The sequence below is a fragment of the Psychrobacillus faecigallinarum genome, from assembly GCF_014836595.1.
Classification (GTDB): domain Bacteria; phylum Bacillota; class Bacilli; order Bacillales_A; family Planococcaceae; genus Psychrobacillus; species Psychrobacillus faecigallinarum.
Window position 1 is genome coordinate 1 of record NZ_JACSQO010000003.1, and the last position, 57,671, is coordinate 57,671.

65 protein-coding genes and 2 pseudogenes (1 of these 67 running past the window's edge) are annotated in these 57,671 nt (G+C 36.9%); 18 read left to right on the plus strand and 49 right to left on the minus strand.

What is annotated here, in order from left to right; genetic code table 11:
- Positions 1-627: 627 nt before the first annotated feature.
- Positions 628-1,143, minus strand: coding sequence for a YwhD family protein (locus tag H9650_RS07600; protein WP_144539781.1), 516 nt, complete (start codon positions 1,141-1,143; stop codon positions 628-630).
- Between the two features lie 67 nt (positions 1,144-1,210).
- Between H9650_RS07600 and H9650_RS07605 the strand changes: the two genes are divergently transcribed.
- On the plus strand, positions 1,211-1,396 hold the full coding sequence (locus tag H9650_RS07605; RefSeq protein ID WP_144539783.1) for a 2-hydroxymuconate tautomerase: 186 nt from the start codon (positions 1,211-1,213) through the stop codon (positions 1,394-1,396).
- Positions 1,397-1,415: 19 nt separating this feature from the next.
- On the opposite strand, the gene H9650_RS07610 is transcribed toward H9650_RS07605, so the two are convergent.
- The 3 genes from H9650_RS07610 to H9650_RS07620 all read right to left on the minus strand — a co-directional run bounded on the left by H9650_RS07610 (position 1,416) and on the right by H9650_RS07620 (position 3,602).
- Complete coding sequence (locus tag H9650_RS07610) at positions 1,416-1,931, minus strand: YwgA family protein (RefSeq protein ID WP_144539785.1); 516 nt, start codon at positions 1,929-1,931, stop codon at positions 1,416-1,418.
- A 13-nt stretch (positions 1,932-1,944) separates the two neighbouring features.
- The gene (locus tag H9650_RS07615) at positions 1,945-3,240 is read right to left on the minus strand and encodes an HD domain-containing protein (protein ID WP_144539787.1); all 1,296 of its coding nucleotides are present in this window, start codon (positions 3,238-3,240) and stop codon (positions 1,945-1,947) included.
- Between the two features lie 134 nt (positions 3,241-3,374).
- Positions 3,375-3,602, minus strand: coding sequence for a DUF1450 domain-containing protein (locus tag H9650_RS07620; protein WP_144539789.1), 228 nt, complete (start codon positions 3,600-3,602; stop codon positions 3,375-3,377).
- Between the two features lie 156 nt (positions 3,603-3,758).
- Here H9650_RS07620 and H9650_RS07625 point away from each other — a divergent pair, with 156 nt between their 5' ends.
- Positions 3,759-4,382 (plus strand): RsfA family transcriptional regulator, encoded by a 624-nt coding sequence (locus H9650_RS07625; protein WP_144539791.1) that lies wholly within the window; start codon positions 3,759-3,761, stop codon positions 4,380-4,382.
- 139 nt (positions 4,383-4,521) lie between these two features.
- On the opposite strand, the gene H9650_RS07630 is transcribed toward H9650_RS07625, so the two are convergent.
- Both H9650_RS07630 and pta read right to left on the minus strand, forming a co-directional pair.
- Positions 4,522-5,352 (minus strand): lipoate--protein ligase family protein, encoded by an 831-nt coding sequence (locus H9650_RS07630; protein ID WP_144540042.1) that lies wholly within the window; start codon positions 5,350-5,352, stop codon positions 4,522-4,524.
- Positions 5,353-5,372: 20 nt separating this feature from the next.
- Positions 5,373-6,317: a phosphate acetyltransferase gene (gene pta, locus H9650_RS07635; protein ID WP_144539793.1), complete on the minus strand. Its 945-nt coding sequence runs from the start codon at positions 6,315-6,317 to the stop codon at positions 5,373-5,375.
- 150 nt (positions 6,318-6,467) lie between these two features.
- Here pta and hemQ point away from each other — a divergent pair, with 150 nt between their 5' ends.
- The 3 genes from hemQ (at position 6,468) to gerQ (ending at position 8,125) form a co-directional block, all read left to right on the plus strand.
- On the plus strand, positions 6,468-7,217 hold the full coding sequence (gene hemQ / locus H9650_RS07640; protein WP_144539795.1) for a hydrogen peroxide-dependent heme synthase: 750 nt from the start codon (positions 6,468-6,470) through the stop codon (positions 7,215-7,217).
- Between the two features lie 103 nt (positions 7,218-7,320).
- Positions 7,321-7,746, plus strand: coding sequence for a cell wall hydrolase (locus H9650_RS07645; protein WP_222123076.1), 426 nt, complete (start codon positions 7,321-7,323; stop codon positions 7,744-7,746).
- A 19-nt stretch (positions 7,747-7,765) separates the two neighbouring features.
- Positions 7,766-8,125 (plus strand): spore coat protein GerQ, encoded by a 360-nt coding sequence (gene gerQ / locus H9650_RS07650; protein ID WP_144539797.1) that lies wholly within the window; start codon positions 7,766-7,768, stop codon positions 8,123-8,125.
- 183 nt (positions 8,126-8,308) lie between these two features.
- Here the strand turns inward: gerQ and H9650_RS07655 are convergent, their stop codons facing one another.
- The 5 genes from H9650_RS07655 to H9650_RS07675 are packed head-to-tail and all read right to left on the minus strand — an operon-like array spanning position 8,309 to position 10,601.
- Positions 8,309-8,689, minus strand: coding sequence for a DUF423 domain-containing protein (locus tag H9650_RS07655; protein ID WP_144539799.1), 381 nt, complete (start codon positions 8,687-8,689; stop codon positions 8,309-8,311).
- Positions 8,690-8,711: 22 nt separating this feature from the next.
- On the minus strand, positions 8,712-8,972 hold the full coding sequence (locus H9650_RS07660) for a YwdI family protein (protein ID WP_144539801.1): 261 nt from the start codon (positions 8,970-8,972) through the stop codon (positions 8,712-8,714).
- Positions 8,973-9,149: a uracil-DNA glycosylase gene (locus H9650_RS07665; RefSeq protein WP_151111417.1), complete on the minus strand. Its 177-nt coding sequence runs from the start codon at positions 9,147-9,149 to the stop codon at positions 8,973-8,975.
- 35 nt (positions 9,150-9,184) lie between these two features.
- A complete protein-coding gene (locus H9650_RS07670; RefSeq protein ID WP_144539804.1) occupies positions 9,185-9,838 on the minus strand; it encodes a uracil-DNA glycosylase in 654 nt (217 codons plus the stop codon).
- Between the two features lie 4 nt (positions 9,839-9,842).
- Entirely contained in the window at positions 9,843-10,601 is a 759-nt protein-coding gene (locus H9650_RS07675) for a DUF4230 domain-containing protein (RefSeq protein ID WP_313955906.1), read from the minus strand.
- A gap of 100 nt (positions 10,602-10,701) precedes the next feature.
- Between H9650_RS07675 and H9650_RS07680 the strand changes: the two genes are divergently transcribed.
- From H9650_RS07680 to H9650_RS07700, 5 genes are all read left to right on the plus strand, one after another.
- Complete coding sequence (locus tag H9650_RS07680) at positions 10,702-10,959, plus strand: DUF2207 domain-containing protein (protein WP_144539807.1); 258 nt, start codon at positions 10,702-10,704, stop codon at positions 10,957-10,959.
- A 188-nt stretch (positions 10,960-11,147) separates the two neighbouring features.
- Positions 11,148-11,981 (plus strand): bifunctional hydroxymethylpyrimidine kinase/phosphomethylpyrimidine kinase, encoded by an 834-nt coding sequence (thiD, locus tag H9650_RS07685; protein ID WP_144539809.1) that lies wholly within the window; start codon positions 11,148-11,150, stop codon positions 11,979-11,981.
- A 148-nt stretch (positions 11,982-12,129) separates the two neighbouring features.
- The gene (locus H9650_RS07690) at positions 12,130-12,480 is read left to right on the plus strand and encodes a YojF family protein (RefSeq protein ID WP_144539811.1); all 351 of its coding nucleotides are present in this window, start codon (positions 12,130-12,132) and stop codon (positions 12,478-12,480) included.
- A 12-nt stretch (positions 12,481-12,492) separates the two neighbouring features.
- Complete coding sequence (gene bshB2, locus H9650_RS07695; protein WP_144539813.1) at positions 12,493-13,179, plus strand: bacillithiol biosynthesis deacetylase BshB2; 687 nt, start codon at positions 12,493-12,495, stop codon at positions 13,177-13,179.
- Between the two features lie 102 nt (positions 13,180-13,281).
- Positions 13,282-14,622 (plus strand): YjiH family protein, encoded by a 1,341-nt coding sequence (locus H9650_RS07700; RefSeq protein ID WP_144539815.1) that lies wholly within the window; start codon positions 13,282-13,284, stop codon positions 14,620-14,622.
- Positions 14,623-14,693: 71 nt separating this feature from the next.
- Here H9650_RS07700 and H9650_RS07705 read toward each other — a convergent pair whose 3' ends face one another.
- On the minus strand, positions 14,694-15,137 hold the full coding sequence (locus H9650_RS07705; RefSeq protein ID WP_144539817.1) for a GNAT family N-acetyltransferase: 444 nt from the start codon (positions 15,135-15,137) through the stop codon (positions 14,694-14,696).
- Positions 15,138-15,182: 45 nt separating this feature from the next.
- Positions 15,183-15,710, minus strand: coding sequence for an AAA family ATPase (locus H9650_RS07710; RefSeq protein WP_144539819.1), 528 nt, complete (start codon positions 15,708-15,710; stop codon positions 15,183-15,185).
- Between the two features lie 199 nt (positions 15,711-15,909).
- Between H9650_RS07710 and H9650_RS07715 the strand changes: the two genes are divergently transcribed.
- Positions 15,910-16,158, plus strand: coding sequence for a YesK family protein (locus H9650_RS07715; RefSeq protein WP_144539820.1), 249 nt, complete (start codon positions 15,910-15,912; stop codon positions 16,156-16,158).
- Positions 16,159-16,247: 89 nt separating this feature from the next.
- Positions 16,248-16,718, plus strand: coding sequence for a DinB family protein (locus H9650_RS07720; protein ID WP_144539822.1), 471 nt, complete (start codon positions 16,248-16,250; stop codon positions 16,716-16,718).
- Positions 16,719-16,950: 232 nt separating this feature from the next.
- On the opposite strand, the pseudogene H9650_RS07725 reads toward H9650_RS07720, so the two are convergent.
- The 6 genes and pseudogenes from H9650_RS07725 to H9650_RS07750 all read right to left on the minus strand — a co-directional run bounded on the left by H9650_RS07725 (position 16,951) and on the right by H9650_RS07750 (position 23,893).
- A pseudogene (locus H9650_RS07725) lies at positions 16,951-18,207 on the minus strand (neutral/alkaline non-lysosomal ceramidase N-terminal domain-containing protein).
- A gap of 58 nt (positions 18,208-18,265) precedes the next feature.
- The gene (locus H9650_RS07730; RefSeq protein ID WP_144539824.1) at positions 18,266-18,568 is read right to left on the minus strand and encodes a hypothetical protein; all 303 of its coding nucleotides are present in this window, start codon (positions 18,566-18,568) and stop codon (positions 18,266-18,268) included.
- 890 nt (positions 18,569-19,458) lie between these two features.
- Entirely contained in the window at positions 19,459-20,466 is a 1,008-nt protein-coding gene (locus H9650_RS07735) for an alpha/beta hydrolase fold domain-containing protein (protein ID WP_225215977.1), read from the minus strand.
- Between the two features lie 117 nt (positions 20,467-20,583).
- The gene (locus H9650_RS07740) at positions 20,584-21,822 is read right to left on the minus strand and encodes a sensor histidine kinase (protein ID WP_144539826.1); all 1,239 of its coding nucleotides are present in this window, start codon (positions 21,820-21,822) and stop codon (positions 20,584-20,586) included.
- A complete protein-coding gene (locus H9650_RS07745) occupies positions 21,819-22,508 on the minus strand; it encodes a response regulator transcription factor (protein ID WP_144539828.1) in 690 nt (229 codons plus the stop codon). Before H9650_RS07745 ends, H9650_RS07740 begins: the two co-directional genes overlap by 4 nt.
- A gap of 404 nt (positions 22,509-22,912) precedes the next feature.
- Positions 22,913-23,893: an NADPH:quinone reductase gene (locus H9650_RS07750; RefSeq protein WP_144539830.1), complete on the minus strand. Its 981-nt coding sequence runs from the start codon at positions 23,891-23,893 to the stop codon at positions 22,913-22,915.
- Positions 23,894-24,431: 538 nt separating this feature from the next.
- Between H9650_RS07750 and H9650_RS07755 the strand changes: the two genes are divergently transcribed.
- Positions 24,432-24,773 carry a hypothetical protein gene (locus tag H9650_RS07755; protein WP_144539832.1) on the plus strand — a complete coding sequence of 114 codons (342 nt, stop codon included), beginning with the start codon at positions 24,432-24,434 and terminating at the stop codon, positions 24,771-24,773.
- Positions 24,774-25,032: 259 nt separating this feature from the next.
- On the opposite strand, the gene H9650_RS07760 is transcribed toward H9650_RS07755, so the two are convergent.
- Both H9650_RS07760 and H9650_RS07765 read right to left on the minus strand, forming a co-directional pair.
- On the minus strand, positions 25,033-26,334 hold the full coding sequence (locus tag H9650_RS07760) for an NCS2 family permease (protein ID WP_191696935.1): 1,302 nt from the start codon (positions 26,332-26,334) through the stop codon (positions 25,033-25,035).
- A gap of 182 nt (positions 26,335-26,516) precedes the next feature.
- Positions 26,517-27,476 (minus strand): L-threonine 3-dehydrogenase, encoded by a 960-nt coding sequence (locus H9650_RS07765; RefSeq protein WP_154311553.1) that lies wholly within the window; start codon positions 27,474-27,476, stop codon positions 26,517-26,519.
- 169 nt (positions 27,477-27,645) lie between these two features.
- Between H9650_RS07765 and H9650_RS07770 the strand changes: the two genes are divergently transcribed.
- Complete coding sequence (locus H9650_RS07770) at positions 27,646-28,281, plus strand: YrzE family protein (protein ID WP_144539838.1); 636 nt, start codon at positions 27,646-27,648, stop codon at positions 28,279-28,281.
- 860 nt (positions 28,282-29,141) lie between these two features.
- Here H9650_RS07770 and H9650_RS07775 read toward each other — a convergent pair.
- The 16 genes from H9650_RS07775 to H9650_RS07850 all read right to left on the minus strand — a co-directional run bounded on the left by H9650_RS07775 (position 29,142) and on the right by H9650_RS07850 (position 41,602).
- Positions 29,142-30,338 carry a glycine C-acetyltransferase gene (locus H9650_RS07775; protein ID WP_404814875.1) on the minus strand — a complete coding sequence of 399 codons (1,197 nt, stop codon included), beginning with the start codon at positions 30,336-30,338 and terminating at the stop codon, positions 29,142-29,144.
- Positions 30,339-30,486: 148 nt separating this feature from the next.
- Positions 30,487-31,548: a hypothetical protein gene (locus tag H9650_RS07780; RefSeq protein WP_154311554.1), complete on the minus strand. Its 1,062-nt coding sequence runs from the start codon at positions 31,546-31,548 to the stop codon at positions 30,487-30,489.
- A 75-nt stretch (positions 31,549-31,623) separates the two neighbouring features.
- The gene (locus tag H9650_RS07785) at positions 31,624-32,271 is read right to left on the minus strand and encodes a YczE/YyaS/YitT family protein (protein WP_151111423.1); all 648 of its coding nucleotides are present in this window, start codon (positions 32,269-32,271) and stop codon (positions 31,624-31,626) included.
- Between the two features lie 103 nt (positions 32,272-32,374).
- Entirely contained in the window at positions 32,375-32,866 is a 492-nt protein-coding gene (ybaK, locus tag H9650_RS07790) for a Cys-tRNA(Pro) deacylase (RefSeq protein WP_144539846.1), read from the minus strand.
- 11 nt (positions 32,867-32,877) lie between these two features.
- Positions 32,878-33,561 carry a hypothetical protein gene (locus H9650_RS07795; protein WP_191696936.1) on the minus strand — a complete coding sequence of 228 codons (684 nt, stop codon included), beginning with the start codon at positions 33,559-33,561 and terminating at the stop codon, positions 32,878-32,880.
- Between the two features lie 193 nt (positions 33,562-33,754).
- On the minus strand, positions 33,755-34,081 hold the full coding sequence (locus H9650_RS07800; protein WP_154311556.1) for a four-helix bundle copper-binding protein: 327 nt from the start codon (positions 34,079-34,081) through the stop codon (positions 33,755-33,757).
- Positions 34,082-34,180: 99 nt separating this feature from the next.
- A complete protein-coding gene (locus H9650_RS07805) occupies positions 34,181-34,729 on the minus strand; it encodes a DUF1541 domain-containing protein (RefSeq protein ID WP_154311557.1) in 549 nt (182 codons plus the stop codon).
- Between the two features lie 112 nt (positions 34,730-34,841).
- A complete protein-coding gene (locus tag H9650_RS07810; RefSeq protein ID WP_191696937.1) occupies positions 34,842-37,259 on the minus strand; it encodes a heavy metal translocating P-type ATPase in 2,418 nt (805 codons plus the stop codon).
- 79 nt (positions 37,260-37,338) lie between these two features.
- Positions 37,339-37,548: a copper chaperone CopZ gene (gene copZ, locus H9650_RS07815; RefSeq protein WP_144539856.1), complete on the minus strand. Its 210-nt coding sequence runs from the start codon at positions 37,546-37,548 to the stop codon at positions 37,339-37,341.
- Positions 37,549-37,559: 11 nt separating this feature from the next.
- Positions 37,560-37,889, minus strand: coding sequence for a metal-sensitive transcriptional regulator (locus H9650_RS07820; protein WP_186318219.1), 330 nt, complete (start codon positions 37,887-37,889; stop codon positions 37,560-37,562).
- Between the two features lie 215 nt (positions 37,890-38,104).
- Positions 38,105-38,635: a thiol-disulfide oxidoreductase ResA gene (resA, locus tag H9650_RS07825; protein ID WP_144539858.1), complete on the minus strand. Its 531-nt coding sequence runs from the start codon at positions 38,633-38,635 to the stop codon at positions 38,105-38,107.
- A gap of 33 nt (positions 38,636-38,668) precedes the next feature.
- A complete protein-coding gene (locus H9650_RS07830) occupies positions 38,669-39,073 on the minus strand; it encodes a disulfide oxidoreductase (RefSeq protein ID WP_144539860.1) in 405 nt (134 codons plus the stop codon).
- A complete protein-coding gene (locus H9650_RS07835) occupies positions 39,063-39,713 on the minus strand; it encodes a DsbA family protein (protein ID WP_340862579.1) in 651 nt (216 codons plus the stop codon). The genes H9650_RS07830 and H9650_RS07835 overlap by 11 nt, the downstream gene beginning before the upstream one ends.
- Before the next feature lie 40 nt (positions 39,714-39,753).
- On the minus strand, positions 39,754-40,602 hold the full coding sequence (locus tag H9650_RS07840; RefSeq protein ID WP_144539864.1) for a M56 family metallopeptidase: 849 nt from the start codon (positions 40,600-40,602) through the stop codon (positions 39,754-39,756).
- 3 nt (positions 40,603-40,605) lie between these two features.
- Complete coding sequence (locus H9650_RS07845) at positions 40,606-41,019, minus strand: BlaI/MecI/CopY family transcriptional regulator (protein ID WP_151111429.1); 414 nt, start codon at positions 41,017-41,019, stop codon at positions 40,606-40,608.
- Between the two features lie 340 nt (positions 41,020-41,359).
- Positions 41,360-41,602, minus strand: coding sequence for a hypothetical protein (locus tag H9650_RS07850; protein WP_144539868.1), 243 nt, complete (start codon positions 41,600-41,602; stop codon positions 41,360-41,362).
- Between the two features lie 296 nt (positions 41,603-41,898).
- On the opposite strand from H9650_RS07850, the gene H9650_RS07855 reads away from it, so the two are divergent.
- A complete protein-coding gene (locus H9650_RS07855) occupies positions 41,899-42,168 on the plus strand; it encodes a translation initiation factor 2 (RefSeq protein ID WP_144539870.1) in 270 nt (89 codons plus the stop codon).
- 164 nt (positions 42,169-42,332) lie between these two features.
- A pseudogene (locus H9650_RS20425) lies at positions 42,333-42,605 on the plus strand (hypothetical protein).
- A gap of 362 nt (positions 42,606-42,967) precedes the next feature.
- Here H9650_RS20425 and H9650_RS07860 read toward each other — a convergent pair.
- Positions 42,968-43,798 (minus strand): STAS domain-containing protein, encoded by an 831-nt coding sequence (locus H9650_RS07860; RefSeq protein ID WP_191696939.1) that lies wholly within the window; start codon positions 43,796-43,798, stop codon positions 42,968-42,970.
- Between the two features lie 351 nt (positions 43,799-44,149).
- Between H9650_RS07860 and H9650_RS07865 the strand changes: the two genes are divergently transcribed.
- On the plus strand, positions 44,150-44,854 hold the full coding sequence (locus tag H9650_RS07865) for a DUF421 domain-containing protein (protein ID WP_154311563.1): 705 nt from the start codon (positions 44,150-44,152) through the stop codon (positions 44,852-44,854).
- A 140-nt stretch (positions 44,855-44,994) separates the two neighbouring features.
- On the opposite strand, the gene H9650_RS07870 is transcribed toward H9650_RS07865, so the two are convergent.
- From H9650_RS07870 to H9650_RS07910, 9 genes are all read right to left on the minus strand, one after another.
- Positions 44,995-45,972 carry a peptide ABC transporter permease gene (locus H9650_RS07870; RefSeq protein WP_191696940.1) on the minus strand — a complete coding sequence of 326 codons (978 nt, stop codon included), beginning with the start codon at positions 45,970-45,972 and terminating at the stop codon, positions 44,995-44,997.
- A gap of 47 nt (positions 45,973-46,019) precedes the next feature.
- Positions 46,020-46,835, minus strand: coding sequence for an ABC transporter permease subunit (locus tag H9650_RS07875; protein ID WP_191696941.1), 816 nt, complete (start codon positions 46,833-46,835; stop codon positions 46,020-46,022).
- Positions 46,836-47,062: 227 nt separating this feature from the next.
- Entirely contained in the window at positions 47,063-49,252 is a 2,190-nt protein-coding gene (locus H9650_RS07880; RefSeq protein WP_154311566.1) for a DNA topoisomerase III, read from the minus strand.
- A 375-nt stretch (positions 49,253-49,627) separates the two neighbouring features.
- Positions 49,628-50,068, minus strand: coding sequence for an NUDIX hydrolase (locus H9650_RS07885; RefSeq protein WP_154311568.1), 441 nt, complete (start codon positions 50,066-50,068; stop codon positions 49,628-49,630).
- A gap of 83 nt (positions 50,069-50,151) precedes the next feature.
- Positions 50,152-51,153, minus strand: coding sequence for an SPFH domain-containing protein (locus H9650_RS07890; protein WP_154311570.1), 1,002 nt, complete (start codon positions 51,151-51,153; stop codon positions 50,152-50,154).
- Positions 51,154-51,190: 37 nt separating this feature from the next.
- Entirely contained in the window at positions 51,191-51,967 is a 777-nt protein-coding gene (locus H9650_RS07895) for a TPM domain-containing protein (protein WP_154311572.1), read from the minus strand.
- On the minus strand, positions 51,961-52,989 hold the full coding sequence (locus H9650_RS07900) for a TFIIB-type zinc ribbon-containing protein (protein ID WP_151111435.1): 1,029 nt from the start codon (positions 52,987-52,989) through the stop codon (positions 51,961-51,963). Before H9650_RS07900 ends, H9650_RS07895 begins: the two co-directional genes overlap by 7 nt.
- 71 nt (positions 52,990-53,060) lie before the next feature.
- Positions 53,061-53,780, minus strand: coding sequence for a PspA/IM30 family protein (locus H9650_RS07905; protein WP_191696942.1), 720 nt, complete (start codon positions 53,778-53,780; stop codon positions 53,061-53,063).
- Between the two features lie 296 nt (positions 53,781-54,076).
- Entirely contained in the window at positions 54,077-54,835 is a 759-nt protein-coding gene (locus H9650_RS07910) for an SDR family oxidoreductase (RefSeq protein WP_191696943.1), read from the minus strand.
- Positions 54,836-54,988: 153 nt separating this feature from the next.
- On the opposite strand from H9650_RS07910, the gene H9650_RS07915 reads away from it, so the two are divergent.
- Positions 54,989-55,579, plus strand: a complete 591-nt coding sequence (locus tag H9650_RS07915) for a TetR/AcrR family transcriptional regulator (protein ID WP_144539890.1) — start codon at positions 54,989-54,991, stop codon at positions 55,577-55,579.
- A 387-nt stretch (positions 55,580-55,966) separates the two neighbouring features.
- Here the strand turns inward: H9650_RS07915 and H9650_RS07920 are convergent, their stop codons facing one another.
- Complete coding sequence (locus H9650_RS07920) at positions 55,967-57,265, minus strand: arsenic transporter (protein WP_191696944.1); 1,299 nt, start codon at positions 57,263-57,265, stop codon at positions 55,967-55,969.
- 147 nt (positions 57,266-57,412) lie between these two features.
- On the minus strand, positions 57,413-57,671 hold the final stretch of the coding sequence (locus H9650_RS07925; RefSeq protein ID WP_191696945.1) for a DUF4179 domain-containing protein. The gene runs 1,052 nt beyond the window's last position; the window shows 259 of its 1,311 coding nt (coding positions 1,053-1,311); the start codon falls outside the window, past its right edge; the stop codon is at positions 57,413-57,415.

Sequence of the window (57,671 nt, forward strand, 5' to 3'; positions counted from 1 at the left end):
CAACATTTCTAGCTTTATCTCTTAAAAGAAAAAAGATTGTAGGCAAAACACCAAAATTCATGGTGTTTGTCTACAGTATGAGAGCTGCAAGCGTTTTGCAGCTCTTTTACATTTGTAAGATTACTCATAATCGAAAGTTCAGTTTTAATAAGTACAATAAATGAAATTGTAACTACTCCATAAAAGATTACTTAGTCCCTTCTTTAGATGAAGTGACTAACTTCTACTCATTGTAATAACATGCAGCAAGCACTTTCCCCCGCCGAACGGGTTCGCAAAGAGCGAAAATCAAACAAATGTATTCTTTATTTTTCAAGCAATCAGCATATACACTAAGGCTAGATAAGCACCTTTGAAGAAGCATATGCTAATTTAGCACAAAATAAAAAGCCTTCCACCCTCCTAAGAGAGTGAAAAGCTTTTTCTTAGTATAACTTTCTGCTTAAGGTAGGAATGTTTTGGATTGGGTTTCACAATGCTTCCCAGCCCGCTACTTACTCATATTACTAAGTGTCCTAGCATTACTGTGAAGTAAGCTTTAAGTAAATTGTACTTTCTTTTTTCGATTTATTCAACCACCTAAACGGACTAAATTATAATCGAATTGAACTATAAATTATTTTAATATCATATCTCAAGGTCTTGGTGAAGCTTGATATCGCTTCTTTCCCAGATTTCTAGGTTATGGGATTGTAGGAAACTCTTTAAGATTTCTTTTGAGCGATTGTCCATAAAATCGACTAAAATTTGTCGTTTCATCGATTTATCCATTCGATTTACATGGTCTGCTAAAATCTTATAGCCACGTCGCTTCTCCCGATTAACCACCATCTCACATGCTGCTACTCCCGCGTAATATGGTCCGTCCGCTTTATGGTCAATTGTTACCCAGACTAGCCAATAGGGCTTACCGCCTTCGGAATCCTCACGATTTGTAGTAAACTTGATACCTCTTTCTGTATCGCTTCTAGCATGCATGGCACCTATTTCTACTTTTGCTGTGCCTTCTTCTATATCTATAATGACTGGAGATACGTTCTCTAGAGATAGAGAGCCAATTCCAAATCCCTTATGCCCGTCTGTTGGGTCATTTTTTATAATTGTAAATCCTACTTTTTGTTTTGGTTTTTCTTCATTAGTCATGCGTAAACTCCTTTCACTCTGTTATGATGTTAAGTATACTGATAATTTCTACAAAGGAGGTAACGAAATGCCATATGTAACTGTAAAAATGTTAGAAGGTCGTTCCGATGACCAAAAACGCGCATTAGTAGAAAAAGTGACTGAGGTAGTTGCAGAAACAACTAATGCACCCGTTGAGAATGTAGTTGTGTTCATCGAAGAGATGCCTAAAAACCATTACGCTGTAGCTGGTACTCTTTTAAGCGATAAATAATTACCTTAGAAAGCTATCCCTAGTGGATAGCTTTTTCATTCATCAAATTCATCACAAAAGAGAAAGCCTCTTCAATTTCTTCCTCTGTGTAATTCAATTTCCCTTTTACAACGTGAACTTTTTCTATTTGTTCTTCCTTTGGAAAGTTCTCAAAGTATAATAGCGTAGAAACTAGCTCTAGAAAACGGGAGCTTTTTTCTTTCATTTGCTCAATGCATATCTTCAATGCTGGACTTGCCTCAGGTACCTGAGCCATTTCCATAAAATGTTCCCCTGCATCCGTCATTTGATATTTGTATTGGACATACGAGCCTTTGTCTTGTCGTTCCTCCTGCAAGAAGCCCATATTACAAAGCTCCTCTACACGTAATGTTAACTCTTCTGAGTATGGCCCATAAATATGAAAATCATATTTCTCTTTATATGGAAACTGCAACTTCTTAGCAATATAGACCATTTTCTGTAGTTTCTTTCTTCCCGTGATCCCGTCTGCTGCTCCGATAAATTGTACAATTTTTGCATGTTCCTCTAACAATACAAACCCACCTCTATTTTAGTAAATCGAGTATCTGTTTCTTTAATGCCTTCTTCTTGCCATCTGCTGTTAAGAAGTCCTCGGGAAAATATAATTTATGGTCTGTGCGTCTTTTCCCTGAAATAGCCTCTACTACCTCTGACTGGCGAGAGAGCTCTCTAATTTCTCCATTTGGCATTTGAAGGTGAATAGGAATACGTTCTCCCTCTTCCCCTGGACGATAAAAATCGTAAGGTAAATCGGAGGACGAATCAAATACTAAGTAATACTCTGGATCGATTCCAGCCCGTTTAAATAGCTGCTCTAACTCCTTCATTTTTACGTAATCCTTTGCCAAATCAAACTCTATATATTGGAACAGCTTACGATTCACAAAGCGATTACACAAATCAGATAGGATAGAATCCTTCTCGTTCATCCATAGTTGGAAATAAGTCAATAAAACTCCCTCATCTAGCGCAAGGTAATCCTGTAGGGTAAAGCTATTATCAAAAAAACGCAAAAAGTGAGTAGGCTGCTGTTCAAAGGCATAACCAGTTTCACTTAACGCTTTCGCACGATGTAAAATTTTCGTTAAAATAACTTCTGCACTTCTGGAAACTGGATGAAAATATACTTGCCAATACATTTGATAACGACTCATAATATAATCTTCCACTGCGTGCATCCCAGTAGATTTGATAACCACTTGATCATCTAACGGACGCATAACTCGTAAAATCCGCTCCATATCGAAATGCCCATAGCTTACCCCGGTAAAATAAGCATCTCTTTGCAAGTAATCCATACGATCTGCATCTATTTGACTGGAGATTAAGCTTACAACTTGTTTATTCGGATACGTTTTACCAATGACATCCGCCACTTTTTGTGGAAAGTCATCGCTCACCCTTGAAAGAATTTCATTTACCTCTGTATCTCCAAGTAAGATTTGTTTCGTAAATTCCTCATGGTCCAAGCCAAAAACATTTTCAAATGCATGAGAAAATGGTCCATGACCTAAATCATGTAGAAGTGCTGCACACAAAACTACCAGTCTTTCAGAGGGGTCCCACGCAGGTCTTCCTTCAAAACTATCGTCCACGATTCGTCGTACAATTTCATATACACCTAGTGAATGATTAAATCTGCTATGCTCTGCACCATGGAATACTAGATAGGTAGTGCCCAGCTGTTTAATACGTCGAAGCCTTTGGAACTCCTTAGCGCCGATTACATCCCAAATCACTTGGTCGCGTACATGAATATAACGATGGACTGGATCTTTAAATACTTTTTCTTCTGCTAGCTTTTGTGTAGCATAGCTCATTTGTCACCCTCCAGTCTCTATATAAAAAAAGCTAATTACTATTAACTATTAAGTATAAAGAAAAAAGCCGCTTATGAAAAGGCGGCAATAGTTCAATACATATAGGATAACCTTCTTGCAAAGAATGTCTATTATTATGACTCCAGCTTGGCGCGTACTTTCTCCATTAATTCGTCTTCGGTTAAAGCTGCTACTGGACGATTATTAATAAAAGCAAATGTCTTCTTGCGGCCAGGGCCACAGTATGACTGACATTCTTTTATTTCAACCTCTGCCTCTGGATCGATTGCTTTTAGTTTTGGAATTAATGTTTTTAGGTTAACGGCCTGACACTCATCGCAAACTCGAAAATGGTTTGCCATAGTACACAACCCTTTCTATAAATAGATATTGTCTACACGTCATTGTATCTTAAAGTTTATATTGCTATCAAGTGTAAATTACGTGAATAAAAGAGCGATATGTTGTCCATGATGTTAATAGAACAACGAAACTATGAACATGGTAGGAGGACAAACATGGTAAAGATAAGACAAGACGCATGGATGAGAGAAAACGATGAATTGTTAGCAGAATTAGTGTTACGACACGTTCGAGAAGGTAGTACACAGCTAAACGCATTTGAAGAAGCAGGTGACGAGTTAAATCGTACTGCCGCAGCCTGTGGATTTAGATGGAATGCAGTAGTTCGCCATCAATATGAAACAGAGCTAAAGGATGCGAAGAAAGAACGAAAAGAAAAGCTACGTATTTTAGGTAAGGATTATCGTCGTAGAGGAAATGGAATCTACTTAGCTAAGCCTCAGGAAGAAGGAGAACGCACTCAATCTATTCCTGTATCAGCATTATCCATAGATATAATTATTGCTTATCTAGTACGTTTACAGCACAGTGATTCAGATATTTCTAGATACCGCCATATGGCAACTATTTCGAACGAAAAGATTCGTAAGTTAGAAAGCGAGCTTGCAAAACTTGAAAAAGAAAACGCAGCGATTAAACAAGATTACGAGCAATTTGTTCAGATTATGAACCGCGCTCGACGTCTAGTAACTTTAAATGATGAAGAGATGCCAGCTGTTCCAGTATTTCAAATGGAGAAAAACGGCAATCTAGTAACAAAAGAACCACCAACCGTTTAATCGATTGGTGGTTTTTTCTATGTCTATTATAAATCTTGCAGTGGTCTATACAAGTATAACAAGCAATTAGCCGATCATAGAGACCCTAACAGTAACACTTTGTGGACGCTAGCCAAAAACTAAGATACTATGCCGTCTCTCATCCTTCTAGCATTTTTTGGTTTCGCTTTAGCACTCTTTCTAAATAGAATTGATATAATTCCGCTTCCTCTTGAGTAAGTGATTGCGAGATTACTTGTTTGGACAGATGCTGTAGTAACCTCTGTATGCGTATTACAATATCTTGCACGCTAAAGTTTGTTTCCAACAACTCATTGAGAGAGGCCATTACATCTGGTTTAATCTGTGGGTAAGTAAACTTAGTTTCCTCTCCCTGGATGCCAATACTGTAAAACTCCTGGATTAGGCGGGCTCGTTCGCTTCCGCTTCCTTCCACACAAAGATATACTTGAACGGCAATTCCCTGTCTTAGCCTTCGTTGTGAAATTCCTGCAAATTTCTTGCCCTCGATACTTAAATCATAGGAACCTGGACAATAGGACCCAACAATTTCATAAGCTTCTATTTTACCTTCTCCCTCTGGAAAAAGTAGCTGGACAAACGCCAACATAACTTCGTATCCGGTCGATATATCTATGGAATGATTTTTTTCGGATAGCACGATTGATATATTTAAAACACCTTCATCCAACACAACCGCCAGTCCTCCTGAATTTCGAACGATCGGATTGTAGCCACGTGTACGCAAGAAATCTTGGGCGTCTTCCACAAACGGTAGCCGATGATCCTGGATTCCCATCACAACTGTTTGATCATGTATCCATGTGCGAACAGTTGCCGGTGATTGTCCTTGTCCCACCACATGACAAAGTAAATCGTCCGCTGCAAAGGATTCTAACGCTGAACGGCTTTTCCCACTCAGTGATTGGTCCCAAAAGCGCCATGCATTTTGCTCCAATAAAACATCTATTTCTGACATTCCTATTCTCCTTAATCTAGTGCTTGAGCTGCCGTAATATAAGCAAGCTTGTATACATCTTCTGCATTACAGCCTCGAGATAAATCATTAACAGGGGCATTTAATCCTTGTAGAATCGGCCCTATTGCTTCAAATTCTCCAAGACGTTCTGCGATTTTATAACCTATATTTCCTGCTTCCAGAGATGGGAAAACAAAGACACTCGCATCTCCTCTAACCTCAGCACCTGGTGCCTTCTTATCTGCAATAGAAGGAACAACGCTTGCATCGAATTGCAGCTCTCCTTCTATCGACAAATGAGGAGCTCTTTCTTTAGCCAGAATAGTCGCTTGAACGACCTTTTCCGTTTCCTCTGATTTCGCAGAACCTTTTGTTGAAAAGGATAGCATAGCTACTTTCGGCTTTATACCAAAGGCAGCAGCTGTTTTTGCTCCCTCTATCGCTATTTCTGCTAAATCCTCACTTGTAGGAGCAATAGTGATTGCGCAGTCTGCAAAAATATAACGAGTGTCATTCTTTACCATTAAAAATGCTCCACTCGTCTTAGATACACCAGGCTTTGTCTTGATAATTTGCAATGCAGGCCGAACAGTTTCAGCTGTTGTGTGGGCAGCTCCACTAACTAAGCCATGAGCTTTTTTTGTGTACACAAGCATCGTACCGAAATAATTGACATCCATTAATATCTCTTGTGCTTGCTCAGGTGTCGCTTTACCTTTTCTTCTTTCGACAAATGCATTCACGAGCTCGTCCATATATTCATAAGTTTTAGGATTTAATACTTCTAGTTCAGGTGTAATTTCTGCACCACTGCCTATTACGATTGGGTGAATTACTCCCTCTTTCTGTAACTTCAACGCTGCCTCGATGATTCTCTCATCATTTCCCTCAGGTAAAATTATAGATATGTTTTTGCCTCTTAGCCTATCTTTTATTTCTTCAAATAAATCTGCCATAACTACGCCTCCTTTAAGGATTATTTATAGAATAAGCATACACGAGTTTGTCACATTATGTCATTCTAAAATGGGGCAAATAAGGGAATTCTAAATTCGGGTGTGGTAAACTAAATATGCGAAATATTTATTAAAGGGAGTGTCATAATAATGAATGAAGCAGCTATTACATTAGATGGTTGGTACGTTTTACATGATTTCCGACAAATGGATTGGGCATCATGGAAACAAGTAGATCCTGAACTTCGTAAACAAGCAACAGATGAATTTGTTGCATTTTTAGATGAATTACAACAAGCAGATGATGCAAAAACCGGAGCGCATGCTTTCTATACTATTGTGGGCCAAAAAGCAGACTTTATGTTAATGACGTTACGTCCAACTATGGATGAATTACAAGAGCTAGAGGCACGATTCAACAAACTTACAATCGCGGACTTCACGCTTCCTGCATATTCTTACGTATCAGTAGTAGAATTATCTAACTACCTGTCTGGTGAATCAAATGAAGATCCTTATCAAAATCCACATGTGCGATCACGACTATATCCACAACTTCAGCGTTCTCAATACGTTTGCTTTTACCCAATGGACAAACGCCGTGAAGGTAATGACAACTGGTATATGCTTCCAATGGAACAACGCAAAGAATTAATGCGCAGCCACGGAATGATCGGTCGAAGCTATGCTGGAAAAGTAAAACAAATTATCTCTGGTTCTGTTGGCTTTGACGATTTCGAATGGGGAGTAACATTATTCTCAGATGATGTACTTCAATTTAAAAAATTAGTTTATGAAATGCGCTTTGATGAAGTAAGTGCTCGATATGGAGAATTCGGTTCATTCTTCGTTGGTACTATTTTAGAAGGGGAAAAACGTTCTACTTTCTTCAATCTATAATTGGAATATATGGAAAAGGCCGCCGTTTGGTGGTCTTTTTTTATCTGCAAAATTTGTCATGTTAGGTCATGCATTTACATAGTTTAATGTAGGAGGTGATGCATTGGCAGTAGTTAAGGCTACATCCAAACAAATCGACCTACTAGCAAGGCTAATGCGGGCAGAAGCGGAGGGGGAAGGCGAGCTAGGAATGTTGATGGTCGGTAATGTTGGCGTTAATCGAGTTCGTACTGCTTGTTTAGATTTTGAGAATATACGAAACCTCGAAGAAATGGTTTTTCAACGCCCGGGTGGTTTTGAAGCTACTACTAAGCCATATTTTTACCAGCGTGCAAGAGATGCCGACATAAGATTAGCACAGCGAGTGGTCAACGGTGAGCGTTTTCATCCAGCTACTAGATCACTCTGGTTTTTTGATCCAGGTGAGAATACGCCATGTCCTGCTCAATGGTATGGTCAATGGAATACTGGGCGTTTCAAAGCACATTGCTTCTTTTCACCTACTGCAGAGGAATGTCCAGAGATTTAAAAACAGAGAGGATGTATAAATGGTTCAGTATTATTGGTACCCTGGTAGCTATCCAAATCAGCAATATCAACAAGGACAACAAGCACAGCAAATTCCTGGTCAACAACAGCAGTATACTCCAGGTGTGCAAATACCCGCTGGCGGACGCCAAGAAGAATCCTATGTTGAAAACATCTTAAGAGCAAACAGAGGAAAATTAGGCACGTTCTATTTTACTTTTGAAAACAATGCAACAAGAAACAATGTAATAGTGACTGGGTATGTAGAGGCTGCTGGACGCGACCACGTTATTCTCAGCGATCAAAATGGCAAACGTTACTTAATGTTAATGATTTACTTTGATTATGCGACATTTGATGAAGAAATAAATTACTACTAAAAATGTATGGCTTATTCTTTCTTAGAGTAAGCCTTTTCTCATGAGCAAAATATATATCTAATGCAAGCATCCCCCACGGTAACATTTGCTTTTACACTGTCTGTTCACCTATTCCCCTTCTTAAGCACGTGCATATAAAAAAGGCAGACTCTTCTTTCTCCAGAGCCTGCCTTAATTTATTTATTAATTTGCGTATTTTGCCGCTGCAACTATTAGCATTATCCAACCTGCTAGGAATGCTACGCCACCAATTGGTGTGATTGCGCCTAGGACACTAATGCCCGTTAAGCTAAGGATATAAAGACTTCCCGAGAAAATAATAATTCCTGCAAGTATAAGATAACCCGCCGTGTTTAGCTGCGACACAGACCCCCATACTTTACTGCTCATCAAGATACCAATGGCTACTAGCGCTAGAGCATGAAACATTTGATATTGAACGGCAGTTTCCCATGTTGCTAAATACTTGTCTGCGACTCTACCTTCTAATAAATGGGCGCCAAAGGCACCTAAGGCTACCGATAGGAATCCATTGATAGCACCTGCGATGATGAAAAATTTCAAGGTCTTTCCCTACTTTCTATTGTTAAAAGTCAAATAGTGATTCTCCGTTTGCATCCTCTTCCTTTAGAGTGGTGGAAGGTGCAGTTAACACATTGCTTTTGGTAACCATCATAGTAGAAGGCACATGCACATTTGGGCTCTCTGAGAGTGGCACAGTAAGTGCTACGTCACATAAAGCTTTGATAGCAGCAAGACTTTCTCGGATTGATTGGTCTCCTGAGACTGCCTTTGCCTCCTGAAGCTGTTTTTCTATTTGCAGCAAAATCTGTCTATTGGAAATCATTTATTTACGCCCCTCCACTTGCTTTAGTTCAAATTTTAAGCATTCCACACCTGAAGATTTTTTTACTAATGCAGATGGGAGCTCCTGTGTTTTAAACTGGTACGCCTTACAGCCACGTGGATGGTTTGCATCCCAGGTTGTAAAAAAATGACGACATCTAAAGCAATTTACAGCCAATTTACTCCCTACTTTCTTAAGTTATATTAGCATAGTCAGAGGCAAAAATCGATTGGCTTGTCATTCCACTCTTGTAGCTTCGCATTAATTTGTGAGTAGGGTCTGCTCCCTAAAAAGCCTCTGTGAGCACTCAAAGGACTAGGGTGAGTCGATTGAATGATATGGTGCCTCGGTGTGTCTATCATTTTCATCTTAGCTTGAGCAGGCTTTCCCCATAGTACAAAAATGATAGGCTTTTCACGATCGGAAAGTTTCTGAATGACTGTATCTGTGAAACGTTCCCAGCCCATTCCTTTGTGAGAATTTGCAACTCCCGCTCTTACTGTCAAAACTGTGTTTAATAATAAAACACCTTGCTTTGCCCATTTTTCCAGATGTCCATTCGATGGAATAGGACAACCTAAATCCTCTTCTAGCTCCTTTAACATATTTCGCAAGCTTGGTGGAACTTTAACTCCCGGCTTCACAGAAAAGCTTAAACCGTGAGCCTGTCCAGGACCGTGGTATGGGTCTTGCCCTAAAATGACCACCTTTACTTCTTCATATGGAGTTAAAAGGAAAGCGCTCCCTATTTCTTCTCTGGGAGGAAAAATCGTATGTTCGGCATATTCCTTATCCAGAAAGGATTGTAGCTCTTGGAAGTAAGACTTTTCCCATTCTTCTCCTAAAACCTCTTTCCAGCTAGTCATAGCATCACTCCTCAAATTGTACTTGTACATCATATTCGATGAGCTGGAACATTTCCTGTACAGCTTTTATAGCATTTTCTTCTGCTAGCTCGAGAATTCCTTGTCCAGTAGATTCTTCAATCATCATTTCCTTGGCAGTCGAGGCTAGTTCATACGCCTCTTCAATATCGGCCTTTTCTCGAAATAATCCCTCGTAGGAAAACACCTCTACTTGATCGAAGAGTATTTCTGGACCTCCTAAAAATTCCGGCTTAGGCAATGTTAAAACAGCAGTCTTGTTTTCTTCATCTACCTTAATATCTGATTCGGTCACCTCCGAAAAATCAACACCAGCTTTAACTGACCCTGGAACTACAACTAAAAGCTGTCTCTTTGTCCCTGGTAAATCTAGTCCAATTTCTTTTCCAAAAACCGCATTATCTTGTCGTTCAATTATTACCTTTGTATATGCCTGTGCAGTGGATAATTCATTTAGCCCCTGCACCCTTTCTACAAATGACCCCTTTGTTTCTGTAAAGGTGCTCCCTTGAATTGCCCAAAATGCTGCGAATGGTAAAGCAGCAATTAGTAAGAAAGCAATAACAGAGAGGAATAGAACAGTTTTAAATTTAAATCTAGAGAAAAATAGAGGAATACTCCAAAGCTTAAAACTTCTTTTCGGTCTCTCTTCTACAATTGTAGCTGCACTTTCCTCATTTTGGGCCTTCAATTCCTTAAGAAGCTTTTCCATTTCTCGAATCTTATCATCTTTGTGCAAGTCCATCCCTCTCTTCCTATTAATCTAATACGTTTACAGTAAAGAAAAGTTTCTCTATTAACAACTAATCCGCCCAATGATACGATGGTAAAAAGGGGAAATGCATATGGCAGATTTTCAACATCGAGAAAAATTGAAAAAACTTGAAGAAGCTGCAGTAAACAATAACGTTCCTGCCAAGGCAAATAATATTGGGATAGGTTGTTTTTTAATGGGTACAATAATTTTTATATGTTTCTTATTATTTTTGTCTATCTCTCTATATTATAACGAAATTTTCATAGGTTCGATTATCACTTTTATGGTCGCTCTGGTATTTGCTTTCATATTGTTTAAACTATGGACAGCCCCAAAGCTACCTTAATTGAATTTTCATACCTATCTGATACAATGAAGAAAAGCGCAAGCGCCTATTTCTGCCCCGACAAGCAAATGGGGAAAAGTGAGGAGGCATTTCCTCTTTCCACTAGGGACTAAGCGCTCAGAGCTAGATCAACTTTGATTTTCTTATCTAAAAAACAATCAACTTTTAAGTAAAAAGGAGAACTTCACATGACAATAAAAAAAACATTAACAATTGCAGGTTCTGATACTTCAGGTGGTGCTGGGATACAAGCTGACTTAAAAACATTCCAGGAACACGGAACCTACGGGATAAATGTTCTTACAGTGATAGCTACAATGGATCCAGATAATAATTGGAGTCATGGAGTATTTTCCCTTCCAGTAGATGAGATTAAACGTCAAGCTAAAACAGCGTTATCTACAAACGTCGATGCCATTAAAACTGGGATGCTAAGTACGGAAGAAATTATCGAAGAAACCGGCAATATTATCGAGAAATCTGGAGTTACTAGTATCGTTATAGATCCTGTTATGGTTTGTAAGGGAGAAGACGAGGTTTTGAATCCTGGGACAGTAGACGCAATGATTACTCATTTGTTACCTCGTGCACTTGTAGTAACCCCTAATTTATTTGAAGCTGGTCAGCTGTCAGGATTAGGAACACTTAAATCTATTGAAGATATGAAGGCAGCCGCTGAGAAAATTCATTCACTTGGGGCTAAAAATGTAGTCATCAAGGGTGGAAAACAACTGGCTCACGATAAAGCGGTTGATCTTTTCTATGACGGACAAACTCACACACTGTTAGAAACAGAGAAAACAGAAACTACTTATAATCATGGTGCTGGTTGTACATTTGCAGCTGCTATTACAGCAAACTTAGCAAATGGCCTTTCTGTAGCAGATGCGGTGTTGAAAGCTAAAGAATTTGTGGCTGCCGCAATTGCACATGGATGGAAGCTGAACCAATACGTGGGACCAGTTCTTCATGGTGCCAAAGGAAAATTCGGTGCCCCAGAAGTAACAACTACTACAGTTTGATACTCCTCCACTCGCAAAGTCTAACGAGGCTTTGCGAGTTTTTACATCATATAAGATTACGTAATATAAACAACGGTTCAATCATTCGCTTGATGAACTGTTTTTCATTATACTATTAAAAGACAGTATGCTAGGAGGCAATGAAATTATGGAACTAGTGAATATGGAACGACTACAAGAATTATTAAATAGCTTTGCAAATGAGGATGTGTATATACATTTGGAAACGACAAATGGTGCATATGCTACTCATTTCAACGAAAATGTGTTTAATGCAGGTGCATTTATTCGGAATGTAATGATTCGCTATGAGCTTGGAAAAGTAGCTGGAGAGGCTCCTCATCGTGTTGGACTAAAGCTTCCTCACGGATGGGTCTATGCACAAGGGATCACTCATTATGAATTAGATGAGCACGGTAGACTGCTAATGGCTGGACACGACCAAAGTGGAAAGCTTGCTGTAGCTCTTGAAATAAGCAAAACACCATTTACATATTAAGGAGGAATAAAAATGAATTTACCAATGGAACGATCTGTCTTGGTCGTATTCCCTCACCCAGATGACGAGGCTTTCGGAGTTTCTGGAACAATAGCTACTTATGTGAAACAAGGAATCCCTGTGACTTACGCTTGCCTAACTTTAGGGGAAATGGGTCGAAACCTTGGGAACCCTCCTTTTGCAACTCGCGAGACATTGCCACAAATTCGTAAGCAGGAGTTGCTTGCCTCAGCAAAGTCTATGGGAGTTACAGACCTACGAATGATGGGTCTTAGAGACAAGACAGTAGAATTCGAAGATGATGAAAAGATGGTCAAAATGATGGAGGATTTAATCGCTGATACGAATCCTTCTTTGGTCATTACATTCTATCCTAACTATGCCGTGCATCCAGATCACGATGCAACCGGAAGAGCAATGATTCGCGCAGTCCGTAGAATGCCAGAAGAACAACGTCCAAAGGTATACGCACTAGCATTTTCAAACGATTCAAAAGAAGTGTTAGGCGAGCCAGATATAATCCATGATATTTCTGGATCAAGTGAGGAAAAAATGGGCTCTATGCGAGCACACATTTCCCAAACAGCTTGGATGCTAGAGGAAATGGAAAAACGTTTAGCTGATGGAGAGCCAGAAGCTGAAAATTGGCTACACTTTGAGCGGTTCTACACATACGATTTCAATAAAGATTTCGAATAATGGAACATTTTTACCAGCTATAGACTTACCTTCTGGAATGAATTATCATGTGTAAAACACCTATTTCTTGCATAATTATTCAAAAAGAAAGTTGGCCTTCACTTGAAAAAATTTAGCTTATTTACTTGGCTTTTATTTCTTCTCCCTTCTATAGCTGGTGTCATCCTTTTCATGATCCCGCTACCAATTGGTGGAGAAGTTAAAATTCCTATCGCATGGTTTGCGAGCCTATTATCAGGAGTACTTGAACCGATCGTGCATTGGGTCGCCCTTATCACTTTGTTCATTGCGGCTATTGGTTCTCTAGTTTTTTTGTTTATTCCAAAGAACAATTCGTTTATTAATAACCTATTTAAGGTTTCTATATTTTGGACAATCACCCGAGTAGTCGGTGCAGTTTTTTCTGTATTAATCATTTTCCAAATTGGCCCCGAGGTTATTTGGAGCGAAAATACGGGAGGACTTTTACTAGCACCTGATGGGCTGGTTTCCTTCCTGTTTACAATTTTCCTATTTGCAGGCCTATTACTGCCTCTTCTATTGAATTTTGGTTTATTAGAGTTTTTTGGGACGATGATGGTTAAAATTATGCGTCCATTATTTAAGCTTCCAGGACGCTCCGCTGTAGATGCACTTACTTCTTGGGTTGGAGATGGAACCATTGGTGTCTTGTTAACAAGCAGACAATATGAGGAAGGCTATTACACAAAAAAAGAAGCGGCTATTATTGGCTCCACTTTTTCAGTTGTTTCCATCACCTTCTGTATTGTCGTACTTGAACAAGTCGGGTTAGAAAAGTATTTCGCACCCTATTACTTAACTGTCCTGCTTTGTGGTGTGGTACTTGCATTTATAATGCCACGAATTTATCCATTAGCAGGCAAAGAAGAAGTTCATATAGACGGTCGCCCATTAGACCTAGAAGCAGAGAAATATCCAGAAAATTATAATGCTCTAACACATGGTTTAGAAAATGCGTTAAATACAGCTAATAAAAACCGTTCTGTTAAAAGATTTTTTTCAGATGGTATAAAGAATGTCATTGATATGTATATAGGTGTTGCTCCAGTCGTACTAGCATTTGGAACAATTGCATTGATGCTAGCTGAGTACACACCATTCTTTACGATATTAGGTAAACCATTTGAGCCACTGCTCCTGTTATTTGGAATACCAGAGGCTGCAGCAGCTGCACAAACAATGGTAGTTGGCTTTGCGGATATGTTCCTTCCTACTATTCTAGGTGCTTCAATTGAATCTGAGCTAACGAGATTCTTTATAGCAACTATGTCAGTTACTCAGTTGATTTACATGTCCGAAGTTGGTGGATTATTACTTGGCTCTAAAATTCCGGTTAACTTTAAAGACTTAATTGTAATTTTCTTATTGCGTACACTGATTTCATTCCCTATCATTGCGGTAGTCGCACATCTATTGTTTTAAAAGGAAAACGCTTGGAAAACTCCAAGCGTTTTTTTATTATCTGCTGGACACTTTAAGCGGCATTTCCTATGTTATATCAGATTTAACTCATACTGATAAAATTGAGAATCCTTAGTGTATCCACTTTTTTCATATAGTCTCTGTGCAGCATAATTGTCTATTGCTGTAGATAGACTAATGCTTTTTGCTCCTGTTTCAATAGCATAATCTTTTGCCTTTTGTAAGAGCATTTCTCCTACTCCTTTTTTTCTGGCTGTTTTGTCTACATATAAGTCATTTAAAATCCAAGTTCTTTTCATAGATACTGATGAAAATGTAGGATATAGTTGTGTAAAACCAACGTAGACTTCTCGATCTCTAACTACAAATATGACCGAATCTTCATTTACTAAACGTTTTTTTATGTAGGTTTTTGCACCTTCTATATCTGACTCCTGCTGATAAAATATGCGATAAAGATTAAATAAATTTGACATACCTTCTAAATCTTCAATGGTAGCTTGGAATATTTCCATACTTCTCTCTCCTTTATAATGGATGGGCAATATTACATGATAGTTCTAATTTTCAATTACAATTTCTCCCTCTTCTTTTGGTGTTTCGAAACCATTAAGGTAGGAAATTAAAACTTCTTCTGTAATCGGGAACGCATTGGCATCAAAACGTTTGTTTCGTATTTTAAGTCGTTCACGCAAATCATCAGGATGAACTTTTAAATAAATAAGTTTCCACTTACCGCCGTACTTTTCAATAAGCTTTTTATATTGTTCTCTTCTCACACGATTCCAAAAACTGAAGTCAATTACTACCTGTTGTTTGTCCTGAATTAATTTTATTAACTGATTTCGCAATTTTCTTTCTGCCTCTTTCTTGTACTCCTCAATCATTTCCATTGGAAAATCAATCCCGAACCGACCATTAGTAGCCCATATTTCTTCATCAATAGAAAGACGAAAAAAGCCTTCTTTTTCTAATCGTTGGGAGAATGTAGTTTTTCCAGAACCAGCCACACCACACATCATTACTACTAGAGGAGTGAGGTCATCTCGTTCACGATAAATTAAGTCAAAATTAAACTTTTCAAACATCTGAATAATACCTCCAATTATTCAAAATAAATCTATCAAACAAGCTCTAATGCTCCGTTAGATTAGGAAAAAGAAAAGGGCGCTCTTCCAACACGACAGATACATTATATTTCTTGATAATTACTGTAACAAAAAGATTTAATTTTCAGATAAAATAATATATATTTGATTATTTTTCCACTAAAGGGAGAGAAGCTTTGTGCAAATCTTTATTTATATAGCTTTAGCTACTATTATCATAGTTACCATTTCATCTACAATTCTTCGAAGAAAGAATTATCGAAAGTATGGGATACCTACTGCTTTTTTAATAGGAATATCATTTGTAATCGCTGTCGTAAGCTTTTTCACATTGGATGGCTGGGAATCAATGGGGTTTTTCTTTATGTTTATTTGCATTACCATCGGTTCACTTATTGGCACAGGAATTTCAATGTTATTAAACTAAAGCGCCTGTTAGTTATCAACAATCACTCTCTTTTAATCGAACGTTCATTCGTGTATATTTAATACATACCAAATAAAGGAGAATAAATTATGAACTCAATTGATTTAATTCTTTTAAATTTCAACGAAGTACGAAGAAGAAGTGTTAAAGTTTGGACATCTATTCCCCAAGAAAAACTAAATTGGAAACCTGATGACGAAGCAATGACTTGTTTAGAGATGATTAGACATGTTCTAGAAAGTGAACATTATTACCAGTTAGCTATCCAAAATCAAGGCAGCTTGGCAGTATTTGAATCCCCTTTTGATAAGCAACCCTTTTCTACCGTAAATGCGGAATTGAAATTTGCAGAACCATTTAGAAATCACTTTTTAGAAACTATTAAGTCATTTTCAGAAGAAGATTTATCAAGTATTAAAATTGATCGTTCTGATTCTGGTTACATAAGAAGTTTGGGTGACATGTTGCTAAGAGTCGCCTATCATGAATCTGTCCATACCGGCCAATTGCTGGATTACTTAAGAATGGCAGAGGTTCCAAGAGTACGTGTTTGGGATTAATTTATCTTAGAGGTGTATCACTTAAGTGATATGCCTTTTTTTAGATAATAAGTGACTTGAGCAATATGCGACTTAAAATATTCTCTTCTCCTATTCACCTATACTGCTTTATTTCAGTAAGAAAAAAAATTGTCTTTGCAAGCCCATGATCTTTAAGTAGTCTAGTAAAAGGAAACCCTGTAGAATGGTTCCTCCCCTAATAATTTTTCTCGAATCAATGTAACTTATATTTTTAAAATAAATCTAATGCCCTCTCAATAATAAGTGTAGCTGTATTTTCATCAGGTGGCATCCATAGATTTGTAATTGGTCCATATACCACATGGTTTAGTTCAACTTCATAACCACCTTCCAAAAAGGCCTCTTTTGTAGGCAAATATCCTAAATAACCGTTAGTGTAGCCACCAAAAAAGGCAAGCTCATCCGAAAGTTTTTCTTTGAATTCAATGGCAGTTTCTGAGAAAGGTTCCATTGGTATTCCAGTAAACGACCCTTCGTTAATTTGAGTTGACTGAATTTCTATATTGATAGTTAAATATGTCTCATTTCGTTTGCGTTTATCTAAAATGACAGAATGCCATCTATCGGTATTTACACCCCATTCTTTTTCAGCTAGTTTGGCCATTTTATGTATTTCTAAAGGTTCAGGTATTTCTTTCAATCTCATCAATAATGTAGTTGAGACTACCTTTAAAATTTTAATAGGTTCAAATTTTACTTTAGGAAGCATGGTTAACACGTAACCGCTTAAAGCTTATGCCATTTTTTCCATATTCTCCAATGAACCGCGATACATAGCATTAATATTCCCCGAAGCCCCTTGTACAACGATTACAGTACATTTTAATATATTTTCAAGGATTTCCCTTGTTAAGCCTGGATAATCTGCTGATAAGATATCACTATCTCCTTTTAATACATTCGGATGGGCTGTACAGAATATAATTAGTCCGGATAATTTCTTTGTTTTCTCGTTTCTTATCACTAAAATACCAACTCTTTTATCAACTGGACCAATTGGATTTGTACCCATTATCACTTTACCGTCAGGAGTATTTTCCCTTCGATTAATTCCTAATTCACCAAGAGTTACATTCCAACCAATCTCTGATAGTTGTAAATTTTTATCGGCCAAAATCGCTGCTTTTACAGCGTTGCTCATTAATGTGTCTTTATAAATCTTAACTATTTTTTTTGTGCTTACTGTAGCGGGACCAGAATGCGTATGAGTATAAACTACTGTAATTTGTTCAGTAGGAATTTTCAACTTACTTGAAGTTTGTTTACGGATAACTAAAGTGTCTTCAACTAACATTCCAATATTATCAATACTAATAAACACAGATTTAGTATTATTGTTTTCAAACACAAATGCAGTTACAAAGATATGTTCGTTAATATTACTAACTCCTGTAGGCCGATGGTATCCGATAAAATCAATACCCAAAGGAGGTGTAATATCTACCTTGTAAACTCCTGCTCTACTCAAATAGTTCTCTCCATTCTATAGATTAACTTATCAAATTGTTCTTCAACAATCTGTTTCGTTAGTTTAATAAGAAACTCAGTACTGGTGGTAATAATAAGAGGCTAATTGAACTGAAAATAAGTATTCTAGAAACTATTTTCGGTAATTTTTTTCTACCTTTTCCTTTATACCATCCGCTAAATTGCAATTTATTTCTATAGAGTACAAAAATCAGAATAAGAATAGCTAAAGAACCTAGCCAGTTATATTTTTCAGTATAAGTGCCAATTCCTATATACATTTCTTTTAAAAAGTAACCTAACATTGCACCTACAATAGCAAATATAAATATTACTCGTATTAACTCCAACAAGACTCTCATGTTACTCCCCTAACTTTTTATTAAAAAAATTTAACATTTATATCACAAGCCATCATTTTACTAAAGAAAAAAAACAGGTCTCTACGATCTGAACTGTTAAGACGTTCTCCTAGTACAAAAAGGTATCCATTTGGCAGAGCAATTACACCTAAATTTTGTGCTAAGTAAGGCTCTTCGTAACTTTAACCGGTAATAAAAAGTTCATCGTTTTCATAAGTGATATTACTTTCACCCAGTCCAATAATTCATTTTTTCTTTAGTTTCCCACATTCAATAGCTCTTTTCTTATAGAATAATTCATTCAATTAATACCTTCGACATCGCGCTAATAATACCTGCTCGTTAAACTACATTGCTTCAAAAGTATAATAAGTAAAAAGAGCCCCCTAAGCAGCTCAACAATATCTTTCATTAAAGTAACCTTTAATTTAACAAGACAATCGAATATATTGATATTTGTTCACCATAAAAAATAATGATGCTCCCTATAATAAACATTGGGAAGGCTAGCAATATCCTGTTTTTTTTAATTATCCGTACTTCTATTATTATCAATATTACGTGATAGATTCCATTTAAAGTAGACGGATAATAACCTTAATATAACAATTATGATTAAGAGCGAATATGTGGCATAGGGGCCGGTAACGATCCTTTTAACTTAATAAGCACTTCAATATCTTAAATCCATATTTGCTTTTTAAAAAGAAACAATCCTAATAGGGAAAATATATTATAAATTCAATCTCATAAAAGACTGTTTTTCGAAAGCTTTAAACAAAACCTTCGTCATTCTAAGTGATATAACCATAGGCTATAAAGAAATAATTCACTATTTTAAAAAGAGAATAAAATAAAAATAGGGTGGCAAAATTGCCACCCGCAAGAATTTATTTTAATACACGATTGAGAAAACTAAATACTTCTTTTAGGTTTTCCTCTGAATTAAAAGGTTCCCCTCCGTGAACTGCGCCTTCCAAAAGTGTAAGCTCTACCTTCTCATCACCTAAAACATCTGTTAGTTTTTCAGAGAAATCAATGGACTGTTGCGTTGGCACGTTCGGATCAGCCGTTCCGTGTTGGATAAAAAAGGCTGGATCATTTTTTGTAATGTAAGTTTCCGGGTTCGCTTTCTCTACTTCCTCTATATTTTCGGTAATATTTCCTCCGATGTACTTGCTTTCCGGAGAATCATCTGAGCTTCGTTCTCCTATTTTTGGAGTGATTCCGGATTCCGTAAACTGCTCATCCAGTTTCATAAAGTCAATTTGTCCATACCAATCAACGACAGCTTGTACTTCAGAAGAATATTCCATATTTTCAGTATTTTGACCATTTAAAGAGTCGTCATCTCCACTCGTACCGACTAGTGCCGCTAAATTTCCGCCCGCACTGCCTCCCCATGCCACAACCTTTTCAGAGTCCAAGTTGTATTCTTCCGCATTAGCTTTAACATAACGAATTGCAGCTTTTATATCACTAATCGCTGCAGGAAATATCGCTTCACCTGAAAGTCTATAGTTGACCGCTACAACTGCATACCCGTGATTGACACCTTCTATCATGGCAGTCAGGTCCGTCCCTGTTTTATCTCCCTGCATGAATCCACCCCCGTGGATTGCGATGATTACTGGAAACGGTCCTTCGCCTTCATTGGGAAAATAAATGTCCAGCTTTTGCGTTTCCGATTGGCTGCCGTATTTTACATCTAATTGTTTGTTCTTAATGAAAGAGGTATCAATTGCCTCAGCAACCTGTTGTTTCATTTCTGCTTGCTGAGTTGTTTCCGTTTCTTCACTATTTTTTGGAGCCGTTTCTTTGGAACTGCTTGATGAACACCCAGCTAATAATACCATTGCTAGGGACATTGATAAAATTGTTGATATAGATTTTTTCATTTGTGCTTCACTCCTAATTGTTTTGTATGTTCTTTCTATAAATTGATCATAACAAAACATTGTGGCACAAAAATGGCAGAAAAACGAGGTAAAATGAACGTTTTTCTGCCAAAAATTTTATGCTTTTTTTAAGGTGATAGTAAATGTGGTTCCTGCATTAGCCTGACTTTTCACACTGATTTTCTCCCCAAGCTGTTCCATGATTTCGAGCGCAATGGACAGCCCGAGGCCACTGCCTGTACTTGTATGCGATAAGTCTTCCTTGTTAAACCGCTCGAATATGTGCGGAAGAACTTCCTTAGAAATACCTGGGCCATTGTCCATTATCATGATTTCCGCTTTACGAGCTGTCGTTTTGGCGTCGATAGTCACTTTGCCATTTTCCGGAGTGAACTTAAACGCGTTATCGAGCAAAATGGTAAGCACTTGTGTGATACGATCTTCATTTGAATAGGTTGCGGGCAAACTTTTCGCACGTTCTGTAATTTGAAATTGAAGATCCATGTCGTCTGCTAAAATAGCAAATGGCTCTGAAACTTTCGCTATGATTTCTTTTGTATTCACGATTGATTTAGTATATGCCGTTTTTTTGTATTGCAGCCTCGATAATTCAAGCAAATCCGAGATGAGTTTTTCTAAGCGAACACTTTCTCTCAAGATGATGCTGTAGTATTGGTCGATTTTTTCCTGATCTTTGACAACATGGTCCGACAGTGTCTCTGTCAAAGCTTTGATAGATGCAAGCGGTGTTTTCAGTTCATGGCTAATATTGGCGACATAGTCTTTGCGCATTTGTTCAAGGTGATTTTTCTCTTTGATAAACAACGCAAGAAAAACCAGAATGATGATTGTTCCAATAGCCAGAGTTACGAAGAATACAAGGTAAAAACCATTAAGCGCTGCTTGATAAGCGCGTGCCTCTTTTAATAAATAGATACCACCTGTCACTTTGTTGTCCTGGACCAATGGTTGCCCGATTATAATTGCTTGCGCAGAATACCCCGGTACTTCCTGGATTTCAACTACGGTTTTGCCACTGATAATTTTTGGCAAGTACGAGGTTAATTCCTTGTTTACTTTCGCATCAGAAGAAAATCTTGAGATTGGTTCATCGTTGTAAACATTGATTTCCATTCCATGGACATCATAAGCCTTAATTAAATAATCATCGGTTTTTCTTATATTTTCACCATCCGCAACCTCTTCTCCGATCAACGTGAGGGGCGGCTGGAGTTCTTCAATTTTTGATTGGGTAAAGTAATGTTTGATTGCAAAAGCCCCCAAGAGCTGACCAGAAATAAATATCAATAGAATGACAAATGCAATCCACAGCTTACTTGAAAATAACCGCTTCATACAAATAACTCAAATTTATAACCGACACCGTAGACGGACTTTATGGAAAACTCGGGAGAAGCTTTAGCGATTTTTTGACGGATTCGTTTGATTAGGGTATCGACTGCACGCGTGTCTCCGATATAATCATATCCCCAAACTTTGTACAGTAATTCCTCACGGTTGACCACTTTCCCTGTGTTTTTGACTAGAAAGGTCAAAAACTCCACCTCTTTTGCAGTAAATTCAATTTCCTGATTATTGATCAGAACTTCATAACCATCAATATCAATGGACAGATTTCCTGCTTTTAAATAGTGGATATCTTCTTTTTTTGGTTGCACCCTTTTTAGTATGGTTTTGATCCTTACTACTATCTCTCGTGGAGAAAAGGGCTTTGTTATATAGTCATCGGCACCAATTTCAAGTCCGACAATCCGATCCACTTCTTCGCTTCTAGCGCTAAGCATAAGGATAGGAATATCGCTAGTTTTGCGTATCTCCTTACATACTTCGGTCCCAAAAAGACCGGGCATCATGATATCAAGTACCACTAGATCAAAATTGTTTTCTTTTAGGAGTTTGAGTGACATCTCTCCATCGTAAGCAGACACGCTATTCATACCTTCAGCTTGTAAATAAGCATTGATACTTTCATGAACAGCGACATTATCGTCACAGATTAATATGGTTATGTTATGATCCATTACGGTAAATCCCTTCAATCTTTAAAGTTCATTTGTTTTGTTATTTTAATAGTTTTTTCGAACTCTATATTTTCACATATTAAATAAAAAAGCAATTCGAATAACTTTTTGACTATAACTCCTCTTCTGTATACTTTCATTGAATAACTCTTTGTTGCGCAAATATTAAAGCGAACCATCTATTGAAATAAAGCAACGATAAAAGTGTACAATGCACTTTTACCGTTGCTTTTTCAATTGTTTTAATTTTAGATTTACACTAGCTTAATCTGTTCCTAAAGGTGTAATATTCTAACCGCTAACAATAAAGTTGTTTAATTAAATACGCGACTCTTAAAGTTCCTGTTGCGTTAGTTTAAGTACAATATTTCCTAAAATTTGTTAACTTTTATTATGTAAAATAATTAGTCAATTATTAAAACAAGTTTACCATTTCCTATACCTTTAGATAGCTGATCAAAGGCCTGCGATGCTTGCTGAAGTGGCAAAGTAGTACCAATAATCGGACGTAATGCTCCACTATTTAGCATTCCAATTACACCATGAATGCTTTGTTCATATTCATCTTTAGGTGCATTCCAAAGAGCTGTTGCTAAAATATCACATTCCTTTTGCATTGCAAGACGTGGATTTATTTCTATTGAACCACGATTTCCGATGATTACAATCTTACCAAATGGTGCAATCAGCTTTAAATCTGTTTCTAAATTAATATTTGCTAAAAACTCAATAATTACATCTGGTCCATTGCCATCCGTTAAGGCTAGCACATCTTCAATCGTTGCTTCAGTCACATGATCAATGACGATATCTGCACCAGCTTGCTTAACCATTTTTTTACCTTTAGGCTTACTTGCTGTCCCAATCACTTTAGCACCGTGAGATTTTGCCATTTGGACAGCCTGTAATCCTAGCCCACCACTGGCTCCATGAATAAAAACAGTTTGACCTGGTCTCAGACAGGCACGTTGAAATAATGCACGATATGCAGTTAACGCAGGTACCCCTAATGCTGCACCTTGTTCAAAAGATACATGGTCTGGTAACAAATGAACCAACGTTTCATCACACACCATCTTTTGTGCAAATGTCCCGGTACTATTACTTCTCAGTAAAGAAGCAATAAATACACGGTCACCAACTCGAATATTTGTGACTTCTTCTCCAATAGCCTCTACAACCCCTGCACCGTCTAAGCCAGGAGTATAAGGCAATTGCGGTACACAAAACGCATATGTACCTGTTAATGTATAGGTATCACTCGAATTAACTCCCGCAGCGTATAAACGAATACATACGTCTTTTTTTCCTACTACTACATCCTCAACGTCTGTGTATGCTAACTTCTCAGGTCCACCAAAATTTGTAACTTGAATTGCTTTCATGTTGTCAACCTCCTCTCATTAATTATATACAGAAAATTATTAATTTACAGTTTTCACATAACACTTCATACTGCATAGCCAAATCTACTTTTTGTTTAAAATTAGCACACGTTAGCAACCATGCCCAAATCAGAAAACTACCAAATACCGCCACAAAGAAAAGTAAAATTATAAATATAACGTAAATTGATAATCTATTGATTTCTTGTAATCCTTCGCATTATCCACACGGTTATCCGAAAAGTACATTTTTAACTTTGCGTGTTTCAAAAACATTCCCCCTTAAATTAAGCACGAATATAATCAAGCATTAATTTCAAATTAGCTTTCTCTTATTGAACCAACCCGTTGCTATAAGTTAAAAAAAATTAAAGTTTCCTAAGCGACCTGTAACTAAGACCCAATGTTAAAAAACATCAAAAAAAACCTAATCTATTGAAACTTATCCACCTCAAAAAAATGTATTTAATTCCCTTTATTGAATATTCTGTATTTTAAGGTATAATTAAGGAAATTAATATGGAGAAAGGTGATGTAAATGAAAAAACTATTAAGCATATCATTGTTTTTAATAGGATTAGTGTTTGTGTTCTTTTCATTTTCTACAAATTCTTTTGCAGACGAGAACGATAAAAGTTACGTAGATGGCCAAGTTATATCTGCTTCAGACACTTTAGACTACTCATATTTAACAAGGAACGATATAGGTTACAAAGATGGGCAAATTATAGCTGTTTCAGAGGACAACACCATTGAAGTATTTTATTCCAACTTCTCCGATATACAAGAGACCCATTATTATGAAGAATTCGGTGATATGAGTTTAATCCAAGCTGTAAGATCTTTAAATGGTTGGTTTGCTACGTTCGCTATTGAATAAAACTACTAAGTGAAATTTATCCCAAGCTCACCTATTTGGTGGTTTTTTTACTAAATGAAGTGATGGAAGTGCCACAGAGTGAAATAAGAACTTACTATGTTCCGATATCTATTTTGATCCAATGTCTTATTATCCTTTAATTAGATTCAACTTAAAGAAGATAAAACCTTCTTGAAATAACTACTTTTTATTTCTTTAGCCTTCTGAACTAAAAAAATGCTCTCCGCATCTTAAATATGCAGGGAGCATTTTATTTTTATTAGTGTGGTAAAAACAATAATTGAAATGCAAATAGGATAGCAAATATATATAGCATCGGATGTACTTTTTTTGCTTCACCTTTAACTATTTTCAAAATAGGGTAAATGATAAACCCAAAAGCAATTCCAGTTGCAATGCTTGAAGTAAGAGGCATGATCAAGATGATTAAGAAAGCAGGGAATGCTTCGTCAAATTTACTCCATTCAATTTCTTTTACAGAACCAATCATCAATGTACCAACAATAATTAGGGTTGGAGAGGTAATCGCCGCAACACCAGATATGGCACCTACTAAAGGTCCAAAGAAAGAAGCAACAATGAATAAAACAGCAACGGTTAAACTAGTTAAACCTGTACGGCCACCAACAGCAACACCAGATGAAGACTCAACAAATGCTGTTGTCGGACTAGTTCCAAACATAGACCCAACAGTCGTCGCAACTGAGTCAGCCAGTAATGCTTGACGAGCACGAGGTAATTTTTCGTCTTTCATCAAACCAGCTTGTTTAGCAACACCAACCATAGTACCTGTAGTATCAAAGAGTGTAACTAAAATGAATGAGAATACTACTCCGTATAAACCATAAGAAATAACTTGGCCAATTGCTTCAATTGGATTCCAAATTAAAATACCTTCTGGTAAATGAGGCAGAGCTACCACTTTATCAATATGTAGTTGATTTGTTAACACAGCTACGATACCAGTAACAACCATACCAATAAATAATGCACCATTTATATTACGTACCATTAAAATAACAGTGATTAATAAACCAAATAAAGTTAAGAGAACACCAGGGGAAGTTAAATCACCTAGCATCACTAAGTTACTATCACTTGCCACAACTACTTTAGCCATTCGTAAGCCTAGAAAGGCAATAAATAACCCAATACCTGCAGTAATTGCATGTTTTAAATTTTTCGGAATTGCCGTTATTAACTTTTCTCTCAAAGGTGTTAAAGATAAAAGAATAAAAATTATACCTGCTACGAAAACAGCAGCAAAAGCTGTTAAATAATCAATTTTTCCGTCTGACGCTAACACGACAGCGTAAGTGAAATATGCATTCAATCCCATACCAGGAGCAATTGCGATTGGATAATTGGCGCAAAGCGACATCCATAATGTACCGATAACAGCAGAAATAATAGTTGCCATAAACACTTGATCAAGTGGTACACCTGCATCCGATAAAATAATCGGATTTACAACAACGATATATACCATTGTGAGAAATGTGGTCATTCCAGCAATAAGTTCAGTCTTTACATTCGTACTATGCTCCTTCAAACGAAACATTTTATTACCTTCTTCCTTAAACACGAACATTTTTAATAACATTAAATATATTATTCGTTTTTTAGATAAAATACAACCCTTTTACTCAAAGTCATTATTCTCAAAATTCTCCGTTTACATTCACTTTAAGAATTAAGTAGTACGCAAATTTATATTAATTGTTATAAAAAAAAGCAGGTCCTTTATAAGGAGCCTGCCGTTTTTTTATTCTTTAGCGTTAGTAACATATCCTTCGTCATTGCGTCTAAATCGTATTTATACGTAAAGCCCCACTCTTCTTTTGCTGCAGTCGCATCAATGTTGTCTGGCCAGCTATCAGCAATTGCTTGGCGAACTGGGTCTACTTCATAATTCATCTTAAAGGAAGGTATTTCCTTGCGGATAGATGCAGCAATTTGTTCCGGTTCAAAGCTCATTGCCGTTACATTAAATGCATTACGATGAATTAGCTTAGTCGGATCTGCCTCCATTAAATCAACAATCGCTTGAAGCGCATCCGGCATATACATCATATCCATATATGTTCCTTTTGCTATATAGGACGTGTAAGCGCCATCCTCTAATGCTTTATAGTAAATGTCAACTGCATAGTCGGTTGTTCCACCCCCTGGTAATGTCTCATTGGAGATCAATCCAGGAAAACGAACTCCTCTTGTATCCACGCCGAATTTTTGAAAGTAGTAATCACATAGCAATTCTCCTGATACTTTGTTTACTCCATACATAGTAGTTGGACGCTGCAATGTATCCTGAGGTGTGTTTTTCTTAGGAGTAGAAGGTCCGAAAGCGCCAATAGAGCTTGGAGTAAAGAATTGCATCCCTAATTCACGTGAAGCCTCCAATGCATTTACTAATCCACCCATATTTAAATTCCACGCCAATAGCGGCTTCGCTTCTGCTGTTGCAGAAAGTAATGCAGCCATATGAATCATAGTGTCCGCTTGAAAATTCTTCGCAAGCTGATGCATTTTCTCTCCATCCGTCACATCTAAAATGTCAAATGGACCATTTTCTGTTACTGACGATGATATATGTCTAATGTCTGTGGCCAAAATATTGTCTGAACCATATTCTTTTCGTAGTTTCGCAACTAGTTCCGAACCAATTTGTCCTAAAGCTCCGGTAACCATAATTTTCTTCATCTTTATTTCTTCCTTTCAAAAACAATTGTATTTTTGGAAAGTACATTATATCAATAAAACACCTTGATATCACTAGGTTTATCAAGTAATAATTATATCGTGTTCATTCGTGAAATACAACCATATCCGATTTCATTTTTTGATATAATAGTTTAATTAGGAGGTATTTATGAAAATATTAAAATATGCACTCATTTTTTTGCTAGGGGTAATATTGACTATGGTTATGACTTTTTTCAATTTACCTTTTTGGTTAATTTATTTGATAGTAGTAGCCGTATATTTACTTTTAATAGTTGTACCTCAAATGTATACGGTTTATAAATCAAAAAATTTGAAAAAGATAGAGCAATATCTAGAAAAGAATAAGCGAAAGCCAATATTTGCTTACCCGCTAGCTTTGAAAACTGGCGATCGAGAACAGATCATACGCTCCTTAGAGGAAATTTTGAAAAGGCACAAACAGCCCTATATGCAGGAAGTATATAAAACCATATTGGCACTTTTTGAAAACAACGTCTCTAAATTCGAGCACCTAGCTAAACAAATAAGCAAAGAACCATTAAGAACCTATTATTTAGCATATGTAGAAGCTCTTAAAGGAGACTTTGATGAGGCTCATACACTAAAGGTTCAACTCCCAAAAGGTTGGATGCAGCATGCAATCGAAGCTGTCATCGCAAAAGAGCAAGGCAACAACGACCTCTATGAACAAGAAGCGAACAAAAGCATTGAGCTTGCAACAGGCGTCCAAAAATATAGCCTTTATTATTCTTTTCAGCAAGAGATAAATAATTTGAAATGAGTGGACCAATTATTCTTGGAACCCGGCAGTAAGATCATTCGATTTCAATATAAAAGCCCACTACGGTGGGCTTTTTACTATTAACTAATATCATTTATTTTTTAACGATAATTCTTGGCATTAGGGGACTCTTTCCATCCATTTACGAGCGTTTTCCACTGTTTTAGGAGACATTTCCTCATTTTTAGGGGCGCAACCACCACTTAGGAGACGATTTCCAGCGTTTAGGAGACACTTCTCATCCATTTATGAGCGATTCCCACCGTTTTAGGAGACATTTCTCCATATTTAGGAGCGTACCCACCACTTAGGAGACAATTTCTAGCATATAGAAGACACTTCCCATCGTTTACGAGCGCTTCTCACTGTTTTACGAGACATTTCTCCATAATTAGGAGCGTACCCACCACTTAGGAGACAATTTCTAGCATTTAGGAGACACTTCCCATCGTTTACGAGCGCTTTCCACCATTTTAGGAGACATTTCTCCATATTTAGGGGCGCCATCACCACTTAGGAGACAATTTCTAGCATTTAGGAGACACTTCCCATCGTTTACGAGCGCTTCTCACTGTTTTACGAGACATTTCTCCATATTTAGGGGCGCAACCACCACTTAGGAGACGATTTCCAGCGTTTAGGAGACACTTCTCATCCATTTATGAGCGATTCCCACCGTTTTAGGAGACATTTCTCCATATTTAGGAGCGTACCCACCACTTAGGAGACGATTTCTAGCATTTAGGAGACGCTTCGCATCCGTTTATCTTCCCCTTTATTTAACTGCCACTTAGAGAAACTTTGCGATTGTATCCCCCACAAAAAAAGGCTACCAAACAATTGGTAGCCGGAATCTTATTCTATTTAATAACGCCTAGTTCTTTTCCAACTTTTTCGTAAGTAGCTATGGCATTATCTAGCATTTCTTTTGTATGGGCAGCTGTTGGCATGTTGCGAACGCGTCCAGTTCCCTTAGGTACCGTAGGGAAGACAATAGATTTTGCATATACTCCCTCTTCAAATAGGCGTTTAGAGAATTGCTGAGTTAGTTTTTCGTCTCCAATGATACATGGAGTGATTGGTGTTTCAGATGCACCAATATCAAATCCAAGCTTAGATAAGCCCGCCTTCAAGTAGTCACCATTTTCCCAAAGCTTGTCATGAAGCTCTGTGGAATCGATGATCATTTGGACTGCAGCTGTTATTGCTGCTACATCGCCAGGTGGTAAAGCAGTAGAGAATAGGAATGGACGTGAACGAACCTTTAACCAGTCGATTAAGTCCTTCTTCCCTGCAACGTATCCACCGACTACCCCGATTGCTTTAGATAGTGTTCCAATTTGGAAATCAATTTCTTTTTCTAAACCAAAGTGCTTCACTGTTCCTTTACCTTTACCAGTAACACCAGAACCATGTGCATCATCCACATACGTGATTAGGTCAAATTCTTTTGCAATTTCAACGATTTCTGGAAGCTTTGCAATGTCACCATCCATCGAGAATACGCCATCTGTAATTACCATTACTTTGTTGTACTGGCCAGATTCCGTTGCTTCTTTCGCTTTATTGCGAAGATCATCCATATCAGAGTGGTTAAATGGAATGATTTTAGCTTTAGAAAGTCGGCAACCATCGATGATGGATGCATGGTTTAATTGGTCAGAAAGAATCGCATCATTTTTGTCCATTACCGCAGAAATTGCAGCCATATTACAGTTAAAGCCCGATTGATAAGATATTGCTGCTTCTGTTCCTTTGAACTCAGCAAGCTTTTCCTCTAGCTTTACGTGTAGGTCTAGCGTTCCGTTAATCGTACGTACTGCTCCCGCTCCTACACCATATTTATCTATCGTTTCTTTTGCAATACGCTTTAATTCGTCATTTGTAGCTAGTCCCAAATAATTGTTGGAGGATAGGTTGATTAGCTCATTTCCGCCAACTGTTATAATTGGGCCATTAGCTCCTTCAACAGGATCGATTTCGTTATATAGACCTTGACTCTTTAATTGCTCTAGGTTTTCTGTTAAAAAGTTATTTAATACATTAGACAAGTTCATCTTCCTTTCAAACAAATAGTCCATTTTATTTTACCATTGTTATAGAAGAAAGACTAAGATATGTCTCTTTTGATAAATAAATGTCTATGCCTTCTTCACCTGGCAAACGCTAGTCAAAAACCATAAAAAAAGCGAGTAGGAAACCTACTCACTCAATTGTTTCTAGCATTTTATCGTGAAGTTCTCTCCATTTATCCTCATCTATGGCAGAGTCATAGAGTGATTTAATAAGCTTTGCCTCTGCAAAATAAGTACTGATGTAATCTTGAGCCAATTCCATCTCGCTTGAGTATGCCTCTCTGACTTTCGTCAATTCCTCTTCAGCCCATTGGTTTTGGTCGATATATGGGAAGAAATCTACAATTTCATCCCCTTCTCTTTCAGGGTCATAAATATGTGGACTAGTCGCATCCACAATACTCAATTGAAGCTCCGGTATCACTACCCCATCAATACTATTGGCATCTAACCCACACCAAATGTAGCGAACGTCTAGACCATGAGACTTTGCTTCTTCTCCAAATTTTTTCATAAAGGAGGATTTCCCGCTGCCAGGCAGCCCTTTTATATACAAACGCGTCTTTAAACTTTTGGAAATTGAACTAAACGTATCCTTTGCCCCTAACGGCGTTAAAGAACCCATTAAACGGTGAGTTAGCTTCGGATTTTTTTGTAGTTTCACATTCCCTATATATTTTTTTTGAAGATCATCTAATAATGAATCAATACCCTTCCAGTCCATTCCAGGTTGAATTAATTGCTCCCAGTCATCATGTATTAGCTTAGCTCTCGATAGGGACTGCAAACCCTTTGCAAGCCAAGCCTCTCCCTCTAGATGCTTGTCGCGGACAACTAGTCCCACATCCCGTAACCTGTCGAGTTTATAGGCATCATAATAAGTTACCCACTCATGCCCTGCCCCATAGAAGAAAGGATCAATCGTATTCGTTTGAAGATAAAGTGTTTTTGTGTCAACAATATAAACAGCCTCTACAGCGTCCTCGTCGAGCGGATCTAAAAACCATTCCATATCATTCCCTCTTCGTATAGCTGCATATCCAATTTCTTTTAAGGTTTCGGAGAGTCTAGAGCTTGCTGGGCCTTTAAAAAAATATACCTTTTTCGCTTCCTGAATGAGTTCTTTATAGAAGTTTTTAACACCTTGTCCCGTATAAGATTTCCCCATAAAGTGTGTAATTGTTCCGTTCAAATAGTCATCCTTTCTATCGTTCATTCAATAGATAATGTATGCTGCATCAACCAAAAATATGAAAAGCACTGAGAATCATATATGTTTCTCAGCGCTCTTCTTCACGAATGGTAGTGTATAACCACTTATTTTATTCAAATATTTTTGCGAAGCAGGTAATGTATAGTGTACTAATTGTCCAAGCCCTATTGCGATAAGTATTGTACCAATGCCTACTGGGCCTCCTAGTATCCAACCGACAATCGCGACTATCACTTCAATGCCTGTCCGCACTTTCTTTAAGCTCCAACCTGTTTTTTCTATTATGAGAAGCATTAAAGAATCACGTGGTCCCGCTCCTAGATTCGGTGAAACGTAAATCCCGATCCCTATGCTCATCACCATAACTCCTAATATAAAAATGATCGACTGTCCCAACAAGTCTGTTGGATTGGGCAGTAACCAATTAAACATATCGATAAATGATCCTACAAACAAAATATTAAGCCATGTCCCTAATGCAGGAATTTTTTTTGTACTGATGATCGTGATCAACACAATAATGATACCCGTTAAAATAGCCCATGTGCCGATTGATAATCCTAAATGATTGAAAAGACCAACGTGCAAAACATCCCAAGGCCCAATACCAAATAAATATCCTTTTATAGTCATCGAAATCCCTAAGGACATAATCGTTATACCCACTATAAAAAAGACCCAACGCCAAACAAGTTCCTTCATGTTTCTATCCTACTTTCCTATAACGAAAAAACCATTCTCAACTAAAAAGTTGGAATGGAATCATTTAATACTATATCTATTATAGTCGCTTAAGAAAAGATTGCTAGTCATTTTTGGAATTGCTAATTACTGCCGTTTTCCCTTTAGTCATACGGAGTAGGTCAGTTAGCGAAAGCTTCACTTGAAGCCCTATCCTTCCTCCGCTAACGATAATATAGTCGTTGTTTTCGGCGCTACTATCTACAATTGTCGGAAACAGCTTTTTCATCCCTATTGGTGAGCAGCCTCCCCGGATATAACCAGTCGTTGGCAAAAGGTCCTTTAGATGCAACAGCTCCACCTTTTTCTCTCCAACTTCCTTTGCCACACTTTTGAGATTTAGCTCTTGATCCACAGGGATAATGCAGACATAGTATTTATTTGAACCAGCGGTAACTAGTAATGTTTTATACACGACAAAAACGGGGTAGCCTATTTTGTTTGCTACAGTTACCCCATCGACTTGATCACCAGTCAGCTCGTATTCGATTAAATCAAAAGCTATTTTCTGCTGTTCTAACATACGAACAGCATTGGTCTTCTGTTTTTTAGTCATGCTTATTACTCCTATGCTATTTGGAAGAAGCTCGGTTGCTGATCCGAAAAGCCATACTTTCTTATATGAACTTGATACGAATATTTAGCAATAGCCTGTTCTTTTAAACGTTTAGTTTGAAGGCTCTGTAAGTCTTCCTCCAACACTTTTGGTGTTTGAAAGTCCACCTGCATAGAACGATTAAAAACTTCAGCCTCCATTTCTTTTTGCCTCTTAGTTTCTAACTCAATTTGTCTATTCGCCATTTCATTTAACGTTAGTTGGGCTTCCTCTTGTCTAATTTTCGAAGTTGCATTTGCAGCCACTAGTAAATGCTGTGGTGTCGCAGGCATTTCTGCTAAAGCCTGACTACGAACTTTTTCTAATAGCTCAATTGTTTTTTCAGGTGTCGGTCCTCCTATGCTTTGTATTGGAGTGCCAGGTCCCTTAATATCCATTATAGTTTGTTTTTCCATTTCTTGAAATTCACGAATTGCAGCTGAAAGTTCTGGGGTGTCCTTCTCTTTTTCTTTATTCCCAAGCAAAAGTTCTTCCAATTCATTTAAAGAGGGAGTTTTCGGTTGGAAATAATCATGATGTTTTCTATATGCCTGTCCTGCGTCCTTTCTTTGGACTGCTCGCATACTAGATACTAAGTTAGACATCCCATTTCCTGTAGCTTTCACTAAACTCATCATGTTCACCATCCTTTCCATACAAATTTCCTTCTTTACAGTCTACCTAATTTGTCAAAATAATGAAATAAACTTTAGGCATAATTTAATATGAGGCATAATAATCAATTCAATATTTATGTATTTTTCCTTCAATTAGTTAAAATTACCTAATTTCAATTCTAAAAAGGAGACTGTCAGAAAATAGTCTAACAGTCTCCATTTTTTGCATTTTTTATGCGACCATTTGGCGACAAGCCTCGGCGCATTTACGACAAGCCTCTGCACATTTTTGACAGTGCTCATGATCGTGTTTCCCACACTCTTCTCCGCATGCATCACAAATTTGTGCACAGAGCTTACAAATTTCCTGAACAAATGGGCTATTTCTTGTTATAGCTTGAGCCGCATATGAACAAACATCTGCACACTCACGGTCTAACCTGATACAACCCGCCATCATTTTAATATGTTCTTCCTTTAGACAGGCGTCAAAGCAATTATTACAAGCCTCTAAGCATTCTATGCAAGCCTTTAAACACTCTTCATACTTCGTATTCATTATTTCGCCTCCTCTTGTTTAAGTATCCGCTATTATTTTTCCCTTAAAGGGGAGATTTAAACAAGAAAAGCTTAGACTATATATTGATCAAAATCACTGCTATTTAACTTCGGACAATTCGTCCTCGGTCACCCATTTATGATTTTTAACCTCTGTTCCATCAGTGGTTGAAACATAATCTATCATGTAAACAGTTGTATCCTCAGAAGATTCAATGATAGCTTCGGCTCCTTCCATACCTTCCATGTGTTTAGCATTCAGCTTAACGTTTGAGCCAACTATCCCTTTTCCATCAGTTGCCTCTAACTCCTCATGGATAACCCATTTATGGTTCTCTACCTTTTTGCCATCTGTCGTAGAAGTATACGTAACAGCATACACCGTTGTATCAAAAGCACCTACAATTGTAGCCTCTGCACCTTTCATACCACCCATGTGATCAGCTTCTATCACTGCCTTACTTCCTACTTCAAATTTAGGATTTTGTGCTTCTTCCAAGCCCTCGGGAATCTCTCCACCGTCATCTATATGATTCATATGAGCATGCTCCTGCTCCATATTATTGTCCTTTGTAGTTTCTTCGCCTTCATCACCACAGCCTGCCAATAAAAATAAAGTGCATAATCCCGTTACAGCTATTTTTTTCATATATAACTCTCCTTTTAATGTTAATCTCCAATAAATATTTGAAAGCCTTTTTGGCCTTGAACCTTAATTAAAGAAAACGACCGCTACTTCAGCAGCCGTTCTCCTTACCACTCTATTTATCCAATTTCACACGTTGTAAACGTAAAGCATTCAAAACCACCGAAACTGAACTGAATGCCATAGCTGCACCGGCTACCCATGGTGCGAGTAAACCAACCGCTGCAATTGGAATACCTAATGTATTATAGGCAAATGCCCAGAATAGATTTTGCTTTATATTTCTCATTGTTTTGCGACTCATTATAATCGCATCGGCAATGCTGTTTAAGTCCCCACGAATTAATGTAATATCAGCTGCCTCCATCGCAACATCTGTTCCTGTGCCGATAGCCATTCCAATATCAGCAACTGCTAAAGCTGGTGCATCATTGATACCGTCACCGACCATTGCTACTTTTTTGCCGGAGGATTGTAGCTTTTTAATTTCCGCTGCCTTACCTTCTGGAAGCACCTCCGCAATTACCTGGTCAATTCCTGCCTGTTTTCCAATGGCAGTGGCTGTTAACTGGTTATCACCAGTGATCATCATGACATCAATATTCATTTCCTTCAATCGCTTAATAGCCTGTAAAGAGGATTCCTTAATCGTATCAGCGACTGCAATCATACCAACAAATTTTCCATTTATACTTGCTAGCATAGCAGTTTTCCCTTGTCCCTCGAGCTCTTCCATTCGTTTAAGAATAGCTGCTATATTAATATTATTTTGATTCATTAATTTTTTAGTACCAACTAACACTTCTTGCTCATTTACCACTGCTTTTACACCGTATCCTGGTATGGCCTCAAAGGAAGTTACCTCTAGTAGTGTTATCCCACGCTCCTTGATCCCATCTACAATTGCTTCTGCAAGTGGGTGTTCCGACTGCCTTTCAGCTGCCCCGATATAAGCGAGAAAGTCGGATTCCTTCATTCCCTCTTCCATAAGCACATCTGTTAGCTTCGGCTTTCCGTAAGTGACTGTCCCAGTTTTATCAACCACCACCGTATCAATATGGTGTGTCGTTTCTAAATGTTCTCCACCCTTAAACAGGATTCCGAACTCTGCAGCACGACCGGAGCCCGCCATGATAGATGTTGGTGTTGCAAGACCTAAAGCACATGGACAAGCAATGACAAGCACAGCTATCAATGCCTCAAGCGCTGGGGTGATTTCACCAGGTTCAACGACTAAGAACCAGACTAAGAATGTAACTATTGCTATTCCTACAACGATTGGAACGAATATCCCAGAAATCTTATCTGCCAAACGTTGAATAGGCGCTTTTGAGCCTTGGGCATCTTCTACTACCTTAATAATTTGAGCAAGTGCAGTGTCTCTTCCAATTTTCGTTGCTTTCATTTTAATGGAACCATTTTTATTGATGGTGGATCCGAACAACGAATCTCCAGTCACTTTATCAACTGGTATACTCTCTCCAGTTAACATAGATTCATCGACTGCACTATTTCCAGCAATCACTTCTCCATCAACAGGAATTTTTTCTCCGGGCTTCACTAGAATGGTATCTCCTACTAATACTTCCTCAATGGGAATTACCAATTCAGCACCATCTCTAATAACCAATGCCGTTTTCGCCTGTAGCCCCATTAGTTTTTTTATAGCCTCCGAAGAGCGCCCCTTTGCCTTTGCTTCGAACAGCTTACCCAACAAAATCAGTGTGATAAGGACCGCGCTTGTTTCAAAGTAAAGGTTAGCTGCATGATGTTCACCGGCAGTAATAATTGCTTGATAAACGCTATAAAAATAAGCTGCTGAGGTTCCTAACACAACGAGTACATCCATGTTGGCACTGCCATTTCTCAATGCTTTGTATGCACTAACATAAAACTGTCTTCCGATGATGAATTGGACAGGTGTTGCCAATACCATTTGCACCCACGGATTCATCAAAAATTCTGGCATGTAAATAAAAGAAGTAAAAGAAAAATGTCCAACCATCGTCCAGAGAAGTGGCAAAGATAAAATAGCTGAAACAATAAATTTCACCTTTTGCTTTTGTATTGCTTCCTCTCGATAATCGACCGACTCTTTATCCTCTGATTTAATTATTGCACCATAACCAAGCTTTTCTACCTTTTGAATAATATCGTTTATAGTTACGTCGGAGGGATTAAACTCTACGGTTGCACGTTCGAGAGCCAGATTCACATTGGCAGAACTTACTCCCTCTAATTTGTTTAGACCTTTTTCAATGCGGGTAGAACAAGCAGCACAAGTCATACCAGTAATAGCAAACTCTTTCTTCTCTTTCACCACTCCGTATCCAAGTGCCTCAATTTTCTTCTCAAAGTCTTCTTCTGTTACTTTATCAGGGTCATATTTGATAACTGATTTTTCAAGCGCTAAATTTACATTAGCTTCTTCCACACCGTCCATTTTGTTAATAACTTTTTCTATTCGCGCAGAACATGCCGCACAGGTTATCCCAGTTATTTTATAGCTAGTCTGCTTTATATTATTTTCCATAACCCTCACCTTTCTCATATACGTCTAGGGGGTATATATTACCTAAATAAAGAGAGTGCCTGTATGAGCACTCCATCTATTATTGGACATCGTAGCCTTGTTCATCGATTGTTTCTTTTATTTTGGCTAAAGTAACTTTGTCTTCTTCAAAGGATACATCTACTTTTCCGGATTCAAGATATACTTTTACTTGTTCAACGCCATCTAGATTACCTACACTTGTTTCTACCGATTTAACGCAATGTCCACATGACATGCCTTTAACTTCTAATGTAACTTGATTTAACATTTGAATTCCTCCTATTTTCTCATTAGTTTTTGAATCGTAACGAGCAGTTCATCTAACACTTCTTCATCGCCTTCAGCTAACCTATTAGCCACGCACCCCTTTAAATGTCCTTGCAAAAGAACCTTAGCAACACTATTTAAAGCCGACTGGGTTGCAGATAGTTGGGTAATTATATCGTCACAGTAAATATCCTTTTCAACCATCCCTTTAATGCCACGAATTTGTCCTTCAATACGATTCAGTCTATTGGTTAAATCTTTTTTTACATGCTCAGGATGGTGACTTCTCCTACAAGACAAGTCTGATGGTAATTCTGTATTTTCCTCTATTACATTGTCCAAGTAACCAACCTCCTATTCCTACTACCAGTATATGATACCCTAAAGGGGTATGCAACTTATTTGATTTTTAAATTTTTGAAGCTATTTTAACTACGAACTTTTAATAGTTTTCACCTAATGAATCGATTTTATGATTATCAGTTGGAAGAGACATAGAAAAACGCTATATAAAAAGACGTTCCTAGTTTAACTAAGGAAGCGTCTTAAATTAGATATTAAATTGGTAGTATTTGCTCCATATATTTCTTGATGCTTTCCTCGCTCATTTCACCGGTTATGATCTTTTCTATTTTACCTTCAGAGTTGATGAGTAGGGTCGTAGGCAACGGGTTAATATTGAAGGCGTTGATAACACTTTTATTGTTATCAATTAGAACTGGGAATGTTAATCCCTTTCTATCAATGTATCTTTGAACCTTTAAATCCGACTCGCCTACATTTACCGCGAGGATTTCAAGCCCTTGATCTTTATAGTTTTGATATTGTTCATCTATGATAGGAAATTCTCTTTCACAAGGCTTACACCATGTCCCCCAAAAGTTTAGAAAGACTCCCTGTCCTTTGTAATCGGATAATTGATGCTTCTCACCGTTCATATCTACTAATGCAAAATCAGGTGCGGCGTCCCCCTCCTTCAAGATTGCATTTTTCTCCTTTGTTACATTCGAGTAAATCGTAAATACAATGGCAACAACCATTAAAGACAAAATGAGAGCTCGAATATAAAATCTCTTTTTCTTGTTCATCTAAACTTCCTCCTCTCTTCTTATAATAAATTGTTATTTTTTCTTCCAAAGACCAAGCATGAAAACGGTAATCATAACGAATGCTAACAATGCTAGAAATGGAATAGTTACAAAACCAAACCAATTGATATATTGTCCTGAACAGGGAACTCCGCTTGTACATGCGCTAAATTCCTGCAAGGAAGGAATTTTCTGCAGGGCATAATGGTAGCTGGAAACACATATGCCAATTATAGATAGTGGTAGCGCATATACATAAATCTTTTTGTCGTTTCTATAGAAAGCTACACCCAATAGAAACACCAGCGGATACATTAAAATCCTCTGATACCAGCAAAGTGTACATGGAATAAATCCCATCCGTTCACTAAAAAATAAACTACCTATCGTTGCGGTAAGCGCTACAAGCCACGCAGCTAAAATAGATTTATTTAGCATTTGCAGCCTCTTCCACCATTTTAGCAAAGTCCGTCATCGTTTTCCCTGTAAACTCCTTACCGCCAATATAAATGGATGGAGTGGCAACTATACCAAGATTTTTTGCTGTACTCATATCTAGATTCCACGCTTCCTTTCCTCCCTCTTCACTAAATGCCTGTTTAACCTTTTCCACTTCTTCTTCGCTCGCTATCTCAGCTAGTACCGCCACTAAAAATTCATCTGACATTAGGTTTTCTTGACCGCTTGCATTTGTTTGATTTGCAAATAACAAATGATGGAAGGACCAAAATTTTTCATTTCCGAGTTCCTTATATACCGTCTCTCCAAACTGCGCGGCTGTATTAGAATCAGCAGCAATGAAAGAATAGTTCATGTAGTAAAACTTCGCCTTCCCCGTTTCTACGAATTCCTCATTAATTAGTGGGAAGAGACTGTCATTAAAGTCTTTACAATGTGAGCATTTATAATCACCAAATTCTACAATTTCCACCGGAGCAGATGCTTCACCTATGTAAGGCTGTCCATCGTATTCAATAACAACAGATTCTGCCTTCGTATCTGTTAATACAATGATTCCAACAATACATATTGCAATAACACCTATAAACCAAAAAATCTTCTTAGACAAATTCAACATCTCCTAAAACTACATAACGTAGTGTAATTGGGTAAAAAATTTACGCTAATGCGTAAATAAAAAAGCTACATATTAACGCAAATATAGCAATGGATAAAACAGTGTCTCTCCATGGAATTTGCAACTTTACTTCTGTTAAAGGGTTTAATAAATATTCTATTCGGTAATTGACAGAGGTATCTGCAAATGATGCATATGTAAAAGGCATTTGGTCTAACTTTCCTACCTTTAACATCTTTAAAAGTGCACTGCTTAAGCTTGCAGATGTTGCTTGTCTCTCTATAGCATATTCATCTGCCAACACTTCTTGGACAATTCTATATTTTTGTTGGAACCACTTTAATATCGGAATATATCTTATAGTAGTAGAAAATAATGATAACATGAACATTTTTAAAGGATCACGGTTATTCTGATGGTACATCTCATGTGCTAATACTGCATTTAGCTCTTCCTCGTTAAGTAGATTTACAAGCCCAGTTGATATAACAATCTTAGGTGTAAAGAATCCCATTGTAATGGCTAGAGGAGTTGGATAAGAGATTACGATAAATTCTTCCTTCTTGTTGCTATACGATTCATTTAAATTCTTTGTTAGCTTCTTCTCTTTATATTGTTGAAACTTTAATTTCATCCTTTTCGCTTGAACAAATTGTATACATATCTTCCAGAATAGATAAACCAATGTAAAAATGACTAAACCGTCAAGTGCATATTCCAGTGAGGATAAACCAATCATTTTTAATGTGCTATGACATACTTCTACAAGGTTAAACTTCACATCCCATCCCGCAAGCATGGAAATAACATAAATGGCCATCTGAAAAAAAATGATTCCAGAAATAAGTAAAGACGCTATAAACATATGGGTCGATTGACGTTTGTTCATAAGCTACATTTCCTTTTTCCACTCTTTTATTTTTTGCTCAAGCTTAGCAACTAGATCATCATCAACATCTTCTATAGCATCTAGCATATGACTGACAACCACATTGCCAAACTCGTCCATAAGCTCGTTCGTCATTTCCTTAGATTGAGTATTGATAAACTCTTCTCTCGAAAGAACTGGCATATACATAGAAGATCTACCCTCTGCTCTTTTTTGTAGTATTCCTTTATCCACTAATCTGTTCATGACGGTCATAACCGTGTTAAAATTTGTTGCTTTTTCACAGTCCAATACCTTTTGTACATCCTTAATGGTCATCTCCGTACCAGTCCAAAGAATATCCATTATTTTAGATTCAAGTGGTCCGAAAAAGCGATTCAATCCACTTTCGTTCATTTTAAACTTTCCAATTTTCACGTAAGCTCACCTCACATTACTCATTGTAGTGTATCTATTAGTTAAAGTGAAGTTTTTTATACTCAGGGACATTGTAATAATAACAATTTTATGAACTTCCTCATAATCACAATAACCCCCAAAGGAAATCGGGGGCATTTTGGGTGGACAAACAGATAAGGTTTATACGAATTGTTTATTTGATTATGTCTTAGCCTCTAGTGTTAAGAGTAAATGTATTTTTACAATAATTTGTTCTTAAAAATTCCAAATACTAACAAATGAGAAATTTCCTCGCTCTCATCTCCGTCATGAGGACCTAAGATTGAATGGTCCTTTTTATTTTTCTTAAAAGCCACAACTATAATGATTTAAGCTCCTTAATGATGCAGTCTAGTTTTTTTTCTATTTGGGATAGTTGACTTTTTTGATCACTCATAATTTTCTTTTCGGAGTGTTCTTCCTCTAACATTTCTTGTAGGGATATTCCTTCTCCAATCGTCCCAATAAGTAGACCTAGTGTTTCGAAAGCAGAACCTAAGAACTCCAATGTTGGGCCTAAGTTAGGCTGCTCAATGAATTTTTCGTTGTTTTTGGAATGCATATCTTGTCTAACATCCTTTGGCTGTCTTTTGTCTAGAATATGCCAACATAAGAGTGTTGGTTATTTTGTGGAGAACAACAACGATATTACTTTCTTTACAGAGGCACACCTTCTCTACATTGAATATAGAGAGGCAATTTAAATGCTGTTGTAGACCACTAGCGGGAACATATTTAATATGCTATTTAGGACCTTTTTTCTTAGGGTCTAAATAAAAACGCCCTTGCTTGTTTGAATGGCTTGAATAACATGTGATAAAGCATAATTGCTAATAATATAGACAAGGAAGCATGTTAATGAATAATAAGAATGATTTACAAAATGATTCAAGTTCAGAATCAACGGATCTTCTAGTAGCTAAATTAGCACTTTTCGGAGCTACACTTACTACAATAGGAGATGGAATAGCAGCTTTAGCAGCAGGTATTGCACTTAAAGGATTAGAAAATACAAATAATCAAAAATCCTGTGAGCAGTCAAATCAATCGGCTCAAATAGAACAAATGCAAAAACAAATTAATGAATTAACAAGAAAGTTAGATAAAATTGAGCGTAGTAAGAGATAAAAAATTGTCTCTTACTTTTTACTTTCTGTTTTATACATAAGCCTCCGTTTAGCCTTTATCCAATTGTATGGCATTTATATTTTTACCTTTTTTATACTATAAAGAGTATGAATCACTTTTTTTTAGGTAAATCTATACCTAACTGAAATAAATTGAGGTGTGATATGAATTTTCCTTTAATACATACAAATTTTTGGGATGCTGTAATAGCTATACCTGTAATCATAATTATCACTCAAATAATCAAAATTCTTTTTCGCGTACAAGCCAAAAATGTCCCTTTCATAGCCTTGATCTAAGGCCTTATTATTTCTGTCTTTATCAGCCATCGTCATCATATTGTTGCGGGCCTTTTTATGGGTTGGTTTTATGGTTATGCAGCTATAGGGAATTATTCAGCTTTAAAAGTATCGTTAAGGGCATATAGGAAAAAGTAATATATCAAACTGAAATATTGAACATTTTATACACCCATACCATATATACCAAACAACAATCATTCATATAAGATACTTTTAAATTTTCTATGAGCTATATATTTCTAGTGCACTAAAATCATATCATTTATTTTAATTTTCACTTAATTATCCACAACTGTGGTAAAGTTGTTGATAATTCCTTAATCCACTCCACTTTTACATTCGCTTCGAACTTTAGGAATGCTCATGTCTTCTATTTAAACTCTCTTTTTATCAGTTACAATTGACTCTATAAATTAGTTCCTCCTTCTAATATTATTTCCTCTTCCATTTTATATAAAATAAAAAACGCTCCTAATAGGAACGTTCTTTGACTTAAATTATCTATGTTTCCTCATAGCCTGTTCAATGCTAGAATGTGTCTCTACACCTTTAAAATCAATTCCTAATTGTATGGTTGTTTGTGCAATACTAGGGCGAACCCCTGAAAGTGAGGTACTCACTCCAATTAACTTTAGTGCACTGATCATTTGAAATAATTGTTGTGCAACCATAGTATCCACAACCGGAACGCCTAACAAATCAATATATAAGTGTTTGATTTTCATATCCGCACATTGTTGAAGTGATTGCTCTAAAATTACTTTAGCCCTATTTGTATCTACTTCCCCAATTAGTGGTAGCAATGCGGAGTCAGCCGTTAATTTAATAACTGGTGCACTTAATTCAATAATCATCTCTTGTTGGGATTTCAATCTTATTTGAGATTGCTCTATAAACTCTTTAGTAAACTTAAGAATAATATCATTGATTGTAGACAAAATAGCGGTACTAAATTCAATTATCTGTTTGTCACTTAGTTCGTTCTCATATTTTGATACAAATTCCTCTAATAATTCTAAATAAAGATATTGTTGATGAAAAAATTCCCCTATTATTTCCGTAAGGGGGGTACGTTGATGACCATTGTCATTGACTATTACTTCGATAAAGTCATCAAAACTTTTTAGACCTTCTTCACTAGAATTGTTAAACAACTCTACAAATTTCTCATGGAATAGATGGTTCTGCTCTTTAAGCAATTGTATTTCCTCTTGATTATTAGTACTATAAATTCCATTTAGATCTTTGTTAAGATTCTCGTACCATTTTTCTGTTAGATCCCATGTTTTACTTTTAAGAAAATTATAAAATTTTTCATTACTGACCATTTAATTTTCCTACTTCCGTTAATGATTCAATCTTGTAAAACAATTTTTTGTACCAATATTTTGATAGTAACATAGATTTTTTTTATTTCCAATATTATAATTTTTATCCAATATGATATAGCGATTGTACAACTAAGCTTCTAACTATCAAATAAATAGGACATACTCTCAATCGAAACTTTACTATCTTTCCATATTTAATAAAGCATTATATGAAGTAAGCTATTCCTTTTCCTCTATCGAATATTTTACCACTTGGCTACTTTTTCTTCTTGTTTAGAACAAACACATAATCATAATTATAAAGGAGACAATAAGAACAAACATAAAGCGATAAAGGATGTATCAAATGTGGACTTCTTTCATTCCCAAGAATCACTTACAGCAATTCAATGGATTCTAAGAGCGGTTGTTGCTTTCTTCTTTTTACTCTTTGCGACAAAAGTTATGGGCCAGCGTTCAATTTCACAGTTAAGATTGCTCGACTTTGCTATGGCAATATCTATCGGTAATATTATCGCTCACCCCTTGTCTGATGAAGGTTTAGGAATGAAGGGGTCCATGATTACCATGTCTGCTTTAGTTATTTTATATACACTCGGTGTCTCATTAAGCCTAAAGTGGACTCTGTTTCGCCATTTTATAGACCACCCTCCCATTCCACTTATTAAAAACGGAAAGATTGTTGATGCAAACTTACGTAAGGCAAGAATTTCTCTTGAGTTTCTTCTATCAGAATTAAGAAAAGAAAAGATAGAAGATGTACAAAAAGTCGCTTGTGCTTTATGGGAGCCAGACGGTTCTATTTCTAGTTTTTTATACCCTCAACACCAAACTCCTACTCGAGCAGATATGAATATAGTTCCTGAAGCCGTCCCTCTTCCTTCTGTCCTTATTAAAGAAGGGAAAATTAACTACGATGTATTAAACAAAACAAATCATAGTAAGGAGTGGCTAATAAATAAAGTCGAGTCAGCATATAACGTGGACATAAGTAATGTCTTATTAGCCACAATCGACCAGAAGGATACCTTTCAAGCATTTTTATATAAATAGAGAATTTTAACTAAAGGCCATCAGTTTAGCGAAATACAGGAATGAGTGAAGAGGGAACACACTTTTAGAATTTGGTTATTAAAAAGCTTTGAAACGTTGAAGTACAACGTTTCAAAGCTTTTTTAACCACTTGAAAACAATCAAGTAGACTTCTCCTTGACCAACTGAAATGGTTCAAGGCTTTCAATTTGTTTAACCGATTTGTAATCAGCCACACTAACAATCTGTTCTTCTGATGAAAGAACAGTCTGCAAACCATTTAATATAGATTTAGCCGCTAAGATTAATATTGTTAACAAAACAATAGGTACTAAAGAAATCCACGGGTAAGATGTCCAAAGAAAACTCCACCACATCCCTAACGTACCTGCCCATTCACTAGTTGGAGAAATTGGCTTAGAATATCCAAACAAATCATCTTTGAAGGCTATTCCTCCAATAAATATACTTAAAACACCTAAGTGAGCCATGAGAATGAGCGATTGTATAAACTCCCTGATAAAGATTATATATAATTGTGGCATTAAAAACGGTTTAATGTGATTTGTAATAATGCGCCAAGATCTTGCTCCTAACGTTCGAGAGCATTCAATAAATTCCATTTTGTTTATTAATTGCACTTCATTAGCTATTAGTATGGAATTGGTTGGAATAAAAACAATGGATACAACTAAAATATAGAGCATTACTAGATCCCAATAAGAGTTGGTTGCCTCCATCATCAATATCCCTTGAAAACTAACCCAATTTAAAATCAAAAATGCGAACAAAGTAATTGGAAAATAATTAATAGTATCTGCAAGATATTTAATTGGAGTCTTAATCTTTTGAAGATAAAAATGAATGATAAACCCAAAGAATATGGAGGGAACGACTCTAATAATTGAAATAACTATTCCTGCGAATATAGTGTATTTGGCCCCAACGATCATTACAACTACAATGTTTCTTCCGAAATTATCAGTCCCTAAAGGTGGATATGCTTTACCACTATAAGGTGCTCGTATAGGTTTCCCGCTACTATCAAGCAACAATCCTACCGTAGGTATTCGATCTTGATAAATAAGAAAATACAATATACTTATTGATAATAATCCACTAATTATACTAAAACCCAAAAGGAACTGCTTATTTTTAAAAACTCTTTTCATTATATTCACTTATATCACCATTCCAATCTTTGACCAGTTTGCTTATAGATAATTTTCGTGACAAGTGTATATAAAATGAAAATTGGTATATAAATCATAATTAGCGTAAAGGCAATTATGTCAGGGTTGGGATATGCAATAATAAATGAAAATACCCCATTTATATTAAATAATTTTTCAAAAACTACCATAGAAGATAACAGTATTAAAATAATGGATTTGCTATGAATAATAATGTTAGGAGCAATATTTCTTAGAACATGCGAAAAGAATAATTCGGAACTGTTAAATCCTTTACTTTTAGCTAAAAGTATATAAGTTTTCTCCAACTCTTCATTTGCCAAATAAAGAATGACTTTAAAAACCATAACAGCAGGGATTAATGACAAAGAAATCATTGGTAAAAAGTACGTTTTATTTTGAGAAGTTCCAGCAGTTGAAAAAAGTAAAGTACCTGTCCGTTTATAATAAAACAGCACTGCTAACTGAATAATTATAATAATGAGTAAGTCCGGCAATGATTCTAATAGTGAAACTATTTTTACGATAAATTGATTACTTTTTTGGGGTAATAGTATAGTCAAATAAGTTATAAAAATCCCAATGACTATAGATATTAATAATGCCGTAAGAAATAAAATCATAGAATAGAAATAGTTATCCCAAAAATCAATAAAAATGGAGTACTCAAAACCGGTTGGTCCAATAAACACTATATTTTGGGGACTAGTCAATCCTTGAATGATTTGAATGATGTTATCCAAATACATACCAATGTTTAACTGAATACCCTTTGTAAACAATCCTACAAATGCACTTAGAAGAATCAAACCGAAGACAACTCAAAAAAAGCGCAAAATAGATTCTAATATATGTTTCAAATAGTCCCCCCCTTCCTCCTTGTTAAATACAATGTACACTATATGGCATTTTACTTGTATTAAAATTTTGAATTTAAAGTAATTTCATACTATATATTCCACAGAAATTGTAGAACTTTATTTAATAATTATAAAAGATGGGTTGGTCAAAATATGACACAACCCATCTTCTATAATTATTTATCAAATTTTATACCTTTTAATAAATCCGCAAAAGCATTATTAATCGGTTCTTCTTCTTTATTTTGCTTTTTCAAATACTGCTGTACCGATTTTTTATCAACTTTACCGCCACCTTCTTTTTTACGGCGGGCCTCAAATGCAGATAATTTCTCACGATAGCCACACTTACATACGAAAATTTGTCCTTCCCCTTCACCACGAAGCTCTAACTTTTTCTTACATTGCGGGCAGCGAGCGTTCGTCACACGTGCCACATTCTTACGGTGACCACATTCACGATCTTGGCAGACAAGCATTTTACCTTTTTTGCCGTTAACTTCAAGCATCGGTTTTCCACAGTCAGGGCAAGATTTAGTGGATATGTTATCGTGTTTATATTTCTTATTACTGCTTTTTATATCAGAAACGATTTCTTTCGTATATTTCTTCATTTCAGCAATGAATATTTCTTTTTTTAGTTTGCCGTTAGCTATAGCCTCTAGCTTTTGTTCCCATTCCCCTGTTAGTGTAGGGGATTTTAATTCTTCAGGTACTAAATCAAGTAATTGTCGACCTTTGGAAGTAATGTGAATATCTTTACCACGCTTCTCAATTAAAAATGAATTAAATAGCTTATCGATGATGTCGGCACGTGTTGCAACCGTACCTAATCCGCCTGTGGACTTTAACGTGTCTGCGAGCTGTTTATTCTGCATTTCCATATACTTCGTAGGGTTTTCCATTGCTGTTAATAAAGTTGCTTCATTAAAGCGTGCAGGTGGCTTTGTTTGGCCAGAGGTTTGAGCGATCAACTTGACGTTTAACGAATCGCCCTTTTCGATTCTTGGTAAAATCTGTTCTTTTAAATCATCCGTTGACTCATCTTCAAAGTGATTTTGATAGACCTCTTTCCAACCACTTGTTAGAATTGTTTTTCCTCTAGCAACAAAGTTCTCATCACCGATTTTCGCACGCAACGTTAATTGTTCGTACTCAAATGCTGGGAATAGAACAGATAGGAAACGTTTAACAACTAAATCATAAATTTTGCGTTCTTTATCATTAAAGGCAGAGAAATTTACATAACCTTCCGTTGGTATAATAGCATGGTGATCTGAAACCTTGCTGTCATCTACAAATGATTTAGAAGCTTTTATCGACTTGTTCAAGATTTTGTTGGCTAACGGTCTATATTCTCCTACTGCGCAAGCTTTTAAACGTTCCGGAAGGGTGCTAACAATATCAGATGAGATGAAGCGTGAATCTGTACGAGGATAAGTTAATACTTTGTGTTGCTCATACAGCTTTTGCATGATATTCAATGTTTCTTTTGCAGAGTAACCAAAAATTTTATTTGCATCACGTTGTAACTCGGTTAAATCATATAGACCAGGAGCAAACGATTTCTTATGCTTTTTCTCAACTTCCGTTACTATAGCGTTTCCTTTACCAATCTTTTTCACGATATCATCAATTTTTTCTTTTTCAAAGCTACGACCATTTCCTTTAGAATCTTGCCAAGTAAGCTTTAAATTGTCTACTGTTTGCGCTTCAATTCCATAGTAAGTCTGAGCCTTGAAATGTTTTATTTCATCTTCACGCTTTGCAATAATAGCCACTACTGGAGTCTGAACTCGTCCACAATTTAGCTGTGCATTGAATTTTGTAGATAGCGCACGGCTGGCATTAAGACCAATATACCAATCTGCCTCAGAACGAGCTACAGCAGATGAATAGAGGTTTTCATACGCTTTGCCAGGCTTTAAGTTTGCAAAGCCATCTTTAATCGCTTTATCAGTTACAGAAGAAATCCATAGGCGTTTAATCGGCTTATTTACTTTCGCTTTTGCAATAATCCAGCGAGCAACTAATTCGCCTTCTCGACCTGCGTCAGTAGCTATAATAATTTCATTGATATCGCCACGCGTTAGCTGCGATTTTACAGCATTATATTGTTTACCTGATTGTTTTATCACAGTCAGTTTAAGGTTTTCTGGTAACATCGGTAAATCTTCTAAATTCCACGTTTTATATTTAACATCATAGCTTTCTGGATCTGCTAATGTTACTAGGTGTCCTAGTGCCCATGTAACTACATAATCTTTGCCCTCTATATATCCATTTCCTTTTTTATCACATTTAAGTACCCGTGCAATATCTCTTGCAACAGATGGTTTTTCTGCTAATACTAAGCGTTTTGCCATTCATAACATCCTTTCGTAAATCCCTATGATTAATATATCATAGGTTTCCGTTAGATTCAGTTAGCACGCCAAGATGTTGCCTAACTGTTCTTAATAAGAGAAGCTCATGCTGAAGCTAGACAAATAATTATTAAAAAAATGTATAATTGTTTCCACTCTCCGCGGTCACTTTCCGTGCGGTGAGAACGATTAATCAACCCCATCGCTTGAGCGTCATTTGTGATGTCTTATCTCTCTCACTCATCACGCTGGAGACGCCACCTCTATCCAATTAGCCAAGTAATATATCTTCCTATCTTATAGTCTCATTTTGAAGTTAACTCTATATTAAGAAACCTAAATTATTCCCTACTATTCCTTTCTTTTGCAGATACACTAGTATTTATGAGCTACTTCGCCTCTATTAAAATATGGAACCAAAATCTGTTGGCTAAATAATCCTTCTAGTTTCGCAGGGATATGTATAAACTTTTCAGCTGAAGCTACATCCATCCACACAATCTCCTCTATTTCATCTGGACGCGAAAGAACCAAATCTCCACCTATACGTTTCCCTTTAAAGGTGATAAAAATAGAATGCTGTTTTACATTTTCAATAAAGGCTTCATTTACAAAGATAATTCCCTCTATCGCGATATCTATGCCTGTCTCTTCTTTAGTTTCTCGAATCGCTGCTTCCTGTAGAGTTTCTCCTTTTTCTACTCTTCCTCCTGGAAGTGTATAGTAAGAGCCATGACCCCCTTTGTTTTTAACCATTAAAACCTGCTTACCACTTTCATCAAAAAGAAGTATATAAACAACCTTTACATTTTCCACACTTTTCTCCCCTTTCCTTACTCCATCAAAATGAAAGGATAATCAGCCTATACAGGTTGATTATCCTTTGTTTAAATTTTTACTTATACTAGCTTCTGTCCACAATTTGGGCAGAAGTTTGCACCAGTTGTTTTTTGTCCACAGTTCGGACAGAAGTTCGGCATTTGACCACCGCCGGCATTACTACTGCTTGGTTGGTTAGTTTGGGAAGAAGCCTGGCTTTGACTTTGATTTGGATTACTCTGGTTCATGTTTTTCATCATTTCATTTGCCATATTCATGCCCATCATCATTCCCGCCATATCCGAGGCTGCTCCTGATCCAGAAAGCTTTCCTGAAGCCATCGCATCCGTAACAGAAACCTGTTGGTATTTGGAGAGATCTCCGATCATCCCATGGGATGCATTCTTTGTGATCATATCTTGGATTTCCTTTGGATAATTGAAGCTCATAATATTGAACCCAGTGATTTTCATACCCATATCCATGATTTGCATATCTAGATCATCCTTAATACCCCCAGCTATATCTGAGGCATTTGCCTGTAGGTTGAACATATCCTTACCTTCGCGGCTTATCCATTTCATCAATAGCTGATCCAAAACAGAAGTAATACGAATCTTTACGTCATCCACAAGATAGCTTGTGCGCACGCCTGCAACCTTATCGATTAGTCCCACATAGTCATTAACTTTAAAATTAAATGTACCATTCGCACGAATTGGCATTCCTCCAGGTAGCTGAGGTGTTGGGATATTAATAGGGTTCTGAGTTCCCCACTTTACGGTAAATTCCTTCGTATTAACGAAAAGCACCTCAACACGCATCCCGCTGTTAAAACCGAATCTAAATCCTTTTAAAGTGGAAAGAAAAGGTACGATTTGAGACTCAATATCATACTCGCCATCATCCTCAAAAATCCCTTCGATGCGTCCACCATTAAAAAACACAGCATCCTGGCCAGGTCGGATGATTAGCTTGCTTCCTTTCTTAATTTCTTCATTGTTCCATTTCCAGAAAATCATATCTTCTCTAAATTCTCGCCATTCCACTACATCTGAAAATTGATTTCTAAAAAAAGACATTATCTCATTCCCTTCATGATTAAGTAAATTGAAAGCCTTAGAATTTTCCGCTACTTCCGCTAAATGATCTACCACCGCTTGTTACTCCGCCACCACTGCTTCCTCCACCACTATTGTTGTTAGTTGGCTTCTTTATTTTGGAAACCGTTTGATTGACGAAGACATCACGTTTACTAGTTACTCTTGAATTGTTCGCTTCGAAATAGGTCTGACTATTCACTGTTACCCTACCACCAGAGTTAAATGCCATAATACCAACAATTATACCTCCAAGTGCTAGAGATGCACCAACCTGGAACCACCATTTGAAAAGGATACTTTCAGGATTTACACCAGGTCTATATTCCATATATTTATCCGAGGTAATAATAAATTCACGAAATGCTTCATAGTAGTTTCCAGCAGATAAAGCGGGCTTGATTTTATCTCTGAGTAGGTCCATTCTTTCGTCATCAAGATATTCCTCTGCCTTATCGAAGCCCCTTAGCGTAACGTCTCTATTAATCATATCTATACCGACTAAGGCTGCACTTCCATTGTGCTTTCGATAGCCAATTCCTGTACTATCTGCAAAATCTTCCACGTAAGTCTCAATACCTTTATCATCTGCACCATTTGTCGTAAGAAATACAAAGTCTGTTTCGTTTTTCTCGCTATATTCTGAAGACAGTATCTCTAATGCTTCTACTTCACTTGCAGATAAAATACCTGCATCATCAAAAACGCGTTGCTTTGTATCGGCTGCTTGTGTTAGTCCTAAGGGAAATAATAATAGGAATAGTGTAAGGAGTAAAATCGAATGTTTTTTCACCATAGAACACCACCAATTGCGAAGGAAATACCCTTCAAAATGATAAAGGATGCTGCAGCAATACCACTAAACCATCCAGCAACCTTACCCATGCTAAGTGGTGGCTTTCCAACAACTTTCCCTGTCTGTCCATTCATTGCAAAGATGTGCTCCTTATTGCCAAAGTCATAATAAACCATCCAAACTGGTAAAAGTACGTAATGCGCCTTCTTCTTGTTTGTATCAATTTGTTTATTTTTGTATTGAACGGAGGAGTAACCAGCAATTGTCGAGCTAATATAACTGTCTATGTATGGCTGCACCTTCGTTTTTACTCGTGTGAGCAATTCCTGATCTGTAAAATTGTATTTCTCGGCAATATAACCAGCTAGATAAGGTGTTTTGAAATCCTTCAGGCTGTTATAATCATATGGCTCAAGTTTATCCATTAGCTCATCATCTAGCTTTTCTGAGGCATCAACTGGCACCTTTACATAGCTTAAATCAATATCTCGGTAGACATCATAGAACTTTGTTTCCGTATAGATATAATCCCCTCTTGTATAGGTTCTAACCTGTGTGCCAACAGCGTCAACCTTTGCCTTGCTATCCAAGTCATACAGCCAGAAGGGTACGTAAATACCAGTAATTCCTTTTACCCTATCGGCAGTCATAAACCCCGAGGGAGTCAAACGGCCGTTTTTGCACCACTTCCGAAAGGCTTCCATCGCTTGCTCTTTGTTTATGGTGAAAGGAATAACTTTAGCAGGAGCTAAGTCACCGGACAATCTATCCCCCAAAACCACAGCTGCACCACAAAAGCTGCAGTTAGTCGCTGTCGTATCCGCATCAGTAATTATGACTGCACCACAGTTATTACAATTGTATTGCTTAGCCTCATCCTCTTCAAAAGTGGTTGTGATGAACTCATCTGAGAAACTCTCTATATTGTCCTTTCTCCCACAGCTGTTACAGGATAGCATACCCGAGGTACTATCAAACTCCATATCTGATCCACAGTTAGGACATTTATATTGGATAACCATTATTCCCTTCCTCTACTTTTTTGTATTTTTAAATCAGGCTGTAGCAATTGCTACAGCCTTGTATATTTTTTCTATTCTTTTTTTGTTTGTAGCTGTTCCTTTAAAGCTGCCAGCTCGTCGTCAACGTTTAATTGAGCTTTCAATGCAGAAAGTTCATTTTCTACATCCTTGTCTGTATCATACTTAGAGGCAAGATTTTCTATATCTTCTCCTATACCTTTATTTAGCTCGGCCATTGCATTTGCTTCATCCAGCTCCTGGTTAATTTTAGCCTCCATCTTATCGAAGGCAGACATTGAGCGACTCGCTCCTCCCATAGAAGAGGTAAATTCATTGACCTTCTTCTGTGTCTTAGCAACAGACGCTTTTCCCTTAAGGATAGATCTTCTAGATTCCAGTTCTCCCATATCAGCGACAAGCTTGTCATGCATTTGTCTCATTTGTACTGTATTAGCGGAAGCTAACTCTTTTGCCGTTTTTAAGTCTGTTTCCTTCGCTGTATATTCAGCCTTTTTGTTCAGGAATTTTCTTGCATCCTCTTCATTACCAGCCTCTAATGCTTTAACTGCATACTTTTGCATGCTTACAATGTCCGTTTGGCACTCCTCTAGCTCACGTGTCGCCCGTTTTTCAGCAGCCATAATTGTAGCCGTTTCGGATTTTACCTTCCCAAGATCTCTATTTAGGTCGCGCAAGTATTGGTCGATCATTTTTTCTGGATCCTCTGCCTTATCTAATAACGCATTAATATTGCTTGACATAATATCGCGGAATCTTCTTAAAATTTCCATTACACACTCTCCCTTATTCTAGCTTTATATTTTAACTGTTGGATATAACTCTTGCCTATGCAAGGAAATTCCGTTTGTTGTATGCAAGCTGTAAATATCAAAATGAATAGTCACTTAGCATACATAAAGAGTTTTTAACGCTACTTTGAGTTACATCTTTTATACGAGAAGATGCCATCAAAAGTTTCACTCTATTTTTCCATTCCCTTTTCTAGAAAAAAGTAACCGCATGTTGTAAGGCACCAAAAAACCACCAAAGTTAAAGTAACTTCAGTGGTTTACATTTTTAGTAGCTATTAATAAGTAGTCCAACCGCCATCAGCTGCAACAACTACACCATTGATAAAGCTAGCGTCTTCTGATCCTAAGAAAATAGCAAGTTTTGCAATTTCCTCTGGCTGTCCAGCACGTGGGTTTAACCCCATACCTAGTTGTTGTTTTCCAACTCCATATTGACTGATGTTAGTCATAGTAGATGAAATGTTCGTAACTACTGCACCTGGTGCGATTCCGTTACAACGAATTCCTTTATCAGCAAACATGAATGCTGTGTTTTTTGTTAAACCTACAACTGCATGCTTAGAAGCTGTATATGCAGCTCCTGCACGCCCTCCATACAGACCACCAGCGGAAATATTGTTTACGATTACACCGCTGCCTTGTTTTAAGAAAAGGTCAGTTGCTAAACGCATTGTTTTCATAGTTGCAGTAGTATTTACTGCAAATACCATATCCCAGCGTGCATCTGAAATTTCATTTACCGGCTCCATACCGTCCATGATTCCAGCGTTATTTACTAAAATATCTAACTTACCGTAAGTTTTAACTGTTTCATCAAATAAGCGAGTAAGATCTTCATCTTTTGTTACATTTGTGTCAATTGCAAATGCAGTTCCACCATTTGCAGTGATTGCTTCTGCAACCGCTTTCGCGCCATCTAAATTCATATCTGATACGACAACTTTTGCGCCCTCTGCTGCATAGCCTTCAGCGATTGCTTTACCCATACCTGATGCTGCTCCAGTAACTATAGCTACTTTGTCTTGTAATTTCATTATAATTGCCTCCTTTTTAGGATACTCTATTGAACACCTGTTCATTTAAAATTATACGTTATATAATAGCTTCATACAAACAACACAAAATCCAAAACTGTATATTATAGAACAAATTTTAAGAAATTGTTTATTAACATTTGGAGGAAAATAATGAAAACTGATTTACGTATTTTAAAAACACAGGAAAGCCTGCGAAACGCATTACTAGAGCTTTTGAAAAACAAACCGTTAGAGTCCATTAATATTACGGAGCTTTGTCGTCTCGCAAAAATAAACAGAGGCACCTTCTACCTTCACTATCAAAATGTTCATGGAGTTTTTGAAAGCTACTTCGAGGAAATTATCGATGATTTGAGGAAATCTTATGAAGAACCCTATCATCAAACCAATTTTAATATCCAAAATTTGAAATCAGACATGATTATTATTTTTCATCACGTGAAAAGATACGAAGGGTTTTATCACATCATTTTTGATGAGACCAATCCTATAAGATACTATTACAAGCTTTTTCACGCTATACGCAAGATGATGAAGGATCTTACCATGAATTCCATCGACTATCTTCCTGAAGAACAAATGGAGTATTTTGTTAGCTATCAAACTAACGCAATTATGGGTATTTTAGTGGAGTGGCATAGCAATCAATTTTCTACATCTCCAGATGAGCTAAATGAGTATCTCTATAACTTCTCCAACCTACTCAAATGGTTTCCTGATCAACAAGGCGATGTGGAATAATAAATACTCCTATATTTTATCCGGCTTTTTTTCTTCTATTCACTACATAAGGAGAGTCTTATTAAGTTAGTTTTAATTTAAACACTTATTTGACCTGGTATCGCTGATTAAATTGGCATCATTTTGCTTACCGGTCAGAAATCTGTGCTATGCGGTCATAAAATTTTCTATCCGGTCATAAATCTGCTCTATCCGGTCATAAATTTTTTTATACGGTCATAAACCTCCGCTATCCGGTCATAAAGTGAAGTTTGTTCAATAGAGTAAACTTTTTTAGTCAATTTCGGGTGCTAATTATGCTCCAACGACTCATCTTGGAATATTTCTTAACATTTTAAACATAAGTACATACATAAAAACGTCTGAGCAACGAACTCAGACGTTTTTTTATAAAATGACCAGTAGCCAAATATATAGGCCCACTAATGTTATAAAAAGTGTTGGTACAGTAAGAACTATTCCAACTTTAAAGTATGTACTCCAGGAAACCTTTACTCCTTTACGAGACAGGACATGCAGCCAAATCAATGTTGCAAGTGAACCGATTGGAGTGATTTTCGGTCCTAAATCCGATCCTATAACGTTCGCATAAATGAGTGCCTCACGCATAATCCCAGTTGTGGACGTTTCCGCAATGGCTAATGCATCAATCATGACCGTTGGAAGATTATTCATCACCGAGGAAAGAATAGCTGCGATAAAGCCCATGGAAATAGTTCCGACAAACAGACCATTGTCTGAAGCGGATTGGATTACATCTGCCAAGATAGAAGTCATGCCAACATTCTGTAGTCCATAGACAACTACATACATTCCAATCGAAAAGAATACGATGTTCCATGGTGCTCCCCTCACAATTATACCTGTTTCAATAGAAGGACTTCTTCTTGCCATCAGCAAAAAGAATATCGCTATAATTCCTACTACAAAGGAAACTGGTACCCCAATAAACTCACTAGAGAGGTAACCTATCAACAAAATAGCTAAGACATACCAAGAGAGCTTGAACATTCTCAAATCTCTAACTGCATCCATCGGCTCCTTTAAGTCAGCGGTATCATAATTCCTTGGAATACTTTTTCGGAAGAATAAATAAAGCACGACTACACTAGCTACCAATGAAAACAGGTTGGGCACGATCATTCGGGAAGCATATTCTACAAACCCAATACCGAAAAAATCAGCGGAAACAATGTTTACTAGATTGCTTATGATAAATGGAAGCGAGGTAGTATCTGCGATAAATCCACTTGCCATGATAAATGGGAATACCATTTTTTCATTGAAGTTTAAGTTACGTACCATAGCCAACACGATTGGTGTTAAAATTAGGGCTGCTCCGTCATTTGCAAATAACGCTGAGACCACAGCACCTAATACAGTTACAAAGATAAACATGCGTACTCCATTTCCCTTTGCAGCTCTTGCTACATGGAGTGCAGACCATTCAAAAAAACCAACCTCATCTAAGATTAAGGAAATAATAATAATCCCTATGAAGGCCAGAGTTGCATTCCAGACAATGCTTGTTACATCAAGTACGTCCTGAAAATCGACCACTCCTACTAAAAGGGCTGCTAATGCTCCTCCACAGGCAGACCAGCCAATCGACAAATTTCTAGGCTGTAAAATAACAAGCGCGAGCGTGATGATAAAAATAATAATTGCCAATACAGTTGAAACCACAAAAAGCCCTCCACTACTACCAATACTCAAATAATACTACTATAAAGGGTTGTTTGAATTTAGTAAATAGAAGCTGTGGAGTTTTGTTAAAGTATGTATCCATGCTAAAAACGAGAATACTGATTTAACAGTACTCTCGCCTTTTGTCTACTTTATCTGAATGGATGCTGACCCCTTTAAATAATTTGGATAAGCATCAAAAGGTAGCTTCACTGGATTCATAATATTTCCTTCAAGTTGTATACTGGCATATTGGTATTCCTCATCCTGCCAGCTTGACTGATATGGTATATCTACGTACTCTCCATTCGCATTCTCTCCTCGAGAAAATAAGGAATAAGTATGATTTTCCTTAATAGGTTTATATTCCAGTTCCAAACCTCCTGAAAGAATTTTCGTAACTTTT

Excerpts from the sequence above, each read along its gene's own strand:
- bshB2 (WP_144539813.1), top strand. The coding sequence starts at position 12,493 with ATGAATTTACCAATGGAACGATCTGTCTTGGTCGTATTCCCTCACCCA.
- H9650_RS07840 (WP_144539864.1), bottom strand. The coding sequence starts at position 40,602 with ATGAACAAACGTCAATCGACCCATATGTTTATAGCGTCTTTACTTATT.
- H9650_RS07895 (WP_154311572.1), bottom strand. The coding sequence starts at position 51,967 with ATGGTGAAAAAACATTCGATTTTACTCCTTACACTATTCCTATTATTA.
- H9650_RS07850 (WP_144539868.1), bottom strand. The coding sequence starts at position 41,602 with ATGCATTCCAAAAACAACGAAAAATTCATTGAGCAGCCTAACTTAGGC.
- H9650_RS07675 (WP_313955906.1), bottom strand. The coding sequence starts at position 10,601 with ATGGACTTGCACAAAGATGATAAGATTCGAGAAATGGAAAAGCTTCTT.
- H9650_RS07710 (WP_144539819.1), bottom strand. The coding sequence starts at position 15,710 with ATGTTTGAAAAGTTTAATTTTGACTTAATTTATCGTGAACGAGATGAC.
- H9650_RS07730 (WP_144539824.1), bottom strand. The coding sequence starts at position 18,568 with ATGAGAGTCTTGTTGGAGTTAATACGAGTAATATTTATATTTGCTATT.
- H9650_RS07765 (WP_154311553.1), bottom strand. The coding sequence starts at position 27,476 with ATGAAGAAAATTATGGTTACCGGAGCTTTAGGACAAATTGGTTCGGAA.
- H9650_RS07745 (WP_144539828.1), bottom strand. The coding sequence starts at position 22,508 with ATGGATCATAACATAACCATATTAATCTGTGACGATAATGTCGCTGTT.
- H9650_RS07900 (WP_151111435.1), bottom strand. The coding sequence starts at position 52,989 with ATGGTTATCCAATATAAATGTCCTAACTGTGGATCAGATATGGAGTTT.
- H9650_RS07860 (WP_191696939.1), bottom strand. The coding sequence starts at position 43,798 with ATGGTCAGTAATGAAAAATTTTATAATTTTCTTAAAAGTAAAACATGG.
- H9650_RS07670 (WP_144539804.1), bottom strand. The coding sequence starts at position 9,838 with ATGACTAGCTGGAAAGAGGTTTTAGGAGAAGAATGGGAAAAGTCTTAC.
- H9650_RS07880 (WP_154311566.1), bottom strand. The coding sequence starts at position 49,252 with ATGGCAAAACGCTTAGTATTAGCAGAAAAACCATCTGTTGCAAGAGAT.
- H9650_RS07720 (WP_144539822.1), top strand. The coding sequence starts at position 16,248 with ATGAACTCAATTGATTTAATTCTTTTAAATTTCAACGAAGTACGAAGA.
- pta (WP_144539793.1), bottom strand. The coding sequence starts at position 6,317 with ATGGCAGATTTATTTGAAGAAATAAAAGATAGGCTAAGAGGCAAAAAC.
- H9650_RS07660 (WP_144539801.1), bottom strand. The coding sequence starts at position 8,972 with ATGATTTCCAATAGACAGATTTTGCTGCAAATAGAAAAACAGCTTCAG.
- H9650_RS07735 (WP_225215977.1), bottom strand. The coding sequence starts at position 20,466 with ATGAAAAAATCTATATCAACAATTTTATCAATGTCCCTAGCAATGGTA.
- H9650_RS07615 (WP_144539787.1), bottom strand. The coding sequence starts at position 3,240 with ATGAGCTATGCTACACAAAAGCTAGCAGAAGAAAAAGTATTTAAAGAT.
- ybaK (WP_144539846.1), bottom strand. The coding sequence starts at position 32,866 with ATGACTAAAAAACAGAAGACCAATGCTGTTCGTATGTTAGAACAGCAG.
- H9650_RS07625 (WP_144539791.1), top strand. The coding sequence starts at position 3,759 with ATGGTAAAGATAAGACAAGACGCATGGATGAGAGAAAACGATGAATTG.
- H9650_RS07620 (WP_144539789.1), bottom strand. The coding sequence starts at position 3,602 with ATGGCAAACCATTTTCGAGTTTGCGATGAGTGTCAGGCCGTTAACCTA.
- thiD (WP_144539809.1), top strand. The coding sequence starts at position 11,148 with ATGACAATAAAAAAAACATTAACAATTGCAGGTTCTGATACTTCAGGT.
- H9650_RS07755 (WP_144539832.1), top strand. The coding sequence starts at position 24,432 with ATGAAAAAACTATTAAGCATATCATTGTTTTTAATAGGATTAGTGTTT.
- H9650_RS07750 (WP_144539830.1), bottom strand. The coding sequence starts at position 23,893 with ATGAAAGCAATTCAAGTTACAAATTTTGGTGGACCTGAGAAGTTAGCA.
- H9650_RS07680 (WP_144539807.1), top strand. The coding sequence starts at position 10,702 with ATGGCAGATTTTCAACATCGAGAAAAATTGAAAAAACTTGAAGAAGCT.
- H9650_RS07705 (WP_144539817.1), bottom strand. The coding sequence starts at position 15,137 with ATGGAAATATTCCAAGCTACCATTGAAGATTTAGAAGGTATGTCAAAT.
- gerQ (WP_144539797.1), top strand. The coding sequence starts at position 7,766 with ATGGTTCAGTATTATTGGTACCCTGGTAGCTATCCAAATCAGCAATAT.
- H9650_RS07760 (WP_191696935.1), bottom strand. The coding sequence starts at position 26,334 with ATGTTTCGTTTGAAGGAGCATAGTACGAATGTAAAGACTGAACTTATT.
- H9650_RS07910 (WP_191696943.1), bottom strand. The coding sequence starts at position 54,835 with ATGAAATTACAAGACAAAGTAGCTATAGTTACTGGAGCAGCATCAGGT.
- H9650_RS07830 (WP_144539860.1), bottom strand. The coding sequence starts at position 39,073 with ATGCTAAATAAATCTATTTTAGCTGCGTGGCTTGTAGCGCTTACCGCA.
- H9650_RS07835 (WP_340862579.1), bottom strand. The coding sequence starts at position 39,713 with ATGTTGAATTTGTCTAAGAAGATTTTTTGGTTTATAGGTGTTATTGCA.
- H9650_RS07785 (WP_151111423.1), bottom strand. The coding sequence starts at position 32,271 with ATGAAGGAACTTGTTTGGCGTTGGGTCTTTTTTATAGTGGGTATAACG.
- resA (WP_144539858.1), bottom strand. The coding sequence starts at position 38,635 with ATGAACAAGAAAAAGAGATTTTATATTCGAGCTCTCATTTTGTCTTTA.
- H9650_RS07855 (WP_144539870.1), top strand. The coding sequence starts at position 41,899 with ATGAATAATAAGAATGATTTACAAAATGATTCAAGTTCAGAATCAACG.
- H9650_RS07890 (WP_154311570.1), bottom strand. The coding sequence starts at position 51,153 with ATGTCTTTTTTTAGAAATCAATTTTCAGATGTAGTGGAATGGCGAGAA.
- H9650_RS07805 (WP_154311557.1), bottom strand. The coding sequence starts at position 34,729 with ATGAAAAAAATAGCTGTAACGGGATTATGCACTTTATTTTTATTGGCA.
- H9650_RS07800 (WP_154311556.1), bottom strand. The coding sequence starts at position 34,081 with ATGAATACGAAGTATGAAGAGTGTTTAAAGGCTTGCATAGAATGCTTA.
- H9650_RS07600 (WP_144539781.1), bottom strand. The coding sequence starts at position 1,143 with ATGACTAATGAAGAAAAACCAAAACAAAAAGTAGGATTTACAATTATA.
- H9650_RS07605 (WP_144539783.1), top strand. The coding sequence starts at position 1,211 with ATGCCATATGTAACTGTAAAAATGTTAGAAGGTCGTTCCGATGACCAA.
- H9650_RS07775 (WP_404814875.1), bottom strand. The coding sequence starts at position 30,338 with ATGAACTTGTCTAATGTATTAAATAACTTTTTAACAGAAAACCTAGAG.
- hemQ (WP_144539795.1), top strand. The coding sequence starts at position 6,468 with ATGAATGAAGCAGCTATTACATTAGATGGTTGGTACGTTTTACATGAT.
- copZ (WP_144539856.1), bottom strand. The coding sequence starts at position 37,548 with ATGTTAAATCAAGTTACATTAGAAGTTAAAGGCATGTCATGTGGACAT.
- H9650_RS07795 (WP_191696936.1), bottom strand. The coding sequence starts at position 33,561 with ATGGAAAGGATGGTGAACATGATGAGTTTAGTGAAAGCTACAGGAAAT.
- H9650_RS07905 (WP_191696942.1), bottom strand. The coding sequence starts at position 53,780 with ATGGAAATTTTAAGAAGATTCCGCGATATTATGTCAAGCAATATTAAT.
- H9650_RS07915 (WP_144539890.1), top strand. The coding sequence starts at position 54,989 with ATGAAAACTGATTTACGTATTTTAAAAACACAGGAAAGCCTGCGAAAC.
- H9650_RS07690 (WP_144539811.1), top strand. The coding sequence starts at position 12,130 with ATGGAACTAGTGAATATGGAACGACTACAAGAATTATTAAATAGCTTT.
- H9650_RS07740 (WP_144539826.1), bottom strand. The coding sequence starts at position 21,822 with ATGAAGCGGTTATTTTCAAGTAAGCTGTGGATTGCATTTGTCATTCTA.
- H9650_RS07810 (WP_191696937.1), bottom strand. The coding sequence starts at position 37,259 with ATGGAAAATAATATAAAGCAGACTAGCTATAAAATAACTGGGATAACC.
- H9650_RS07770 (WP_144539838.1), top strand. The coding sequence starts at position 27,646 with ATGAAAATATTAAAATATGCACTCATTTTTTTGCTAGGGGTAATATTG.